38 protein-coding genes are annotated in these 46289 nt (G+C 66.1%); 20 read left to right on the top strand and 18 right to left on the bottom strand.

From position 1 onward, the window contains the following. Positions 1-202: 202 nt before the first annotated feature. The 6 genes from recC to JZZ72_RS20240 all read left to right on the top strand — a co-directional run bounded on the left by recC (position 203) and on the right by JZZ72_RS20240 (position 11899). Positions 203-3682, top strand: a complete 3480-nt coding sequence (gene recC / locus JZZ72_RS20265; protein WP_210015016.1) for an exodeoxyribonuclease V subunit gamma — start codon at positions 203-205, stop codon at positions 3680-3682. Then, positions 3679-7362, top strand: a complete 3684-nt coding sequence (gene recB / locus JZZ72_RS20260) for an exodeoxyribonuclease V subunit beta (protein ID WP_210015015.1) — start codon at positions 3679-3681, stop codon at positions 7360-7362. Before recC ends, recB begins: the two co-directional genes overlap by 4 nt. After that, positions 7359-9437: an exodeoxyribonuclease V subunit alpha gene (recD, locus tag JZZ72_RS20255; protein WP_210015014.1), complete on the top strand. Its 2079-nt coding sequence runs from the start codon at positions 7359-7361 to the stop codon at positions 9435-9437. The genes recB and recD overlap by 4 nt, the downstream gene beginning before the upstream one ends. A gap of 115 nt (positions 9438-9552) precedes the next feature. Then, entirely contained in the window at positions 9553-10128 is a 576-nt protein-coding gene (locus JZZ72_RS20250; protein ID WP_043860717.1) for a YfiR family protein, read from the top strand. Next, positions 10125-11402, top strand: a complete 1278-nt coding sequence (locus JZZ72_RS20245; RefSeq protein ID WP_210015013.1) for a diguanylate cyclase domain-containing protein — start codon at positions 10125-10127, stop codon at positions 11400-11402. The genes JZZ72_RS20250 and JZZ72_RS20245 overlap by 4 nt, the downstream gene beginning before the upstream one ends. A 5-nt stretch (positions 11403-11407) precedes the next feature. Then, the gene (locus tag JZZ72_RS20240; protein ID WP_054916704.1) at positions 11408-11899 is read left to right on the top strand and encodes an OmpA family protein; all 492 of its coding nucleotides are present in this window, start codon (positions 11408-11410) and stop codon (positions 11897-11899) included. On the opposite strand, the gene JZZ72_RS20235 is transcribed toward JZZ72_RS20240, so the two are convergent. Next, positions 11896-12843, bottom strand: a complete 948-nt coding sequence (locus JZZ72_RS20235; protein ID WP_210015012.1) for a LysR family transcriptional regulator — start codon at positions 12841-12843, stop codon at positions 11896-11898. The two genes, JZZ72_RS20240 and JZZ72_RS20235, sit on opposite strands and share 4 nt — an antisense overlap. Before the next feature lie 134 nt (positions 12844-12977). Between JZZ72_RS20235 and JZZ72_RS20230 the strand changes: the two genes are divergently transcribed. Further along, positions 12978-14504: a CoA-acylating methylmalonate-semialdehyde dehydrogenase gene (locus JZZ72_RS20230; protein ID WP_043860714.1), complete on the top strand. Its 1527-nt coding sequence runs from the start codon at positions 12978-12980 to the stop codon at positions 14502-14504. Positions 14505-14514: 10 nt separating this feature from the next. Next, positions 14515-15402: a 3-hydroxyisobutyrate dehydrogenase gene (mmsB, locus tag JZZ72_RS20225; RefSeq protein ID WP_078481798.1), complete on the top strand. Its 888-nt coding sequence runs from the start codon at positions 14515-14517 to the stop codon at positions 15400-15402. A gap of 78 nt (positions 15403-15480) precedes the next feature. On the opposite strand, the gene JZZ72_RS20220 is transcribed toward mmsB, so the two are convergent. Genes JZZ72_RS20220 through JZZ72_RS20190 form a run of 7 tightly spaced genes read right to left on the bottom strand, consistent with a single transcriptional unit; the run spans position 15481 to position 22190 of the window. After that, positions 15481-16413 (bottom strand): phosphatidate cytidylyltransferase, encoded by a 933-nt coding sequence (locus JZZ72_RS20220; protein WP_043860712.1) that lies wholly within the window; start codon positions 16411-16413, stop codon positions 15481-15483. A 1-nt stretch (position 16414) separates the two neighbouring features. Further along, entirely contained in the window at positions 16415-17038 is a 624-nt protein-coding gene (locus tag JZZ72_RS20215) for a lysophospholipid acyltransferase family protein (RefSeq protein ID WP_043860711.1), read from the bottom strand. A gap of 10 nt (positions 17039-17048) precedes the next feature. Next, the gene (locus JZZ72_RS20210) at positions 17049-17504 is read right to left on the bottom strand and encodes a hypothetical protein (RefSeq protein ID WP_078481796.1); all 456 of its coding nucleotides are present in this window, start codon (positions 17502-17504) and stop codon (positions 17049-17051) included. Continuing rightward, positions 17501-18820 carry a phosphatase PAP2/dual specificity phosphatase family protein gene (locus tag JZZ72_RS20205; RefSeq protein WP_210015011.1) on the bottom strand — a complete coding sequence of 440 codons (1320 nt, stop codon included), beginning with the start codon at positions 18818-18820 and terminating at the stop codon, positions 17501-17503. Before JZZ72_RS20205 ends, JZZ72_RS20210 begins: the two co-directional genes overlap by 4 nt. Then, on the bottom strand, positions 18817-20574 hold the full coding sequence (locus tag JZZ72_RS20200; protein WP_116052691.1) for a bifunctional alpha/beta hydrolase/class I SAM-dependent methyltransferase: 1758 nt from the start codon (positions 20572-20574) through the stop codon (positions 18817-18819). Before JZZ72_RS20200 ends, JZZ72_RS20205 begins: the two co-directional genes overlap by 4 nt. 30 nt (positions 20575-20604) lie before the next feature. Beyond that, positions 20605-21210 (bottom strand): CDP-alcohol phosphatidyltransferase family protein, encoded by a 606-nt coding sequence (locus tag JZZ72_RS20195; RefSeq protein ID WP_043860707.1) that lies wholly within the window; start codon positions 21208-21210, stop codon positions 20605-20607. Between the two features lie 41 nt (positions 21211-21251). Next, a complete protein-coding gene (locus JZZ72_RS20190) occupies positions 21252-22190 on the bottom strand; it encodes a LysR family transcriptional regulator (protein ID WP_116052694.1) in 939 nt (312 codons plus the stop codon). 77 nt (positions 22191-22267) lie between these two features. On the opposite strand from JZZ72_RS20190, the gene JZZ72_RS20185 reads away from it, so the two are divergent. After that, positions 22268-23032, top strand: a complete 765-nt coding sequence (locus JZZ72_RS20185; RefSeq protein WP_210015010.1) for a sulfite exporter TauE/SafE family protein — start codon at positions 22268-22270, stop codon at positions 23030-23032. Here the strand turns inward: JZZ72_RS20185 and JZZ72_RS20180 are convergent. Then, complete coding sequence (locus JZZ72_RS20180; RefSeq protein ID WP_210015009.1) at positions 23022-23336, bottom strand: putative quinol monooxygenase; 315 nt, start codon at positions 23334-23336, stop codon at positions 23022-23024. The two genes, JZZ72_RS20185 and JZZ72_RS20180, sit on opposite strands and share 11 nt — an antisense overlap. Before the next feature lie 186 nt (positions 23337-23522). On the opposite strand from JZZ72_RS20180, the gene JZZ72_RS20175 reads away from it, so the two are divergent. The 3 genes from JZZ72_RS20175 to ggt all read left to right on the top strand — a co-directional run bounded on the left by JZZ72_RS20175 (position 23523) and on the right by ggt (position 26825). Then, positions 23523-24113, top strand: a complete 591-nt coding sequence (locus JZZ72_RS20175; protein WP_054916551.1) for an NAD(P)H-dependent oxidoreductase — start codon at positions 23523-23525, stop codon at positions 24111-24113. 67 nt (positions 24114-24180) lie between these two features. Further along, positions 24181-25077, top strand: a complete 897-nt coding sequence (locus tag JZZ72_RS20170) for a LysR family transcriptional regulator (protein WP_054916552.1) — start codon at positions 24181-24183, stop codon at positions 25075-25077. An 80-nt stretch (positions 25078-25157) separates the two neighbouring features. Further along, positions 25158-26825, top strand: coding sequence for a gamma-glutamyltransferase (gene ggt / locus JZZ72_RS20165; RefSeq protein WP_043860701.1), 1668 nt, complete (start codon positions 25158-25160; stop codon positions 26823-26825). A 97-nt stretch (positions 26826-26922) separates the two neighbouring features. Here ggt and JZZ72_RS20160 read toward each other — a convergent pair whose 3' ends face one another. Beyond that, entirely contained in the window at positions 26923-28830 is a 1908-nt protein-coding gene (locus tag JZZ72_RS20160; protein ID WP_043860700.1) for a methyl-accepting chemotaxis protein, read from the bottom strand. A 195-nt stretch (positions 28831-29025) separates the two neighbouring features. Beyond that, complete coding sequence (ypfJ, locus tag JZZ72_RS20155) at positions 29026-29910, bottom strand: KPN_02809 family neutral zinc metallopeptidase (protein WP_043860699.1); 885 nt, start codon at positions 29908-29910, stop codon at positions 29026-29028. Positions 29911-30103: 193 nt separating this feature from the next. On the opposite strand from ypfJ, the gene pcaH reads away from it, so the two are divergent. Continuing rightward, positions 30104-30823, top strand: a complete 720-nt coding sequence (gene pcaH / locus JZZ72_RS20150) for a protocatechuate 3,4-dioxygenase subunit beta (RefSeq protein WP_043860698.1) — start codon at positions 30104-30106, stop codon at positions 30821-30823. Between the two features lie 11 nt (positions 30824-30834). Next, on the top strand, positions 30835-31440 hold the full coding sequence (gene pcaG / locus JZZ72_RS20145) for a protocatechuate 3,4-dioxygenase subunit alpha (protein WP_043860697.1): 606 nt from the start codon (positions 30835-30837) through the stop codon (positions 31438-31440). 6 nt (positions 31441-31446) lie between these two features. Here the strand turns inward: pcaG and JZZ72_RS20140 are convergent, their stop codons facing one another. From JZZ72_RS20140 to JZZ72_RS20130, 3 genes are all read right to left on the bottom strand, one after another. Then, entirely contained in the window at positions 31447-31917 is a 471-nt protein-coding gene (locus JZZ72_RS20140; protein WP_078481789.1) for a cupin domain-containing protein, read from the bottom strand. A 100-nt stretch (positions 31918-32017) separates the two neighbouring features. Continuing rightward, the gene (locus JZZ72_RS20135) at positions 32018-32929 is read right to left on the bottom strand and encodes a LysR family transcriptional regulator (RefSeq protein WP_078481788.1); all 912 of its coding nucleotides are present in this window, start codon (positions 32927-32929) and stop codon (positions 32018-32020) included. 56 nt (positions 32930-32985) lie between these two features. Further along, a complete protein-coding gene (locus tag JZZ72_RS20130) occupies positions 32986-34704 on the bottom strand; it encodes an FAD-dependent oxidoreductase (protein WP_210015008.1) in 1719 nt (572 codons plus the stop codon). Between the two features lie 170 nt (positions 34705-34874). Between JZZ72_RS20130 and JZZ72_RS20125 the strand changes: the two genes are divergently transcribed. Together JZZ72_RS20125 and JZZ72_RS20120 are read left to right on the top strand one after the other, a co-directional pair. Then, complete coding sequence (locus JZZ72_RS20125) at positions 34875-35651, top strand: IclR family transcriptional regulator (protein ID WP_043860693.1); 777 nt, start codon at positions 34875-34877, stop codon at positions 35649-35651. Between the two features lie 145 nt (positions 35652-35796). Further along, the gene (locus tag JZZ72_RS20120) at positions 35797-36618 is read left to right on the top strand and encodes a sugar phosphate isomerase/epimerase family protein (protein WP_210015007.1); all 822 of its coding nucleotides are present in this window, start codon (positions 35797-35799) and stop codon (positions 36616-36618) included. Between the two features lie 41 nt (positions 36619-36659). Here JZZ72_RS20120 and JZZ72_RS20115 read toward each other — a convergent pair whose 3' ends face one another. Beyond that, a complete protein-coding gene (locus JZZ72_RS20115) occupies positions 36660-38000 on the bottom strand; it encodes an MFS transporter (RefSeq protein ID WP_043860691.1) in 1341 nt (446 codons plus the stop codon). 279 nt (positions 38001-38279) lie between these two features. On the opposite strand from JZZ72_RS20115, the gene quiC reads away from it, so the two are divergent. Both quiC and JZZ72_RS20105 read left to right on the top strand, forming a co-directional pair. Next, complete coding sequence (gene quiC, locus JZZ72_RS20110; protein WP_054916558.1) at positions 38280-40187, top strand: 3-dehydroshikimate dehydratase QuiC; 1908 nt, start codon at positions 38280-38282, stop codon at positions 40185-40187. Positions 40188-40268: 81 nt separating this feature from the next. Continuing rightward, positions 40269-40937, top strand: a complete 669-nt coding sequence (locus JZZ72_RS20105; RefSeq protein WP_043860689.1) for a TetR/AcrR family transcriptional regulator — start codon at positions 40269-40271, stop codon at positions 40935-40937. Between the two features lie 75 nt (positions 40938-41012). Here the strand turns inward: JZZ72_RS20105 and JZZ72_RS20100 are convergent, their stop codons facing one another. After that, entirely contained in the window at positions 41013-41873 is an 861-nt protein-coding gene (locus tag JZZ72_RS20100) for a shikimate dehydrogenase (RefSeq protein ID WP_100634991.1), read from the bottom strand. A 168-nt stretch (positions 41874-42041) separates the two neighbouring features. On the opposite strand from JZZ72_RS20100, the gene JZZ72_RS20095 reads away from it, so the two are divergent. Further along, the gene (locus JZZ72_RS20095) at positions 42042-43208 is read left to right on the top strand and encodes an alkaline phosphatase family protein (RefSeq protein ID WP_210015006.1); all 1167 of its coding nucleotides are present in this window, start codon (positions 42042-42044) and stop codon (positions 43206-43208) included. Positions 43209-43316: 108 nt separating this feature from the next. On the opposite strand, the gene trmA is transcribed toward JZZ72_RS20095, so the two are convergent. Further along, positions 43317-44402 carry a tRNA (uridine(54)-C5)-methyltransferase TrmA gene (gene trmA, locus JZZ72_RS20090; protein WP_100634989.1) on the bottom strand — a complete coding sequence of 362 codons (1086 nt, stop codon included), beginning with the start codon at positions 44400-44402 and terminating at the stop codon, positions 43317-43319. Beyond that, the gene (locus tag JZZ72_RS20085) at positions 44399-45694 is read right to left on the bottom strand and encodes an NCS2 family permease (protein ID WP_043860685.1); all 1296 of its coding nucleotides are present in this window, start codon (positions 45692-45694) and stop codon (positions 44399-44401) included. The genes trmA and JZZ72_RS20085 overlap by 4 nt, the downstream gene beginning before the upstream one ends. A gap of 159 nt (positions 45695-45853) precedes the next feature. Between JZZ72_RS20085 and JZZ72_RS20080 the strand changes: the two genes are divergently transcribed. Continuing rightward, a partial coding sequence (locus JZZ72_RS20080; protein WP_210015005.1) for a GNAT family N-acetyltransferase occupies positions 45854-46289 on the top strand: 436 nt, incomplete at its 3' end.

Genomic DNA, 46289 nt, shown 5'->3' with positions numbered 1-46289 from the left:
TAGTGAAACGATGCATCGCCGATGGTAGTGTGGGGTTTCCCCATGTGAGAGTAGGTCATCGTCAAGATTAAATTCCGAAACCCCTATCTGCATCTGCAGGTAGGGGTTTTGTCTTTGTGGGCCGAAAAGCTGCAGGCCCTCGGTCTGTACGCAGACCGTGATAAGGTTCCCCCCAAAATCCGCACAGCCCAAGGGATGCCCCATGCCGCATGCAAGCACGCTTCAACCGGGATTCATGGTCGTTCACGGCAACCACCTGGATGAACTGCGTGGCCTGGTGGTGAGCCTGATGCGGCGTTATCCGCTGGCACCCCTGGAAAACGAGATGGTGCTGGTGCAGAGCAACGGTATCGCCCAGTGGCTCAAGCTAGCCCTGGCCGAAGACCCGCAGGACGATGACCAGGGCGGTTGCGGCATCGCGGCCGCCATCGATGTGCAGTTGCCTGGTAGCTTCATGTGGCAGCTGTACCGCCGGGTACTTGGCCGCGAAGAGATTCCTGAAACCTCCCCGCTCGACAAGGCGCCCTTGACCTGGCGCCTGATGCGCCTGCTGCCGGAAGTGATCAACCAGCCGCATTTCGAGCCGTTGCAGCGCTTTCTTACCGATGACAGCGACCTGCGCAAGCGCTACCAGCTGGCCGAGCGCCTTGCCGACCTGTTCGACCAATACCAGGTGTACCGTGCCGATTGGCTGAAGGACTGGGCAGCCGGACGTCACGTGCTGAGCAACGCTCGTGGCGACTCCCGTGCGCTGGCCCCCGCCAACTGCTGGCAGGCAGAGCTGTGGCGTGCCTTGCTGCTGGATGTGGGAGAGGAAGGCATGGCCCAGAGCCGTGCCGGCGTGCACCAGCGTTTCGTCGAGCGCATCAATGCACTGGAACAAGCCCCCAAGGGCCTGCCATCGCGTGTCATCGTGTTCGGCATTTCTTCGTTGCCGGCCCAGGCCCTTGAAGCGCTGGCAGGCCTGGCACGTTTCAGCCAGGTGCTGCTATGCGTGCACAACCCCTGCCGTCACCACTGGGCCGATATCGTCGCCGACAAGGACCTGCTGCGCCATCAGTACAAGCGCCAGCAGCGCAAGCAAGGCATGCCCAGCCTGATCGACGCCGACACCCTGCACCAGCATGCCCATCCGCTGCTTGCGGCCTGGGGCAAGCAGGGCCGGGACTACATCAACCTGCTCGACAGCTACGATGACCCGGGCAGCTATCGCAATGTGTTCAGTGACGGGCGCATCGACCTGTTCACCGAAAACGGGCAGGCCACTCTGCTCAACCAGTTGCAGGACGACATTCTCGAACTGCGCCCATTGGTCGAGACCCGCGCCTTGTGGCCCGCCGTCGACCCGGCCAAGGACCGCTCGGTGCGTTTTCATGTGGCCCACAGCGCGCAGCGCGAGGTCGAGATCCTGCACGACCAGTTGCTCGCCCGCTTCAGCGCCGACCCCGGTCTGCGCCCGCGCGACGTGATCGTGATGCTGCCGGACATCAACACCTATGCGCCCCACATCCGCGCCGTGTTCGGCCAGCTTGGGCGCAACGACCCGCGCTACATTCCCTTCACCCTGACCGACCAGGGCCAGCGCGGCCGCGACCCGCTGCTGATTGCCCTGGAGCACCTGCTCAAGTTGCCGGACAGCCGCTTCCCGGTGAGCGAGATTCTCGATCTGCTGGATGTTCCCGCCCTGCGTGCCCGCTTCGCGATCAAGGAAAGCGACCTGCCCACGCTGCACCGCTGGATCGAAGGGGCCGGCGTGCGCTGGGGCCTCAATGCACAGCAGCGTGCCGGCCTGGGCCTGCCCGATGACCTCGAGCAGAACAGCTGGCGATTCGGCCTGCGCCGCATGCTGCTGGGCTATGCGGTGGGCACGGGCGACAGCTGCGACGACATCGAACCCTATGATGAAATCGGCGGCCTCGATGCTGCCCTGATCGGCCCGCTGGTGGCCCTGCTCGATGCGCTCGAGGTGGCCCATGCCGAGCTCTCGCAGCCGGCACCGGCGGCGCAATGGGGCACGCGCCTGCATGCCCTGCTGCAGGTGTTCTTCCTGGCCGAAACCGAACACGATGACTACCTGCTGGTGCAACTGCAGGGCCTGTGCGAAACCTGGCTGCAAACCTGCGAGTCGGTCGGGCTCGAGGACGCCTTGCCGTTGACGGTGGTGCGCGAAGCCTGGCTCGCCGGCCTGGACCAGGGGCGCTTGTCCCAGCGCTTTCTGGCCGGCTCGGTGAACTTCTGCACCCTGATGCCCATGCGTGCCATCCCCTTCAAGGTGGTGTGCCTGCTGGGCATGAACGATGGTGACTACCCGCGTGCGCAGCCGCCGCTGGACTTCGACCTGATGGGCAGCGACTACCGCCCCGGCGACCGCTCTCGACGCGAGGACGACCGTTACCTGCTGCTCGAAGCCTTGCTGTCGGCGCGTGAGCAGTTGTACGTCAGCTGGGTGGGCCGCAGCATTCGCGACAACAGCGAGCGGCCGGCGTCGGTGCTCATCGGCCAGTTGCGCGATCACCTCGCCGCCGGCTGGCGCAGCCCCAAGGCCAAGGCCGACGACCCAGTGGAGGGCGGTCTGCAACTGTTGCACGCCTTGACGCAGGAACACCCCCTGCAACCGTTCAGCGCCCGCTACTTCCACAAGCACAGCAACCTGTTCAGCTATGCCAGCGAATGGCGCGCCCTGCACCTGCCGCCAACGCAGTTGCCGACCGAGGCCGACCAACTGGAGCCTTTCGTGCCCGAAGAACCCCTGAGCCTGACCTTGCTCCAGGACTTCATGCGCCACCCCGTTCGGCACTTCTTCAGCCAGCGCCTGAAGGTGTTCTTCGAAGCCGCCGAAGCCCCCCTGGCCGACGAAGAGCCCTTCGTGCTCGACGCCCTGCAGCGCTACAGCCTGAGCGAAAGCTTGCTGGGCGCAGCCCTGGCCGACCCCACCAACAGCACCGACGCCCTGCAGGCCCAGGCCCGCCGCCTGCAACGCAGCGGCATGCTGCCGCTGGCCGGCTTCGGTGAATGCCTGCAGGCCGAATTGATCGAGCCATTGCCCGACCTGCTGTTGCGGCACGCTCAACTGCTCGGCCAATGGCCAACCCTGATCGACAGTGCGCTGCCGATCAGCTTCGAGTATCGCCAGCTGCGGCTCGAAGGCTGGCTGGGGCGGGTGTACCAGCGTGACGACCAGGCGCTGCTGAGCATCACCACCTTGCCCAACGGCATCAGTAGCGGCAAATCGCTCAAGTGGCACCGACTGGTGGCGACCTGGGTCATGCACCTGGCTGCGTGTGCCGTTGGGCACCGGTTGAGCAGCGCAGTGGTCGCCACCGACGTGACCCTGTTGCTCGACCCGCTGGAGCAACCGCGTGCCGCGGAACTGCTCGGCGATCTGCTGGTGGCCCGGCAGGCCGGCATGAATGCGCCGCTGCCGGTGGCGATCAAGACCGCCTTCACCTGGCTCGGCCAGAGTGACCCTGAAAAAGCCCTGACGGCCGCAGCCAAGGCCTACGACGGCGACGGCCAGAACACCCGCGGCGAGCGCAGCGAAAGCACCGCACTGGCCCGGCAGTTCAGTGATTTCGCGGCGCTGACCGCGAGTGAAGAATTCGAGGGCTGGTGCGAGGCACTGTACCGGCCGATGTTCGAAGCCGCCTGGCAACGCCTGGGCAGTGAAGAGGCGCATTCATGACTGTCCACGCACACCAGCCGCCGCTGGCACTGACCTTCCCGCTGCACGGCAGCCAACTGATCGAAGCCAGTGCCGGTACCGGCAAGACCTTCACCATCTCTGCCTTGTACCTGCGCCTGGTGCTCGGCCATGGCGGCGAGCAGGGCTTCGGGCGCGAGCTGCTGCCGCCACAGATCCTGGTGGTGACCTTCACCGATGCGGCCACCAAAGAGCTGCGTGAGCGCATTCGCACCCGCCTGGCCGAAGCGGCGCGGTTCTTCCGTGGCGAACTGCCCGAAGCCGACCCCTTGCTGGTGCAACTGCGCGAGCACTACGCCCCGGACACCTGGCCCGCCTGCGCCAACCGCCTGGACGTTGCCGCGCAGTGGATGGACGAAGCCGCCGTCTCGACCATCCACAGCTGGTGCCAGCGGATGCTGCGCGAGCACGCGTTCGACAGCGGCAGCCTGTTCACCCAGACCCTGGAGACCGACCACAGCGAGCTGCTCGGCCAGGTCATGCGCGACTACTGGCGGCGCTTCTGCTACCCCATGCACGGCGAGGCCCTGGCCTGGGTGCGCAGCCACTGGAGCAGCCCCGAGGCATTGCTGCCCAGGGTGCGCGCGCTGTTCGGCCGCACGCGGAGCGAGGAAGACAGCGCCGACCCACAGGCGCTGATCGAAGCGGTGGTGCAACAACGTGCCGAACGGCTGCGCCAGCTCAAGGCGCCCTGGGCACAGTGGGCCCAGGAACTGCTGCAACTGTGCCATGCCGCACATGCCGCCAAGCAGGTGGACGGGCGCAAGATGCAGCCGCGCTATTTCGAACCCTGGTGCGAGAAGATCGCGGCCTGGGCCCAGGACGAGCAGGCGGTGGAGCTGGATATTGGCACCGGGTTCACCCGCTTCACCCCGCAAGGCATGGCCGAAGCCTGGAAGGGCGAGCCGCCCAGCCACCCGGCGCTGGATGCCATGCCCGGCCTGCGCCTGGAGCTGCAGGCGTTGCCGACCCCGGACGCCCGCCTGCTCGAACACGCCGCCAACTGGGTGTCGAAACGCTTCGAGCAGGAAAAGCGCCGCCGCGCCGAAATGGGCTTCGACGACATGCTGCTGCGTCTCGACTCGGCCTTGGGCGGGACGGCCGGCGAGCGCCTGGCCGGGCTGATCCGCGAACAGTTCCCGGTGGCCCTGATCGATGAATTCCAGGACACCGACCCGGTGCAGTACCGCATCTTCCAGCGTATCTATCGCATCGAGGAGGACGTGCGCGAAACCGGGCTGTTCATGATCGGCGACCCCAAGCAGGCCATCTATGCCTTCCGCGGCGCCGACATCTTCACCTACCTGGGCGCCCGACGCGCCACCCACGGCCGGCTGCACAGCCTGGACACCAACTACCGCTCAAGCCAGCCGATGGTCGATGCGGTCAACCATGTATTCATGCGCGCCGAACAGCGCGAGGCCGGTCGCGGGGCGTTCCTGTTCCGCGACGGCGACGACAACCCCGTCCCCTTCGTGGCGGTCAGGGCGCAGGGGCGCAAGGAGCACCTGCAGGTCGACGGGCAGCCCCTGGCAGCGCTCAACCTATGGCACCTGGCAAGCGACGAGCCGCTGTCCGGCGCGGTCTATCGCCAACAGGTAGCCGCCAGCTGCGCCACCCAGATCGTCAGCCTGCTCAACGGCGGCCAACTGGGCACCTGCGGTTTTGTCCAGCCAGGCCAGGCGTTGCGTGGCTGTTTGCCATCGGACATTGCGATCCTGGTTCGCGACGGTCGCGAGGCCCAGCTGATCCGCGCCGAACTGGCCGCCCGCGACGTACGCAGCGTCTACCTGTCGGACAAGGACTCGGTGTTCGCCGCCCAGGAGGCACACGACCTGCTGGCGTGGCTCAAGGCCTGCGCCGAACCCGACAGCGAGCGCCTGCTCAAGGCGGCGCTGGCCAGCGTCACCCTCGACCTGCCGCTGACCCGGCTGGCCCAGCTCAACCAGGACGAGCGGGTGTGGGAACACTGGGTCATGAAGTTCCGCGACTATCGCCACCTCTGGCGCACCCAGGGCGTGCTGCCGATGCTGCGTCACCTGCTGCACGACTTCGACCTGCCCCAGGTACTGATGCGCCGCAGCGATGGCGAACGGGTGCTGACCAACCTGCTGCACCTGGCCGAGCTGCTGCAGCAGGCGGCCACCGAGCTGGACGGCGAGCAGGCGCTGATCCGCCACCTGAGCGAACACCTGGCCAGCTCCGGCCAGGCCGGTGAAGAACAGATCCTGCGCCTGGAAAGCGACGAGCAACTGGTCAAGGTGGTGACCATCCACAAATCCAAGGGGCTGGAATACCCGCTGGTGTTCCTGCCCTTCATCAGCACCGCCAAGCCGGTGGACGGAAAGCGCCTGCCCCTGGGCTGGCACGACGCCCAGGGCAATGCCCAGCTGACCCTGACCCCTGATGCCGAGCAGATCGCCCTGGCCGATGACGAGCGCCTGGCCGAAGACCTGCGTCTGCTCTACGTGGCCCTGACCCGTGCCCAGCACGCGTGCTGGCTGGGGGTGGCGGACCTCAAGCGCGGCACCGGCAAGGAGTCGCTGCTGCACCGCTGCGCGCTCGGCTACCTGCTGGGCGGCGGCGCTGTACTGCCGGCTTCCACCGCCCTTGAGGGCTGGCTGCAGGCATTGCAGGAAGGTTGCGCGACCATCCACAGCCAGGTATTGCCGATTGCCGACACCCAGCGCTACCAGGCCCCGCGCAACACCGCCGAGCTGCTTCCGGCCCGCCAGCCGCGCCGCCGCGCCGCAGAGAACTGGTGGATCGCCTCCTACAGTGCACTGCGCATCGGCGAGGAGCTGCTCACCGCCGACAGCTCCCAGGCCCAGCAACTGCTCGATGATGAACCGGCCGATCCGCAGACCCTGCGCGAAGTCGTGGCGACGGGCGGCGACATCCACCGCTTCCCGCGTGGCCCCAACCCCGGCACCTTCCTCCACGGGCTGCTCGAATGGGCCGGTCACGAAGGCTTCGGCCAGGTGGTCGCGGCGCCCGAGCAACTGCACAAGACCGTGGCCCAGCGCTGCAACCGGCGCGACTGGACCGGCTGGATCAACACCCTCGGCAACTGGCTCGAACACCTGCTGAACGCACCGCTGCACCTGGCACCGGACAGTGCGCCGGTTGCCCTGGGCCAGTTGAGCCAGTACCAGATCGAGATGGAGTTCTGGTTCGCCAGCCATCAGGTCGACGTGCTGGCCCTCGACCGCCTGGTATGCACCCACACCCACGACGGCGCAGCCCGACCGGCCGCGCAGTCGGCGCTGCTCAATGGCATGTTCAAGGGCTTCATCGACCTGGCATTCGAGCACGACGGGCGCTACTACGTGGCCGACTACAAATCCAACTGGCTGGGCACCGACGACCAGGCCTACAGCGAGCTGGCGATGGAGGGCGCGATCCTCGAGCATCGCTACGACCTGCAGTACGTGCTGTACCTGCTGGCCCTGCACCGTCAGCTGCGTGCCCGCCTGCCCGACTACGACTACGACCGGCATGTGGGCGGCGCGGTGTTCCTGTTCCTGCGTGGGGTGCACGCGGCCAGCCAGGGCTTGTACTTCATCAAGCCGCCGCGCGTGCTGATCGAGCGGCTCGATGCCCTGTTCAGCGGCGCAAGCGCACCGCAGCAACCTGATCTGTTTTCCGGAGACAGCGCATGAGCCGCACGTTCGACGACCTGTTGCCCACCCCTCTGGATGCCGGGCATCTGGCGGCCCTGGCGCCGTTGACGGTGGGCGCCGACCTGCTGGCGCTGCTTGATCGATGGGTCGAGCGCGGCTGGCTGCGAGCACTGGACCGCGCCTTCGTGGCTTTCCTCGGCGAACGCGACCCGCAGGCCGACCCGCTGGTGCTGCTGGCCGCCGCACTGGCCAGCCACCAGTTGGGGCACGGGCACGTGTGTCTGGACCTGGCCGAAACCCTGGCCGAGCCTGACTTTGCCCTGTCGTTGCCACCCGAGGGCGATGCCCTGGCCGGCCCCTTGCTGCTGCCTTCGCAACTGCTGGAGCGCCTCGATCTGGCCACCTGGTGCCAGCGCCTGCAAGGCAGCGCGCTGGTTGCCCTGGGCAGCAGTGAAGCGCAGGCCTCGGGCCCGCTGGTGTTGAGTGGGCAGCGCCTGTACCTGCGCCGCTACTGGGCCTATGAACGGCGCATCGACAGTGCCCTGCGCGAACGCCTGGAACAGGCCGAACCCACGCCCGCCGATTTGCGCGCCCGCCTGGATGCGCTGTTCGAAGGCTCGGCGCTGGCCGGTCAGGTCGACTGGCAGAAGCTCGCCTGCGCGCTGGCCACTCGCAGTGCGTTCAGCATCATCACCGGCGGCCCCGGCACCGGCAAGACCACCACCGTGGTGCGTCTGCTGGCCCTGTTGCAGGCCCCGGCCGTGGAGGTCGGGCGCCCGTTGCGTATCCGCCTGGCCGCACCGACCGGCAAGGCAGCGGCGCGTCTCACCGAATCCATCGGCCAGCAGGTGGAGCGGCTGGCCGTCAGTGACGCCGTGCGCAGCAACATCCCCAGCGATGTCTCCACCGTGCACCGCCTACTGGGCAATCGCCCGGGCTCGCGACATTTTCGTCACCATGCCGGCAACCCGTTGCCACTGGACGTGCTGGTGGTCGACGAGGCCTCGATGATCGACCTGGAAATGATGGCCAACCTGCTGGCGGCGATGCCGGGGCATGCGCGCCTGATTCTGCTCGGGGACAAGGACCAGCTGGCGTCGGTCGAGGCCGGCGCAGTGCTGGGCGACCTGTGCCGCGATGCCGAGGCCGGGCGCTACAGCGCTGCCACCCGCAGCTGGCTGGAGCAGGTCAGTGGCGAGTCGCTGGCCGGCAGCGGCCTGGTCGAGGGCGATGCCCAGCGCGACCCCTTGCCCCAGCAAGTGGTGATGTTGCGCCATTCGCGCCGCTTTGGTGAGGGCAGCGGTATCGGCCAGCTGGCGCGCCAGGTCAACGGTCAGCAGCCGGAACAGGCCCGTGCGCTGCTCGAGCAAGGTCTTGCCGACGTGCACAGCCTGCGCCTGAGCGGCGAGCACGACCGCAAGCTCGACACCCTGCTGCTGCAGGGGCTGGGCCGCGGTGGCGACAGCCCGCAGGGCTATCGTGAGTACCTGCACCTGATTCGCCAGACCCGCCCGGCGCCGGATACCGCCGCTGACGATCCACGCTGGGAGGCGTGGGCACTGAAGGTGCTGCGCGCCTTCGAGCGCTTCCAGCTGCTGTGCGCGGTGCGCAAGGGCCCCTGGGGTGTCGAGGGCCTGAACCAGCGGGTCGGCAAGGTGCTGACGGCGGCCGGTCTGATCGATGGCGAACAGCCCTGGTACGAAGGCCGCCCGGTGCTGATGACGCGCAACGACTATGGTCTGGGCCTGATGAACGGCGATATCGGCATTGCCTTGCGCCTGCCGGACGCCCAGGCCTCCACACCGTTGCTGCGGGTGGCGTTTCCTCGGAACGATGGCCAGGGCGGCGTCAGATTCGTCCTGCCCAGCCGGTTAAGTGAGGTTGAAACCGTGTACGCCATGACGGTGCACAAGTCCCAGGGCTCGGAGTTCTCCCACACGGTTCTGGTGCTTCCCGACGCCTTGAACCCGGTGTTGACCAAGGAACTGATCTACACCGGCATCACCCGCGCCAAGGACTGCTTCAGCCTGATAGAGCCGCGCCAGGGCATTTTCGAGGAGGCGGTGCGGCGCAAGGTCAAGCGTATTTCCGGGCTGATGCTGGAACAGGTGTAAGGCGCCGGCGCAGCCGACGATTCGGCTGATCCGCCCTTGGAGGCGACCTCGCGGGAAAAGCAGGCGTTATGCTATCTTGCCCCCACGCAAGGCATGGTCTTAAGAGATTTCCTATATGAAGGTCGCCGCCCTTACACCGGGACGTGTAAAACGCTGGAGGCTCATGCTGCTGGCGGCGTTGGTGCTGGTACTTCCGCTGCACGGCATGGCCCAGGGCGCCGCAGCCGCCACACTGGCCGAGCAGCGGGCCAAGGCAGTGACCCAGGTGGTACTGGGTATCCTCAGTTACGCGCGCTGGCCGGTGGAACCCGAACAGCTGCGCCTGTGCCTGATCGGCCCTACCGAATATGCCGACGACCTGGTCAAGGGGACCACCCAGGCCACCGGCCGGCCGCTGACCGTACGTCGTCTGCTGGCGGGGGATCCGCGTATCCTCACCCAGTGCGACGCGGTGTACATCGGCAAGCTCAGTGGCGAGGCGCGCAGCCAGCTCATCAGCGCGATCAACGGCAAGCCGGTGCTGAGCATCAGCGAAGCGGATGACCCCTGTACGGTCGGCAGCCTGTTCTGTCTGCGGGTCAAGGACACCCAGGTGGCCTTTGACGTGAACCTCGACTCGGTGGCGCGCAGTGGCGTGCGCATCCATCCCAGCGTGCTGCAATTGTCGCGGCGCCGAGCGCTGCAGCCATGATCGGCTGGCTCAAGACACGCGAACGGACCACGTTGCGCGCGGTGCTCAGCCGCGGGCACCTGGGCGTGGCTTTGCTGGCCATCGGGCTGGCCGGCATCTCGCTGACCGTGCTGGGGGTGCTGGCATTGCGCGTCTATGCCAACCACAACCTTCACCTGATTGCCCGTTCGATCAACTACACCGTCGAGGCCGCGGTGGTGTTCAACGACAGCAGCGCCGCCAACGAAGCCCTGGCGCTGATTGCTGCGGCCGAGGAAGTGGCCAACGTCAAGGTCTTCGACGATGCGGACCAGTTGCTGGCCAGTTGGGAGCGCAGTGAAGGCGGCATGCTCGACCAGCTGGAGCTCAAGATCGCCCGGACCCTGCTCGAAGAGCCGATCCGGCTGCCGGTGGTGCACCAGGGCCAGCAGGTGGGGCGCATCGAGCTGGTTGGCCAGGGCGGCAGCCTGATGCGCTTTCTGCTCAGTGGTCTGGCGGGCATCCTGCTGTGCACGGCGCTCAGCGCGGTAAGTGCCCTGTACCTGTCGCGCCGGCTGTTCGCCGATATCGTGGGGCCCCTGCGCGGGCTGGCCAGCGTGGCCCATGCGGCGCGGCGCGAACGCAGCTTCGACCGGCGCGTGCCCTCCACCCAGATCGCCGAACTCAACGAGCTGGGCAACGACTTCAATGCCCTGCTCGACGAAATGGAAGCCTGGCAAAACCACCTGCAGAGCGAGAACGAGACCCTGGCCCACCAGGCCAGCCACGACAGCCTGACCGGCCTGCCCAACCGGGCGTTCTTCGAGGGCCGCCTGAGCCGCAGCCTGCGCAACGCGATCAAGTATGGCGACGGGCTGGCGCTGCTGTTTCTGGACAGCGACCGCTTCAAGGAAATCAACGACAGCTACGGTCATGCCGCAGGCGACGAGGTGCTGGTCGCCGTGGCCAGCCGGGTGCGTGCGCAGCTGCGCGAGCACGACCTGGTGGCGCGTCTGGGGGGGGACGAATTTGCGGTGCTGCTTACCCCTCTGCATCGCTTCGAGGATGCCCAGCGTATCGCCGACAAGATAGCCGCCAGCATGAGCCTGCCTATCCGCCTGCCGGACGGGCAGTGCGTCGTTACCTCGTTGAGCGTTGGCATCGCAGTGTTTCCCGATGACGGCCGTACCCCGGCCGAGTTGCTCAATGCCGCCGATGCGGCGATGTACCAGGCCAAGCGTCACACCCGTGACGGGCCCCAGTCGGCAGAGGCGGAGTTCTCTGCGTCCAGCGCAAAAACAGGAGCTGAACCGTGATTCACCTGACTCGATACCTTCGCTTGCACCTGGCCTTTCTGGCCCTGGCCCTTTTCGCCCTCGGCGGCTGCCAGACCCCGCCGCCCAAGGGCCTGACCCCCGAGCAGATCGCCGTGCTCAAACAGGAGGGGTTCACCCCCACCGACGAGGGCTGGACCTTCGGCCTGTCCGGCAAGGTGCTGTTCGGCAGCGACCTGGATGCACTCAACACCCAGAGCCGCGAGATCGTCGAGCGTATCGGCAAGGCGCTGCTGTCGGTGCACATCGAGCGGGTGCGGGTGGATGGCCATACCGATTCATCCGGCAAGGCCAGCTACAACGAACAGCTGTCGGCGCGCAGGGCGGCCAGTGTGGCCAGGGTGCTGGTGGGCGTGGGCATGCGCCCGGAGAACGTCGAGACCCGCGGCCTTGGCAGCCGCGAGCCGGTGGCCAGCAACGACACCGCCGCCGGGCGCACCGAAAACCGCCGCGTGGCGATCGTGGTCGCCTCCGACTAGTCGGCAAAACTCATCGTGTGCGACTCGCCCATCAGCAGGGGCGTGTTGCGCTCGGTCACGTCGCGGATGTAGTCCCACAGCAGCGTGATGCGCTTGAGCTTGCGCAAGTCTTCCCGGCAGTACATCCAGAACTGCCGGGTAATCTCCACTTCCCCCGGCAGCACCGGCACCAGCCGCGGGTCCTGTGCGGCCAGAAAACACGGCAGGATGGCCAGCCCGCGACCCTGCTGGGCCGCCACGTACTGGGCGATCACGCTGGTGCTGCGCAGGTGTGCGGTGGCGGTGGGCAGCAGGTTGGCCAGGTACAGCAGCTCGGAGCTGAATGCCAGGTCGTCCACGTAGCTGATGAACGGGTGCCGGGCCAGGTCGCTGCTGCGCAGGATCGGCTCGTGGTTGTCCAGGTAGTCGCGGGTGGCGTACAGGCGCAGGCGGTAGTCGCACAGCTTGCAGCACACATAGGGTCCGTGTTCCGGGCGCTCCAGCGCGATCACGATGTCGGCCTCGCGTTTGGACAGGCTGATGAAGTGCGGCAGCGGCAGGATATCCACCGAGATCGCCGGGTAGGCATCGACAAAGTGGCTCAACTGCGGGGTGATGAAGAAGCTGCCAAAGCCTTCGGTGCAGCCCATGCGTACATGCCCCGATAGCGCCACGCCCGAGCCGGACACCTGCTCGCAGGCCATGTGCAGGGTGCTCTCGATGGCCTCGGCATAGCTGAGCAGGCGCTGCCCCTCGGCGGTGAGCACGAAGCCGCTGGTGCGCGACTTTTCGAACAGCAACGTGCCCAGCGCCACCTCCAGCGAACTGATGCGCCGCGACACCGTGGTGTAGTCCACGCCCAGGCGCTTGGCGGCGCTGCTGGCCTTGCGCGTGCGCGCCACTTCGAGGAAGAACTTGAGGTCGTCCCAGTTCAGCGACCCCAGGGATGTGATGTTTTTTTGCATGTTGGTCCGGCTTTTATGTGCGTTCTTATTAGAAGTTTGCACATCTATACTCCAATTCAGCCCAGGACCCAAGCATCGTCGCGGCTGCCGCGTCGGCGTTTCTCTCCCTAACAATAAATCCAGGAGAACCCCTCATGAACGCATCCCTCACGCCCGGCCAGACCAAGGTCGACAGCGTCAAGCTGCTGATCGACGGCCAGTGGGTCGAGTCGAAAACCACCGAATGGCGCGACGTGGTCAACCCGGCCACCCAGCAGGTGCTGGCCCGCGTACCCTTTGCCACCGCCGAAGAAGTCGATGCCGCCATCGCTGCCGGCCAGCGTGCGTTCAAGACCTGGCGCGACACCCCGATCGGCGCGCGCATGCGCATCATGCTCAAGCTGCAGGCGCTGATCCGCGAACACTCCAAGCGCATCGCCGTGACCCTGAGCGCCGAGCAGGGCAAGACCATCGCCGACGCCGAAGGCGACATCTTCCGCGGCCTTGAAGTGGTCGAGCATGCGTGCTCCATCGGCACCCTGCAGATGGGCGAGTTCGCCGAGAACGTGGCCGGCGGCGTCGATACCTACACCCTGCGCCAGCCCATCGGCGTGTGCGCCGGCATCACCCCGTTCAACTTCCCGGCAATGATTCCGCTGTGGATGTTCCCGATGGCCATCGTGTGCGGCAACACCTTCGTGCTCAAGCCGTCCGAGCAGGACCCGCTGTCGACCATGATGCTGGTGGAGCTGGCGCTGGAAGCCGGTGTGCCGGCCGGCGTGCTCAACGTGGTGCACGGCGGCAAGCAGGTGGTGGATGCGCTGTGCACCCATACCGACATCAAGGCGATCTCGTTCGTCGGCTCCACCGAGGTCGGTACCCACGTGTACAACCTGGCCGGCCAGCACGGCAAGCGCGTGCAGTCGATGATGGGCGCCAAGAACCACGCCGTGGTGCTGCCCGACGCCAACCGCACGCAAACCCTCAATGCCCTGGTAGGTGCCGGTTTCGGCGCTGCCGGCCAACGCTGCATGGCCACCTCGGTGGCGGTGCTGGTGGGCAAGGCCCGCGAATGGCTGCCGGAGCTCAAGGCCCTGGCCGCCAAGCTCAAGGTCAACGCCGGCAGCGAGCCTGGCACCGATGTGGGCCCGCTGATCTCCAAGCGCGCCAAGGAGCGTGTGCTGGGCCTGATCGAAAGCGGCATCAAGGAAGGCGCCACCCTCGAACTCGATGGCCGCGACGTGCAGGTGCCCGGCTACGAGCAGGGCAACTTCGTCGGCCCCACGCTGTTCTCCGGCGTGACCACCGACATGCAGATCTACACCCAGGAAATCTTCGGCCCGGTGCTTGTGGTGCTGGAGGTCGACACCCTCGACGAGGCCATCGCCCTGGTCAACCGCAACCCGTTCGGCAACGGCACCGGCCTGTTCACCCAGAGCGGCGCCGCGGCGCGCAAGTTCCAGAGCGAGATCGACGTGGGCCAGGTGGGCATCAACATTCCGATCCCGGTGCCGGTACCGTTCTTCAGTTTCACCGGTTCGCGCGGCTCCAAGCTGGGTGACCTGGGCCCCTACGGCAAGCAAGTGGTGCAGTTCTACACCCAGACCAAGACCGTCACCGCGCGCTGGTTCGACGACGACAGCGTCAACGATGGCGTGAACACCACCATCAGCCTGCGTTAAGGAGTCGACCATGCGTATTGCATTCATCGGGCTGGGCAACATGGGCGCGCCGATGGCGCGCAACCTGATCAAGGCCGGCCATCAGCTCAGTCTGTTCGACCTGAACAAGGACGTACTGGCAGAGCTGGCCGAACTCGGCGGGCAGATCAGTGCCTCGCCCAAGGACGCGGCCAGCGCCAGCGAGCTGGTCATCACCATGCTGCCGGCCGCTGCCCATGTGCGCAGCGTGTACCTCAACGAAGACGGCGTGCTGGCCGGCGTACGCGCCGGTACCCCGGTAGTGGACTGCAGCACCATCGACCCGCAGACCGTGCGTGCGGTGCATGCAGCGGCGGCCAGGCAGGGTGTGGACCTGGCCGATGCACCGGTGTCGGGCGGCACCGGCGGCGCGGCGGCGGGTACCCTGACCTTCATGGTCGGCGCCAGTGAGGCGCTGTTCGCCACCCTGCAGCCGGTGCTGGCGCAGATGGGGCGCAACATCGTGCACTGCGGCGAGGTGGGTACCGGGCAGATCGCCAAGATCTGCAACAACCTGCTGCTGGGCATCTCGATGATCGGCGTGTCCGAGGCCATGGCCCTGGGCAATGCCCTGGGCATCGACACCAAGGTGCTGGCCGGCATCATCAACAGCTCCACCGGGCGTTGCTGGAGTTCGGACACCTACAACCCGTGGCCGGGTATCGTCGAGACGGCGCCGGCATCACGCGGGTACACCGGTGGCTTTGGTGCGGAGCTGATGCTCAAGGACCTGGGGCTGGCTACCGAGGCGGCGCGCCAGGCGCACCAGCCGGTGATTCTGGGCGCGGTGGCGCAGCAGCTGTACCAGGCGATGAGCCTGCGCGGGGAGGGTGGCAAGGACTTCTCGGCGATCATCGAGGGCTACCGCAAGCCCGAGTAGAAAAGCTTCGCCAGCAAGGCTGGCTCCTACAGGTGAACCTGTTGCCTGTAGGAGCCGGCCTTGCCGGCGAAAGGGCCCTCAAGCCCACCAGTAACGTACAAAGTGAAAGAACACCGGCGCCGCGAAACATACCGAATCCATGCGGTCCAGCATGCCGCCGTGCCCCTCGATCATGTGCCCCCAGTCCTTCACCCCGCGGTCACGCTTGATCGCCGACATCACCAGCCCGCCAAAGAAGCCCATGACGTTCACGGTCAGCGCCATCAGCGCCGCCTGCCAGAAGGTGAACGGGGTGATCCAGAACAGCGTCGCGCCGATCAGCGTGGCCAGCGCCACACCGCCCAGCAAACCCTCCAGCGTCTTGGACGGCGACAGCCGCGGTGCCACCTTGCGCTTGCCGAACAGCTTGCCGCACACGTACTGCAGTACATCGGAAATCTGCACCACCAGAATCAGCCAGGCGATCAACAGCAGGTTGCGCCCCTCGAACCCGGGGATATCCAGCGTCATCAGGGCCGGTACCGACGACAGGCAGTACACCGCGATCATCAGCCCCCACTGCACCTTCGAGGCCCGCTCCAGAAAGCGCGTGGTATCGCCGCCGAAACTGGCCAGGATCGGCAGCAGCAAGAACAGGTACACCGGGATGAAGATGCTGAACAACCCGTACCAGTCCATCGCGATCAGCAGGTACTGCACCGGCAGCGCCACATAGAACGCCGCCACCAGTGCCGGGTAGTCGCCACGCCGGGTGGGCGTGAGGGTGAGGAACTCGCGCAGCGCATAGAACGACACGCAATAGAACAGCAGGATGACCCCCAGCTTGCCGAACACGAAGGCCAGGCCGATCACCAGCACCATCACCCACCAGGCATTGATGCGCGCATTGAGGTTGTCGATGACCGCGTGCGGGGCCGGGCCCGCGCGCCATTTGAGCAGGCGCCCGATCAGGCTGGCGAGCAGCAGCAGGCCACCGATACCGGCAAACAGCAGAAGTGTGTTGTGGTCCATCTCAGGATTCCTTGGGGGCCAGGGCCAGCAGGGCAAGGCGTGCCCGTTCCAGAAACGCGTGCTTGCTGTCATCGGGCAAGCGTTGCAGCGGCTCGCCGAAGCTCAGGGTGCACAGCAGCGGCAGGGGCAGGGCACGGCCCTTGGGCATCACCCGGTTGAGGTTGGCGATCCACACCGGGATCAGCTCCACCTCGGGGTGGGCACTGGCCAGATGGAACAGCCCGCTCTTGAACGCCAGCAAGGGCTCGTCGCCCAGGTTGCGCGTGCCTTCGGGGAAGAAGATCAGCGAGTCGCCCTGCTCCAGCGCCGCATGGATCGGCTGCAAGGGGTCGCTCTGGGCCTCGCTGTGCTGGCGGTCGATCAGCACGCCGTTGAACACCCGGTTGATCAGAAATTGGCGAATACCCGGTTTTTGCCAGTAATCGGCCCCGGCCACCGGGCGGGTGTGCCGGCGCAGTTCCTGGGGCAGCGAGGCCCAGATCAGCACGAAGTCCCCGTGGCTGCTGTGGTTGGCGTAGTACAGGCGTTGCACCGGCTGCGGTGTACAGCCCAGCCACAGGGCGCGGGCGCCCGTGATCAGGCGGGCCACCGAGGTGATGCCGAAGGCGGTGAGGGCGGCTAGCATGACGAGGTCCTTATCCGACGAGAGAAAGCCAGGGCAGGCACAGTATGCCGGCAATCGCCAGCAGTACCTGCACGCCAAGGCACAGCAGTTGCTGGCGCATCAGGCGCAGTGCGGCCCGGCTGCGCGCCTGCCAGTCGCGGTCGTCGACCGGGGCGGGCTTGAGGCCCAGGTCGAACAGCGCCTGGTCCAGCGCGCGGGTAGTTGGCGACAAGGTTGCGGCCTGGGTGGCCAGGTGCGCGAACAGCTCGGCGTCCAGCGCAACCCGCATGCCCCAGTATTTTTGCAGCAGGCCGGCTGCCAGCAGCAGCACGCACAACAGGGCACCAATCACAGGGGCCGGCGCGCCGGCAAGTGGCGCCAGGCCATAGGCCAGCGCCAGCAGGCTGATGCCGTCCGACAGGCGTTCCACCTGGCGCCCGCGCCGCAGCAGGCTGGCCACCAGCGCCAGGTGGGTCTGGCTACTCACAGGCCGCCCCCCGCCGGCAGGCTGTCGATCACCTGGCGGTGCGCCGGGTGCAGCACGACCCCGGGGCGGGCCTGGGCGATCAGTTGCTGGGCCTGCTGCGCGTTCTGGCAGCGCCCGCCGAGTACCAGCCAGGCGGCCACGGCGCAGGCACTGCGCGAGTAACCCAGGGCGCAGCACACCAGTAGCGGGCCCTGCTGGCGCAGTCGCTCGATGGCCTGGGCCGCCTCGCGGCAACGTTCGGCATTGGGCACCACCAGGTCCAGGCAGGGCAGGCTGTAATAGGCCTGGCCCGGCGTGTGTGCCGCCGGCAGTTCTGCACACAGGTCGACCACCGCGGCAAACGATGCCGCCTGACCTCGTGCAGGCACCCGCCCCAGGTACACCCCCTCGCACACCTCGTCGGCCTGTGGATGGCGGCGCGTCCACCAACGCGAATTGAGCCAGGCGCCGATCAGGTACGGCGCCAGCAGCCAGCGCGCGGCATACGACAACTGGCCGCTCGGGCCTTTCTGAAAGCCCTCGGCGCCCAACACGGCATAGTTGAGCGCCACCATCAGCAGTGCGAGGGCGGGCCACAACAGCAACAGGGCGATACCGCCGGCATACAGCGCCAGCCCACCCAGCACGGCGCTGCCCAGCGCGTAGTACGCGGCCAGGCGCCAGCGCCGGCGGTCACGGGTCGGCTGCAGGCTGCCCAGTACCGGCCGGCCCTCCACGGGCCACAGCCATACACACAGCGCGCCTGCCACTGCGCCACTGGGCACGTCGATGAAGTGGTGCTGCCAGGTGGTCAGCACCGACAAACCGATCAACCCCATCCAGCCATGCAGCAGCCAGCGCATCAGCCGCCCACGGGTGTGCCGGGCGAACATCGCCCAGATGATCACCAGCAGCGCGATGTGCAGCGAAGGGGCCTGGTTGAACGGCTTGTCGAAGCCCATCAGCACATCGAACAGCCAGCCGAACACGCCCTGCAGTTCAGGGCGCTCGAAGGTGAAGCGCAGCGGCCACAGCAGAAAGCCGGCGATGCAGATCAACTGTGCGCTCAGCAGGCGCAAGGCATGCCGGTCCATCTCCAGGCGGCTGAGCGGCAGCAGGAAGGACAACCCGTACAGCAGGTCGATGGACCAGTACGGCAGGATGGTCCACGGCCACAGCGGGATGCTGCTTTCCCAGGCGAACACCAGGCTGCCGACGTCGCTGCGCCCGGCGGTGAAGGTGTTGCTCAGGCCATAGCTCAAGAAGAACAGCGGCCCGAGCAACAGCAGCCATAGCACGCCGCGCCGGATCAGGCCCGGCTCGCGCACTGTGCTCATTCAGCAACTCGCTGGGCCAGGCTGACGCTGAAGATGCCCCACTCGTCGATGCGCTGGCACACCTTGCGAAAGCCTGCCGCTTCCACCAGCTGGTCCATCTCCACCTGGCTGCGCCGACGCATCACCCAGGCCTGACCGGCGCGGTGGCTGGTCAGGGCGCGGGCGATCATCTCCAGCTGCGGGTGCCACGGCTGGCCGGTGTACACCAGGTAGCCGCCCGGCGCCACGGCCTGGGCCAGGCCACCCAGCGAGTCGCCGACCATCTGGTTGCTGGCGAACAGTTCATACAGCCCCGATACCACCGCCAGGCTCGGACGCGGTTCAAGGGTGGCCAGGCTCTGCGCATCGAAGGCATCGCCCTGCACGAAGCGGGCGATGTCGGCCAGGCCTTTGTGTTCGATCAGCGCCGTGCCTTCGCGCACGTTGAGCTCGCTGTAGTCGCGCAGCAGGATCGAATCCGGGCGCTGCTCCAGGCCCTGCAGGGCTTCGAGAATGTAGCGGCCATGGCCGGCGGCGATGTCGACGATATGCACCGGTGCGCCTTGTTCGCGCAGGCGCTCGATGGCCAGGCGCAACAGCTCTTCCACATGCAGCTTGCGCTGGCGGATGCCCTTCCAGCCGATGGCGTCGAGGTAGTTGCGGTCGATCATGCGGCCCAGCTTGCCCTTGCCGGTGGCCTGGTTGCGGTAGACGTAGTCCAGCGTGCTGCCCGAATCGAAACCGGTGTCGAAGCCCAGCTTGACCCCGCTCGACAGGCCCTTGCCCAGGCGCAGGCCGGCGCGGGTTGCGCGCCAGTACAGGTCGGCCGGCGAGTTGCGTGGCAGCGGCGCGGCCAGGCTTTCGGCCTCGGCGCAGCTGGCGCCGAGCTGGTCGGCATCGAGCAGCGACGGGCGCTGGGGCGCCACACTGAAGCAGTGCTCCACGAAGCGCCGGATACGCGCCAGCGCATGCCCGCGATCACGCTCGCCGAGGGTGTCGTGGAAGAAGCCGGGCAGCACGTGCTTTTCCTTGTGTACGCTGCCCAGGCGCTCGAAGAACTGCTCCTGCGGCTGGCGCTTGACCACGAAGTCGGCGCCGGAAATCAGCAATTGGGTCGGCACCTGGATCGCCTGGGCATCGGCCACCACGCGATCGGCAGCTTCGTACAGCCCCAGCAGCATGTTCACCGAAATCGGCCGGCTGATCAGCGGGTCGTTTTCATACGAGGCGATGCGCTCGGGGTCGTGGCTGAGCAGGCGCGGCTTGACGTAGCTGTTGACGAAGAAGTTGCCGCGCCAGGCGCGCATCAGCTTGAGCCCCGGGCGGGCGAACGGCACGTACAGCTTGACCTTGAAGGCCGGCGAGGCGAGCACCAGGCAGCGTACCTTCGGCGCATAGTCATGCGCCCAGGTTGCGATCAGCACGGCGCCGACGCTTTGCGCCAGCACCGCCATGTCCTGTTCGTCGATGGCGTGCTCGCGGGCGATGTGCTCGATGAAGGTCTGCACATCGCGCACGCTGCACGCGAAGCTCGGGCTGTCGCCACGGGCCCCGGGCGACTTGCCATGGCCACGGGCGTCCCAGGCGAAGAAGTCATGGCCGGGCAGGTCGAGTTCATCCACCAGGTGGGCCATGCGCCCGCCGTGTTCGTGGCCACGGTGGAACAGCACCACGGCGCGGCGCGGTTGGCCGGGCTGGCGGTTGGCCGGCCAGTGGCGGTAATGCAGTTCTACGCCGTCATGGGTGGTGAAATGCAGGGATTGCGCGGTGCGCATGGCAAATATCCTTATCTGGCTCGGAGGGCTTCAGCGGGGTTGCGCCAGGCCTCGGCTCACCCGGTTGTAGAGGGTATGAAGCGACAGCAGCAGCACCACCAGCAATACGCCGTTGAGCCACGCTGCGCTCAGCAGGCCGGTGGCCACGCCGGCACCGAGCACACCGAACACGAAGGCACGGTCGCTCTTGCCCATCGGGCCGTCATAACGGCGTTCGGCGCCTACCAGGGGGCCCATCACCCCGGCGTATTCGCTCACCAGCGCGGCCAGCACCACGATCACCACCAGCGCCGGCGACACGCCCGGCAGCAGGGCGAAGGGCAGGTACAGTGCGCTGTCGGCGACCACGTCGCACAGCTCGTTGAGGTAGGCACCCAAGCGTGACTGCTGGCCGAATTCCCGGGCGAGCATGCCGTCGATGGCATTGAGCGCCATGCGCAGCAGCATCCAGGCCGGCACCAGGGCGAACAGCCAGGTGATGTGCGGTACGGCGGCCAGCAGCAGGCCGAGCGCCACGCTGACCGCCGCGGCGGCGACCGTCACCTGGTTGGCAGTTATGCCGCGCTCGTACAGACGCTTGACCATAGGGCGCAGCAGCGCCTGGAAGCGCGGTTTCAACTGGTAGATCGACGGCACGGAAAACTCCCTTTACGGCTCGTAGGCACGGCATTGTCTTGTTACATAGCGGTGCGCGAAGGCGATTGTGGGTGGATTGTCCCTGCCGGGGCAATAGCGCCTGCCGACAAGCTTTGCAGAAGTGTGCGCGTGTGCCCGGGAAGCGCCGAAAAATTGCGGCTGCACAGGCGCAGCTGGCGTTGTGCCCAGGGTTCGTCCAGCGCCAGGCTGTGCAGCGCCAGTACCCCTTGCCAGCGTTGCACGGCAGCCTGCGGCACGATGCCCAGGCCTGCGCCATGGGCCACCATGCGGATCACCCCGTCGAAGCCTTCGGCACGTACCCGCACCTGCAGCCGGCGCCCCAGGTGCAGGGCCTGTTCCTCCAGGTACAGGGCCAGGGCGCTGTCTGCCTGCAGGCCGACATGGCCATGTTCAAGGGTGTCGGCAAAGCGCAGGTGCGGGTGGCTGGCCAGCGGGTGATCCGGCGCCATGATCAGCACCAGCGGGTCGTCGCGAAACGCCACGCTCTGCAGGTGCTCGCTGGCCACGGCATTGGAGATGATGCCCAGGTCGGCCTCGCCCTGGGTGATCGCCTGCACGATACGCAGGCTGGGCAATTCGACCACGTCCACGTCGATGGCCGGGTGGTGGGCCAGAAACGTCGCCAGCAGTTCGGGCAGGTACTCGGTCAGCGCCGCGGTGTTGCACAGCAGCCGCACCTGGCCCTGCAACCCCTGGGCATACTGGCCCAGGTCGAATTGCAGCCGCTGCACCTGCTGGCCGATCTGGCGCGCATGGTTGACCAGGGCCTGGCCGGCGGCCGTGGGGTGCACGCCGCGCCGGTTGCGCTGCAGCAGCGGTACGCCCAGCGAGCTTTCCATGGCGCGAATGCGCGCGCTGGCCGCCGGCAGCGACAGGTGGCTGCGCTGGGCGCCGGCGGTGATGTTGCCGCACTCCACGGTGTGCAGAAACAGTCGTAGGTCAATCAGATCGAAATGCATGAGCCTCTGCCTGGGCAATAGTCTGGCTCAGTATATGGCAACTGTTCAGGGGCGTGCGGGCAGGGCAGCATGGGCCCATGACGACTTTATTCGGCTTCTATCAGGCTATCGGCCCGGCGCTGTCGCTGCTGGTTGTGCTTACCTTCGTGCTGGCAGGCACGGTCAAGGGCGTGATCGGCCTGGGCCTGCCCACCGTAGCCATGGGGTTGCTGGGTCTGGCTATGTCACCGGCGCAGGCTGCCGCGCTGCTGATCGTGCCGTCGACGGTCACCAACCTTTGGCAGCTGGCGGCGGGTGGCTACTTGCGTGCGTTGCTGCGCAGGCTCTGGCCGATGCAATTGATGATCTTCATCGGTACCTTGCTGGGCAGTGTCTGGCTGGGCATCGACAGTGGCGCGTGGGCGGCGCACGCATTGGGCGCGGCGTTGCTGGTGTATGCGCTGTACGGCCTGTGCCACCCAGGCCTGCACCTGGCCCCCCGCCACGAGCGCTGGCTGGGCCCGCTGTGCGGGTTGGTGACGGGCATCATCACCGCCGCCACCGGGGTGTTCGTGATACCGGCCGTACCGTACCTGCAGGCCCTGGGCCTGCACCGTGAACAGATGGTGCAGGCGCTGGGCCTGTCGTTCACCGTCTCGACCCTGGCGCTGGCCGTGGGCCTTGCCGGGCAGGGCGCACTGGGCGGCGAGGCGCTGGGGGCCTCGCTGGTGGTGCTGATACCGGCATTGCTGGGCATGTGGCTGGGCCAGTGCCTGCGTCAGCGCATCAGTGCCGTGCTGTTCAAACGCTGCTTTTTCATCGGCATGGCGCTGCTGGGCGCCCATCTGGCGCTCAACGGCTAGCCGAGGACGGGCTGAGCATCTCGATCAACTGGATGTCGAAGTCGCGCTCAAGGTATTCCATGCGCCGCTCGGCAAACTGCAGCATGTGCGGCAGCGCCGAATGCACATCCAGTGCGGCCTTGCTGGCCCAGATTTCGTAGAACACGAACAGGCTTGGGTCCTGCCGGTCGCGCAGCATGTGGTACTCGATGCAGCCGGGCTCGGCACGGCTGGGTTCTACATAGCTGCGAAACAGCGCCTCGAACTCCTCGGCCTTTTCGGGGCGGGTCTTGGCTTTGAGGATGAAACCGTAGGGTTCGCTCATGGGGAGGCTCCTGTAAAAAGTGAGCCAATCTTATTTCAACAATAAGCGCTGAATTCGTGCTTTTTGGTCAAAAGCGTTTTGCCCGCGCGAGGGTATTTCCGCTGCGCTGAACTGATTAATCTGCCGCCATCACATTCACCGGGCCGCCCCTTCTGTTGGCCGCCCCGAACACACATGAGGCAGATGATGAAGAAGATCCTGTTGCTCAACGGCGGCAAGCAGTTCGCCCACTCCGATGGCCGCCTGAACGAGACCCTGCACGAGGCCGCGCTGGCGTTTCTCGACCGCGCCGGTTTCGACGTCAGGAGCACCTACATCGATGGCGGCTACGACGTTGCCGAAGAAGTGCAGAAGTACCTCTGGGCCGACGTGGTCATCTACCAGATGCCCGGTTGGTGGATGGGCGCGCCGTGGACCGTCAAGCAGTACCTGGACGAAGTGTTCACCGCCGGCCACGGCAGCCTCTACGCCAGCGACGGGCGCACCCGCTCCGATGCGTCGAGCAAGTACGGCAGCGGCGGCCTGATCCAGGGCAAGCAGTACATGCTGTCGCTGACCTGGAACGCACCGCAGGAAGCGTTCGACGATCCGGCGCAGTTTTTCGAAGGCAAGGGCGTGGACGCGGTGTACTTCCCGTTCCACAAGGCCAACCAGTTCCTGGGCATGAGCGGTCTGCCGACCTACCTGGCCACCGACGTGATGAAGAACCCCAACGTCGAGGCTGCCGTGGCCGGCTACGAGCAGCACCTGGCCCGGGTTTTCCACACTGGCGCCTGATGAAGGGTTGCGCGGGCAACGCCAAGCGGCTATCTATCACGGCTGAACGCCACACCAGGGAACAGCCGTGAAAGCCAGGTCCGATGAATTGCAGATGTTCGTCTCGGTCATCGAGTGCGGCTCTATTTCCGCCGCCGCCGAACAGGGCGGGCAGACCCCGTCGGCCATCAGCCGCAGCCTGTCGCGGCTGGAGGCCAAGCTGGGCACCACGCTGATCAACCGCACCACGCGGCGCATGGACCTCACCGAAGAGGGGCGGTTTTTCTTCGAGCGTGCCAAGGCCATCCTGCAACAGATGGACGAACTCGAAGAGCGCCTGAGCCTGCACCGCCAGACCCCGTCCGGGCGCTTGCGCATCAATGCGGCGGCGCCGTTCATGCTGCATGCCATCGTGCCCTGGGTGGGGGAGTTCCGCCAGCTGTACCCGGATATCCAGCTGGAGCTCAACACCGACGACCTGATCATCGACCTGCTCGAACAGAGCACCGATATCGCCATCCGCATCGGCGAGCTGGCCGACTCCAGCCTGCACGCCCGCTCGCTGGGGTGCAGCCCGCTGCATGTGCTGGCCAGCCCCGCGTACCTTGCGCGGCGCGGTACGCCACGGCATGTGGAGGAACTGGCCGGGCATTCGCTGCTGGGCTTCACCCAGACCGAAACCCTCAATCACTGGCCGCTGCGCCACACCGAAGGCGACCGCCTGGCGATCCGCCCCGACCTGTGCGCCTCCAGCGGCGAAACCCTGCGCCACCTGGCGCTGGCCGGCGAAGGCATCGCCTGCCTGTCGCACTTCATGACCCACGAAGACCTCCAGGCCGGCCGCCTGCAACTGGTGCTGGCCGAGGCCAACAGCGGCTATCGCCAGCCGATCAACGCGGTGTACTACCGCAACTCGCAACTGGCCCTGCGTATCCAGTGCTTTCTGGATTTCATCCAGCACAAGCTGTCGATCTACGCCTGCTGAAAACCGCAGGCGGCATTTGAAAAATCCCTGGGCATGCGCCTTAATGGTTGTTCGATAAAAACAACACCAAGGAAACCCGCATGCGCACTCTGATGTTTCGAACGCTGACCTTGAGCGCTGCGATCGTCGCCAGCTCATCAGCCTATGCCGTGACGCTGGACGGCGGCGCGGTGGCCGCGCCCGATCAATATGGTGCACAGGTCGCCGCCGACATCCTCAAGAAGGGCGGCAACGCAGTGGACGCCGCGGTGGCCACTGCCTTCACCCTGGCCGTTACCTACCCTGAGGCCGGCAACATCGGCGGCGGCGGTTTCATGACCCTGTACATGGATGGCAAACCCTACTTCCTCGACTACCGTGAAGTGGCGCCCAAGGCGGCCAGCCGCAACATGTACCTGGACGACAAAGGCGAGATCATCGAGAACCTCAGCCTGGTGGGCGCCCGCGCCGCCGGGGTGCCGGGCACGGTGATGGGCCTGTGGGAGGCGCACCAGAAGTTCGGCAAGCTGCCCTGGGCCGAGCTGCTGACCCCGGCGGTGGGCTACGCGAAGAACGGCTTCAAGATCGCCGCCAAGCAGTACCAGTACCGCGAAGATGCCCAGGGGCTGTTCAAGGACAGCACCAACTTCAACGACTATTTCGGCAGCATGAAGGTGGGCGAGACCTTCAGGCAGCCCGAGCTGGCGCAGACCCTGGAGCGCATTGCCGACAAGGGTGTGAGCGAGTTCTACCAGGGCAAGACCGCCGACCTGCTGGTGGCGCAGATGCAGGCCGACAAGGGCCTGGTCAGCAAGGAAGACCTCAAGGACTACAAGGCCGTGTGGCGTGAGCCGATGGGCATCGAATGGCGTGGCAACGTGGTCTACACCGCGCCGCTGCCCAGCTCGGGCGGCATCGCGCTGGCGCAGTTGCTGGGCATCAAGGAAAACCGCGCAGCCGACTTCAAGGGTGTCGAGCTGAACTCGGCACGCTACATCCACCTGCTTTCGGAAATCGAGAAGCGTGTGTTCGCCGACCGTGCCGACTACCTGGGCGACCCGGCGTTTTCCAAGGTGCCGGTGGCGCAGCTGATTGCCAAGGACTACCTGGCCAAGCGCGCGCAAGAGGTCAACCCGACCGCCATCTCCGACACCGCCAAGGTGCGCCCGGGGCTGGAGCCGCACCAGACCACGCACTTCTCCATCGTCGACAAGCAGGGCAACGCGGTCAGCAACACCTACACCTTGAACTGGGACTACGGCAGCGGCGTGGTGGTGAAGGGCGCGGGCTTCCTGCTCAATGACGAGATGGATGATTTCAGTGCCAAGCCGGGTGTGGCGAACGCCTTCGGTGTGGTCGGTGGCGATGCCAATGCCATCGAGCCGGGCAAGCGCATGCTGTCGTCGATGGCCCCGAGCCTGGTGACCCGCGATGGCAAGGTCACGCTGGTGCTGGGTACGCCGGGTGGCTCGCGGATCTTCACCTCGATCTTCCAGGTGCTCAACAACCTGTACGACTACAACCTGCCGCTGGAGAAGGCGGTGGCGGCGCAGCGTGTGCACCACCAGTTGCTGCCCAAGGACACTATCTACTACGACGCCTATGCGCCGCTCGATGGCAAGGTGGCCGAGGAACTGAAGAAGATGGGCTACACCCTGGAGGACCAGGGCTGGGAGATGGGCGATATCCAGGCGATCCGGGTGACGGGTTCGGCGCTGGAAACCGCGTCTGACCCGCGTGGACGCGGGGTGGGGCAGGTCGTCAAGTAAGGGCTGACAGCATCGCGGGCCAAGTCCGCTCCCACAAGGTTTCGCTGAACCTGGTGGGAGCGGGCTTGACCCGCGATGGCTACGCTGTCCGATTCGGTCAGACGCGGAAGTGGCTGACCAGCATCTGCAACTGATTGCCCAGGCGCGCCAGCTCGACGCTGGATGCCGCCGTCTCCTGGCTCGCCGCCGCCGTCTGCTCCGACACATCACGCACGTTCAGGATGCTGCGGCTGATCTCTTCGGCCACCGCGCTCTGCTGCTCGGCCGCCGCGGCGATCTGCTGGTTCATCGACTGGATGTTCGACACCACGCGGGTGATGTTCTCCAGCGAGGCACCCGCCTTGCGCGTCAGCTCCACGCTGCTGTCGGTCAGGCTGCGGCTGCCATGCATCACGTTGGCCACCTGCTGGGTGCCGCTTTGCAGGCCCGCCACCAGCACCTCGATTTCCTCGGTGGACTTCTGGGTGCGCTGCGCCAGGCCGCGCACTTCATCGGCCACCACGGCAAAACCACGCCCGGCTTCACCCGCCCGTGCCGCTTCGATCGCGGCGTTGAGCGCCAGCAGGTTGGTCTGTTCGGCCACCGACTTGATCACGTCCATCACGCTGCCGATCTTCTGGCTTTCCTGCTGCAACTGGCCCATGGCCTCGGTGGAACGGTTGACCTCGACCGCCAGGCGCTCGATCTGCGCGATGGCCTGGGCCACCACCTGGTCACCGGCGCGGGCCTGGCCGTCGGCGTCGGTGGCGGCCTCGGACGCCTGCTCGGCATTGCGCGCCACTTCCTGCACGGTGGCCGCCATTTCGTGCATGGCGGTGGCCACCTGGTCGGTCTCGACCTTCTGGCTGTTGACCCCGGCGTTGGTCTGCTCGGTGACCGCCGACAGCTCTTCGGCCGCGCTGGCGATCTGGGTCACGCCGTCACGGATGCCGCCGATCAGGTCGCGCAGGGTTTCGCCCATGCGCTGGATGCCTTGTTGCAGCACGCCCAGTTCGTCACGGCGGGTGACGCGCAGGGTGTGGGTCAGGTCGCCGGTGGCGATCTTCTCCACCACTTCCAGGGTTTCGCGCAGCGGGCGGGTGATCTGGCGGGTGATGATGATCGCCGCCAGCACGCCGAACAGCAGCGCCGCCAGGGTGCTTGCCAGTTGCCAGGTACGCGCCTGGGCACTTTCGAGGTCGCGACGTTGCAGCTGGATGGCGTACAGCTCATCGCTCAGGCGCACGATGTCGTAGCCCTGGGTGGTCATTTCCTTGCGCGCCTCGCCGATCGCCGTGTTGGCGGCCTTGAAGCTGCGCACCGCTTCGGCGTAGTGCAGGGTGGCGGCCTCGAGCGGTCGGGCACGTGCATCGGTGGCGGCCAGCTGGCGGGTTTCGGCCAGGGTGGCGTCGAGCTGGCGGGCGGCGACCTGTTCGGTTTCCGGGGTGAGGTCGGCGATGTAGCCGCGCACCTCGAAGCGGGCCAGCAGCAGGTGCTGGCGTACGGTGGTCAGGCGCTTGAGATGTTCCAGGCGCTCGCTGTCACTCTGGCCAGAGGACAGGCTGTCGGCCAGCAGGGTTTCCATCAGGGCACCGGCCTCATTGGCGGTAACGCCCATGCTGCGGCGCGCTTCGCCACCCTGCTTGTAGGCGCTGCGCATCTTGGCCAGGGACACCTCGTAGGCGGCGACCACCTGCGCCTGTTCGCGCAGCAGCTTGACGTTCTCCGGGCTCTTGAAGGTGTTCAGCAGGTTCTGCTGGCGGGCCTTGAAGGTATCCAGCTTGGCCTGGACATTCTGCGCGAGCTTGTCGTCACCGTCGGCAATCATGTACTGCAGGCGGGCGATGCGCAGTTCGGTGAGCTCGTTGTTGAGCTGGGTGATGTCGCTCATCCAGTTGCTGCGGTCGATCAGACCGCCCAGGCTGGTCCAGCCGGTCAGGGCCAACAGGCCGGTCAGCAGCAGCACCAGGCCGAAGCCCAGGGCGAGTTTCAGGTTGACGCTGATATTGGCAAACCAGCTGTTCATGCGATCCCTCCAGGATTCTGTGCGCTCTTTGATCTAAATCGCTGGAGGTTGTTTTTCTTGGAGGCCAGCTGACGTGAGCTGCCTTTATCGGCGGGATGTTGCAGAGCTGAAACGCTTTTTCTCTAATTCCGACGAAAACCATCAACAAAATGTTTAGGGTGTTTGCGCGAGGCCGCAAACACCCCATTACAGGCGTCAGAGTCTGCTGGCGCCAAAGGTGTCGCACTGGTTGAGGTCGCCCTTGGCGAAGCCGGTCTTGAACCAGCGCACGCGCTGCGCGGAAGTGCCGTGGGTGAACGAGTCGGGCACCACGCGGCCCTTGCTCTGCTGCTGCAGGCGGTCATCGCCGATCGCGTTGGCGGCGTTCAGGGCCTCTTCGATATCGCCCGGCTCCAGCCAGTTATGGCGTTGCTGTGCCTGGTAGGCCCACACGCCGGCCAGGCAGTCGGCCTGCAGTTCCTGACGTACCAGCAGGCCGTTGTCGCCTTGCAGGCGCTGGCCGCTGCGACGGGCCTGGTCGATCCTGGCTGACACCCCCAGCAGGGTCTGCACATGGTGGCCGACCTCGTGGGCGATCACGTAGGCCTGGGCAAAGTCGCCCGCTGCCGCGAAGCGGGTTTCCATCTCCTTGAAGAAGCTCATGTCCAGGTACACCTGCTGGTCGGCCGGGCAATAGAACGGGCCGGTCGCCGACGAGGCAAAGCCACAGGCGGAGTTGACCTGACCGCTGAACAGCTTGAGGGTCGGGTCCTTGTACTGGCGCCCGGCCTGGGCAAACAGGGCGCGCCAGGTGTCTTCGGTGTCGCCCAGGATGCTGGCGACGAACTCGGCCTGTTCGTCGCCGGCCGGTGGTGCCTTGCGCTCGCCGGTGCTTGCCGGCGCGCTCTGTTCGCTCATCTGCCCGCTCAGCTGGCCAAGGATCTGCATCGGGTCCTGCCCGGTCAGCAGGCCGATCCCCACGATCAGTACCACCGCCGTCAGGCTCAGGCCCTTGCCGCCCAGGCGCATGCCACCACCACCGCCGCCTTCACCGCGAGCGTCGACCACGTTGTCGCTGCGCCTGCCTTTTCGCCAGAGCATGAGCGTTCTCCCAAGCTTGAAATATGAAGATAAAGATTAGTCCACCCGGCCCGGCGGCGTCAGCGCTTTGGACATAACCATACGGTTATGGGTTCAAGGATTCTTTTCAATGTTCGCCGGTGCATGCCTCGGCCACACTGCCCATCACTCCTGCCCGTACAGGCCTCCAAAAATCCAATAAGAGGAGAACGGCATGTCTGCACAAGACACCAGTCGTTTCGTTATCCGTGATCGGAACTGGCATCCGAAAGCCCTTACCCCCGACTACAAGACCTCCGTCGCGCGCTCGCCTCGCCAGGCGCTGGTGAGCATTCCACAGTCCGTCAGCGAAAGCACTGGGCCGGATTTCTCCCACCTGAAATTTGCCGAGCACGACAATGACCTGCTGCTGAACTTCAACCACGGCGGCCTGCCCATCGGCGAGCGCATCATCGTGGCCGGGCGCGTGTGCGACCAGTACGGCAAGCCGATCCCGCACACCCTGGTTGAAATGTGGCAGGCCAATGCCGGCGGCCGCTATCGCCACAAGAACGATCGCTATCTGGCGCCGCTGGACCCCAACTTCGGGGGTGTGGGGCGTGCGCTGACCGACAGCGAGGGCTACTACAGTTTCCGTACCATCAAGCCGGGCCCGTACCCGTGGCGCAACGGCCCCAACGACTGGCGCCCGGCGCATATCCACGTGTCGATCAGCGGCCCGTCGATTGCCACGCGTCTGATCACCCAGCTGTACTTCGAAGGCGACCCGCTGATCCCGATGTGCCCGATCGTCAAGTCGATCGCCAACCCGGACGCGGTACAGAGCCTGATCGCCCGGCTCGACATGGCCAATGCCAACCCCATGGACTGCCTGGCCTACCGCTTCGACATCGTTCTGCGCGGCCAGCGCAAGACCCACTTCGAAAACCGCTGAGGAGCCCCGCCATGCCTATCGAACTGCTGCCGGAAACCCCATCGCAGACCGCCGGCCCCTACGTGCACATCGGCCTGGCCCTGGAAGCGGCCGGCAACCCGACCCGTGACCAGGAAATCTGGAACCGCATGGCGCGCAGCGATGCGCCCGGCGAGCACATCCTGCTGATCGGTCACGTCTACGACGGCAACGGCCACCTGGTGCGCGACTCGTTCCTGGAGTTCTGGCAGGCCGACGCGGCCGGGCAGTACCACAGCGAATTCAACCTGGAACAACCGTTCAACAGCTTCGGACGCACCGCCACCACCTTCGATGCCGGTGAATGGACGCTGCAGACGGTCAAGCCCGGTGTGGTCGCCAATGCCGCCGGCGTGCCGATGGCACCGCATATCAATGTCAGCCTGTTCGCCCGCGGCATCAACATCCATCTGCACACGCGGCTGTACTTCGACGACGAGGGCCAGGCCAATGCCAAGTGCCCTGTGCTCAACCTGATCGAACAGCCACAACGCCGCGAGACCTTGGTCGCGCGGCGCTGCGAAGTGGATGGCAAGCTGGCCTACCGTTTCGATATCCGCATCCAGGGTGAAGGCGAAACGGTGTTCTTCGATTTCTGAGGCCGCCTAGCGGGGCACCGGGTTCAGGTCGAAGTGGTTGCGCTGGTACTGGAACAGCAGGCAAGGCTCCTTCTTGGCGGTCATCTTGCAACCGCTCTCATGTTCCAGCCCGGCCGGCAACTGGTAGTACGAACCGGCCGGGTACTCGGTCTCGACCAGCTTGCCGTTCTTGTCCTTGATGCGGGCGTAGAACACGCCGCTCATCACCACGGTCGGCAACGTCTCGGTGTGGGTGTGGTAGCCATTGTCCACACCGGGACGGAAACTGACGAAGGCCTCGTAGGCACCATTGCCCAGGATGTCGCCCTGCACGTTGGCGTAGGTGACGTTGTTGTTGGTGCCCGGTACCACTTTCCAGGTCAGCGCATTTTTCGGCAGGGAGATGAGTGGGGCGGTGCAGTAGCAGACCGCAGCCACGGCGGTAGTGGCGCAAGCTGCCAACAGCAAGCCGGCGGCGGTAACTCGAAGTGCTTTCATGGTTGAAACCCTCTGATGAACAATCGAAAGAAGGTTAATCAAACAACGAACGCACAAATACGGCAGAAGCAGCCCAGAACCTGTGTGCTTCTTGCACAGATCACATCTTGATTTCCCATCGTGGTTCAGCGTAGTACGCCCGCGCATACTCGACCAATGCCCGAACCTTGGGCGCCAGATAGCGGCTTTGGGGGAACATCGCGTACACGTGCCGGGAGGGCTGCTGCCATTCGGGCAGCACCTGTACCAGGCGCCCGTCGAGCAGGGCGTCATGCACGATGAAGCGGTCGAAGCTGGCGATACCCAGGCCGGCAATGGCCGCCGCACGCAACGCCATCGGCGAGTTGGCGCTCAGCCGGCTGGGCATTGCCACGTCCAGACGCTGCCCGTCGGGCCCCTGCAGGCTCAGCCGTTGCGGCTGGGCCAGGCGGTTGTAGCCGAGCAACGCATGCTCGCCCAGGGTGTGCGGTTCGATGGGGGCCGGCCAGCGCTGCAGGTAGGCGGGGGCGGCTACCAGCACGACTTCGCTGACGGCCAGTTGCCGGGCCACCAGGTTGGAGTCGGGCAGGTGGGTGGTCACCCGCAGGCACACATCGACCCCTTCTTCGAGCATGTCCACAAAGCGGTCGGTGCAGATGAGCTCCACCTGCAACTGGTCGAAGCGCTCGACGAAGTCCGGTAGCCAGCGCCCCAGCTCCAGTTCACCGAATGCCGTGGCCACGCTCAGGCGCAGGGTGCCTGTGGGTTGCTGCTGGTGTTCGGAAATCTCCAGGCTCATGGCTTCGAGCTGCTCCAGCACCTGCACGCAATGGCGGTAGCACAGTGCGCCGGCTTCGGTGACGTGCAGGCGCCGCGTGGTGCGGCTGAGCAACTGGGTACCGAGGTGGCGCTCCAGGTTCTTGACCTGGCGCGACAGCACGGTGTGCGATTGCCCGGTCAGGGCCGCAGCGGCGCTGAAACCACCACTCTCTACCACGCGGCGAAACGCCTGCATCGCGCTGATCTGGTCCATGGTCGGCTGGCTTTCATGAAGGAGTCGGGTCGCCAGTCTAGCAGCAGCCGGCGCGCCTACTCGTAGGCACTGACCCCGGCAATGTGCCGCCCGGCGATGTAGCCGAAGGTGGTCGCCGGCCCCAGATTGATCCCGCCCGCCGGGTAATGCCCGCCCATGATGCTGAGCATGTCGCTGCCGGCGGCATACAGGCCGGCAATCGGCTGCTGCTGTGCATCCAGTACCTGGGCGTGGGCATTGGTCCTGAGCCCGGCAAAGGTGCCGAAGCAGCCCGGCTCCACCTTCACCGAATAGAACGGCCCCTGCTCGATGGGCGCCACGCACGGGTTGGGCCGGTGCAGCGCATCGCCCTGCTTGCGGTTGTAGGGCGTGCTGCCACGGCCGAACTGCGGGTCTTCGCCGTGGCGCGCATGGCGGTTGTAGTCGCTGAGCGTGGCACTCAGGCCCTGGGGGTCGATGCCGCAGGCGATGGCCAGCGCCTCGATGCTGTCGCCGCACTTGAGGTAGCCGCTGCGAATGAAGGGCGCCACCGGCAGTGGGAAGGGCCGGGAGATGCCCAGGCCGTAGCGGCGCTGGAAGGCGTGGCTGCAGATCAGCCACGAGGCTACCTGCTCGCCGGGCGCGCTGGCGACCATTGCGCTCACGTAGTCGTAATAGCCGTTGGCTTCGTTGACGAAGCGCTTGCCGTTGGCCAGCACACCGATGATGCCGGGCTTGGCACGTTCGATGATGTGCGGGAAATGGCCGAAGCTGCCGTCCTTGTACGGCACTTTCGACACCGGGGCCCAGGCCACCGGGCTTGCCAGGTCGTCGACCACGTGTGCGCCCACGCTCTCGCCCAGGCGCAGGCCATCGCCGCTGGCGCCCAGCGGCGGCAAGGCCAGGTGCTCATGCCCGGTGGGGGTACGCGGGAACAGCGCCTTGCGCCGCTCGATATCGTTGGGGAAGCCGCCGGCTGCCAGCACCACGGCCTTGCGCGCATGAATGCTCACGTCGCCGTTGGCCGTCTGCACCACCGCCCCCGTCACGCGGCCAGCGTTGTGCAGCAGGCGCTGCGCCGGGGCCGATGCCCACAGCAGCACGCCGAGGTCTTCGGCCGACTTGGCCAGGCGCGCGATCAGGGCCACGCCGTTGACCAGCTGCATCGCCCGGCCGTAGCGTGCGAGGTCGAGCAGATGGCGTGCCAGGCGCTTGCCCACATGCAGCAGCGAGCGCCACGAACGGGTCAGGGTGAGAAAGGCGGTAAGGTCCTTGCCGGCCATGATCGGCATGCCCATGAATGAGGTTTCGCGCATCGTGCGGCGCAGCTGCCTGAGCAGCTTGCCGACCTTGCGCCCGTCATACGGGGCGGCGATCACCGAGCGCCCGCCCGTGCCGGCCCCGGGCGTGTCGCCGTGGATATCGGCAATGCCGTTGCCGTCGGCGAACTGCAGGGCGGTATGGCGTTCGAAGAACGACACCATGTGGGGCGCCGCCTCCAGGAACGCATCGATCATCGCCGGTTCGAAGCGTTCGCCCAGTTCGTGTTGCAGGTAGGTGCGCGGCAGCGAACGGTCCTCGACGATGCCGGCGCGCTGTGCCAGCGGGTTGCACGGTACCCACATCCAGCCGCCGGACCAGGCCGTGGCGCCGCCGAACACCGGGTCCTTTTCGACCACGATGACCTTCTGCCCGTGAAAGGCGGCGGTCACCGCGGCGCTCAGGCCGGCAGCGCCGGAGCCGATGACCAGGACATCGCAGTCCACCGGGCGGGAGGTAGGGGTGTGGGCAGTCATGCTGGGTCCTCGCAGTGCGCGCAATTATTATTTTGGAACGAAGTTCCATATTCTATGATTGCACGTCGGCTGCCAAGGTCGTCGCCTGCAAAGTTGGGCGAAGATCGAACAGTGGTTTGCGCTTTGCCCGGCGCTCTTTAGAATCGGCGAAATTTTCAGGGACCGTGACCATGGCCGGCAGTCAGATCGAACGTGCTTTCAGCCTTCTCGAAAGCCTCACCAGCGAGCCGCGCGGGCTGCCGATGCAGACCCTGGCCGAGCAGCTGGACATCCCCAAGAGCGCGACCCATCGCATGCTCGCCGAGCTCATGCGCCTGGGCTACGTGCGCCAGAACCCGGAAAACAGCCGGTACCTGCTGAGCACCAAGCTGGTGGGCATGGGCTTTCGCTACCTGGCCCAGAGCGGTGCCGACATCGTCCAGCCGATTCTCGACCAGTTGGCCGCGCAGACCGGCGAGCTGGTGCGGCTGGGGATCATCGACGGCGAGCGCCAGGTGTGGATCGCCAAGGCCCAGGGCGCCCGCTCCGGCCTGCGCTACGACCCGGACATGGGGCGTGAGGCGCCGCTGTTCTACAGCGCCTCGGGGCATGCCTGGCTGGCCAGCCTGAGCGATGCCCAGGCGTTGCTGCTGGTGGAGCGCCAGGGCGTGGGCCGGCGCGAGGACTTCGGGCCGAACGCGCCGGCTTCCAATGCCCAGCTGCTGGAACGCCTGCGCATGGCGCGGGAACTGGGTTATGCGTGGGTGGTGGAGAGTTCGGCGCTGGGTACGTCGGCGTTGGCGGCGGTGGTGCGACACCCGCAGGATGGGCATGTGGTCGGGGTGTTGAGCGTGGCCGGGCCGACCGCACGCCTGAACGAGGCGCGCCTGCACGAGCTGGCGCCGGCGTTGCTGGCGGCGGCGGCCGAGCTGTCGGCGGCCAGCCCGGCGTCGGAGCTGTTTGTCTAGACGCTTCGCTGGCAAGCCAGCGAAGCGGCCCTCAGGCAAACAAAGGCAGTTTTGCGGAGCGCAAAGCTGTTTTTTTTGTACTTGCATTGAAATTGGAACTAAGTTCTAAATAATGCAAATACAACAACGCACCCGAGACTCCTCCATGAACCCACGTGTCATGTCCCTGGCCGCCCTCACTGTCCTTGAGCTGTCCCCACCCCGGATGGTCGAAGTCGCCGCCCGGGCCGGCTACAGCCATGTCGGCCTGCGCCTCGAGCCGGCCACCCCCGAAGAACACCACTTCCCGCTGGCAAGCGACGCCGGCCTGCGCCGGCAGACAGCCGAGCGCCTGCGCGACACCGGCATCCGGGTGCTCGATGTGGAGATTCTGCGGCTCAAGCCCGACACCCGCGTCGCCGACTTCGAGGCCCTGCTCGCGGTGGGCGCCGACTTCGGTGCCAGCGAGCTGCTGGTTGCCGGCAACGACCCGGATGAACAGCGCCTGACCGACAACTTCGCGGCGCTGTGCGACCTGGCCGCGCCGTATGGCCTGCACCCCCACCTGGAGTTCATGCCGTGGACCGATGCCAAGGACCTGACCCAGGCCACCCGCATCGTCGAAAACGCCGGGCGCGCCAACGGCTGCGTGCTGGTCGATGCCTTCCACTTCGATCGCTCGGCGTCGCGCCTGCAAGACCTGCGCCGCTTGCCGGCCTCGCGCATCCGCTACGCGCAACTGTGCGACGTGGCGGGCCCGCGCCCCGACGACATGGCCGAGATCCTGCGTCAGGCGCGTAACGAGCGACGTTTTCCAGGGGATGGGGAGTGCGACCTGAACGGGTTGCTGCACAGCTTGCCGGCCGACCTGCCGCTGAGCCTGGAGATCCCCACGCGCCAGTTGCTGGAGCAGGGGGTGAGTGCGCTGCAGCGCGCGCAGTGGGCGCTGGAGAAGGCCCGCAAGGTAATGAACGCCGGCTCCCTGTAGGAGCCAGCGTTGCTGGCGAAGGGCTGCATTGCAGCCCGGGCTTACGCCTCGACTGTCGGGATCCTGCGCGGTGCCATGAAATACATCCACAGCAGCGCGATGAAATACATCGCCGGAATCATGGTGAACAGCACGGTGTAGTTGTTGTTGGTGCTGGTCAGCACATGCCCCACGATCTGGGTCATGAACATCCCCCCGGTGGCCGCGCACATGCCGCCAAAGCCGAACACGGTGCTCATCATGTGCTTGGGCGTGTAGTCCATCACCAGGCTCCAGATGTTGGCGGTCCACGCCTGGTGCGCGGCAATCGCCAGGGAGATGGCCAGTACCGCCACCCACAGGCTGCTGGCGCCGGCGGCGAAGATCACCCCGACGATGGTGGTGGCGAACAGCAGCATCGACAGCAGCCGCGCCTTCACCGGCGCCATGCCGCGACCGATCATGAACGAGGACAGGATCCCGCCACCCACGCTGCCGAAGTCGGCACTGAGGTAGATCACGATCAGCGGGATGCCCATCTGCGTGACGCTGATGCCCAGGTTGTACTGCTGGTTCAGAAACGGCGGCAGCCAGTACAGGTAGAACCAGAACACCGGCGCGGTGATCGAGTAGGCCAGGGCAAAGGCCCAGGTGCCACGCATGCGCAGGATACGGGTGAACGGCACGGCCGCCTGTTCAGGCTCGACCTCGCTCTGGATGTACGCCAGTTCCGCCTTGCTCACGCTCGGGTGGTTTTCCGGGTTGAAGTACTTCAGGCCCCAGAACGTGGCCCACACCAGGCCCAGCGCGCCCATGGCCATGAACGCCGCCTGCCAGCCCCACACGGTGAGGATCAGCGGCAGCAGCATCGGGGTGAACATGGCGCCGACGTTGGTGCCGGCGTTGAAGATGCCGGTGGCCACCGCCCGCTCGCCCGCCGGGAACCACAGCCGGGTGGTCTTCACGCAGGCCGGGTAGTTGGCCGCTTCGGTCAGGCCGAGGATGAAGCGACAGACCATGAAGCCCACCGCCGAGGTGGCCAGGCCGTGGGCGCCAGTGGCCAGGCTCCACAGCAGCACCGCGCAGAAGAACACGCGCTTGACGCCGATGCGGTCGATCAGCCGGCCCTGCAGCACGAAGCCGATGGCGTAGCCCACCTGGAACCAGAAGTTGATGTTGGCGTAGTCCATCGCCGTCCAGCTCATTTCCTTGGCCAGGATCGGCTGCATCACGCCCAGTGCGGCGCGGTCGATGTAGTTCAGGGTGGTGGCGAAGAATACCAGCGCCAGCATCACCCAGCGGGTCTTGCCGACGCCCATGGCGCCACGGATCTTGTCGCCGATACCGGCGTGCGGGGTACTGGCCGATGGCTGGGCCAGGGGAGTGCTTTGGCTGTGGATCATGTGGTGATTACCCGTATTTTTATGTTTATGGGTCAAGCCAGGATGACACGCGGTACACCAGTCGACTACGGCAGGTTCGTCGGTGCTTTTGGCAAGATGCTCGTCTGCCCGGTGGTAAGAAATGGTGCGCATTGGTCAAAAAAGGGTCAATTGATCTGGGCGGGTACTGGGCGATAATCGCACACAAAACTAACCAGTTCGTACCTTTTGATTGAGCTAGGATAAACCCCAGCCAATAATTCGTGCAGCTGGGCACTGCCTGCCCGTTGGAGCCTGAAGATGCAGCGTTCGATTGCCACCGTGTCCCTGAGCGGCACCTTGCCGGAAAAACTCGAAGCCATTGCCGCCGCCGGATTCGACGGCGTGGAGATCTTCGAAAACGACCTTCTCTACTACGACGGCAGCCCCCGCGAGATTCGCCAGCGCTGCACCGACCTGGGGCTGGACATCACCCTTTTCCAGCCGTTTCGCGATTTCGAGGGCTGCCCGCGCGGGCGCCTGGCGCGCAACCTGGAGCGCGCCGAGCGCAAGTTCGAACTGATGCAGGAGCTGGGCACCGACCTGGTGCTGGTGTGCAGCAACGTGTCGGCCGACGCGCTGGGCGGCCAGCAACTGCTGGTCGACGACCTGAGCCTGCTGGCCGAGCGGGCCGCCGCCCACGGTGTGCGCATCGGCTACGAGGCGCTGGCCTGGGGGCGGCACGTGAACACCTGGCAGCAGGTGTGGGACATCGTGCGCCAGGCCGATCACGCCAACCTGGGTATGATCCTCGACAGCTTCCACACCCTGTCGCTCAAGGGCGACCCCAGCGCCATCGCGCAGGTGCCGGGGGACAAGATCTTCTTCGTGCAGATGGCCGATGCGCCGATCCTGGCCATGGATGTGCTGGAGTGGAGCCGGCATTTTCGCTGCTTCCCGGGGCAGGGCGAGTTCGACCTGCCGGGGTTTCTGGCGCCGATTCTGCAGGCCGGCTATCGCGGGCCGCTGTCGCTGGAGATCTTCAACGACGGTTTTCGTGCCGCGCCGCCACGGGCCAATGCCGCCGACGGCCTGCGTTCGCTGCTGTACCTGGAGGAAAAGACCCGTCAGTTGCTCGAACGCACCGCACCGCTGGCCGACCCCGAGCTGCTGTTCGCGCCGCCGCCGGCCAGCAGCTGCGATGGCATCGAGTTTCTCGAGTTTGCGGTCGACGACGCCTCGGGCGCCAAGCTGGGCAACTGGCTCGAAGGCCTGGGCTTTGCCCGTGCCGGCAAGCATCGTTCGAAGAATGTGAGCCTGCTGCGCCAGGGCGAGATCAACCTGATCCTCAACGCCGAGCCCTATTCGTTCGCACACAACTTCTTCGAAAGCCACGGCCCGTCGCTGTGCGCCACGGCGATCCGGGTCAGGCACAGCGCCCAGGCGCTGGCCCGGGCGGTGGCCTATCACGGCCAGCCCTATCGTGGCCTGGTGGGGCCCAACGAACGTGAGCTGGCAGCGGTACGCGCGCCCGACGGCAGCCTGATCTACCTGGTGGACCAGGGCGCGGACGGACGCACCATCTACGACACCGACTTCAGCCTCAGCGAGCAACCCGCCCATGGCCTGGGCCTGACCCGCATCGACCACATGGCACTTGCCCTGCCGGCCGACAGCCTGGACAGCTGGGTGCTGTTCTACAAAAGCCTGCTCGACTTCAGCGCCGATGACGAGGTGGTGCTTCCCGATCCCTATGGCCTGGTCAAGAGCCGCGCCCTGCGCAGCCAGTGCAGTTCGATCCGGCTGCCGTTGAACATCTCCGAAAACCGCAACACCGCGATTGCCCACGCGCTGTCCAACTACCGCGGCTCGGGCGTGCATCACATCGCCTTCGACTGCCAGGACATCTTCGCCGCCGTCAAGCGCGCCAAGGAAGCCGGTGTGGCGCTGCTCGATATCCCGCTGAACTACTACGACGACCTGGCGGCCCGGTTCGACTTCGACGATCAGTTCCTGAGCGAGCTGGCCTACTACAACGTGCTGTACGACCGTGATGCCCAGGGCGGCGAGCTGTTCCACGTGTACACCGAGCCGTTCGAGGAGCGCTTCTTTTTCGAGGTGCTGCAGCGGCGCAATGGCTACAGCGGTTACGGCGCGGCCAACGTCGCGGTGCGCCTGGCGGCGATGGCCAAGGCGCGCAGCGGCGGGCTGCGGCATGCCAAGCTGTAACGTGTCAGCGCCCGTCAGGCTTTCTTCTGGCGCACCCCGGGGCCATAATCGCGCGGTTAACCGACTGGTCAAGAGCCCCGTATGACGACAACTCCAGCACCCTTGGCGGCACCTGCCGAGGCGCCGCGCAAGAGCCGCAAGAACAATCCTGAGAAAACCCGCGAGAACATTCTGCAGGCGGCCATCAGCGAGTTCGTGCAGCAAGGCCTGGCCGGTGCCCGGGTCGATGCGATCGCCGAGCGCACCCAGACCTCCAAGCGCATGATCTACTACTACTTCAACAGCAAGGAGCAGCTGTATGTGGAGGTGCTGGAGAAGCTTTACGGCGATATCCGCAGCACCGAAAGCAACCTGCACCTGGCTGAACTGGAGCCGCGCCAGGGCATTCGCCGGCTGATCGAGTTCACCTTCGATCACCATGATCGCAACGTCGACTTCGTGCGTATCGTGTGCAACGAAAACATGCATCACGGCGAGTACGTCAAGCAGTCGGCCGCGATCCGCTCGATGAACAAGACGGTGCTCACCGCGCTGGACGAGATACTCCAGCGCGGGGCTGCCGAGGGGGTGTTCCGCCAGGGCCTGACGGCGCTGGACGTTCACCTGCTGATCAGCTCGTTCTGCTTCTATCGCGTGTCCAACCGGCACACCTTTGGCGAGATCTTCCAGGTGGATTTCGAGGACAAGGCGCTCAAGGACAAGCACCGCGAGATGATCTGCGAGTCGGTACTGCGCTACCTGCAGGCGTGATGCCAGGGAGCCTCCAGTCGCCGGCAGGGCCGGCACCTGCGGGTTGACCACCCTGTACAGGTGCCGGCTAAGCGTTCAATCCCCCAGGCTGTTGAAGTGCCCGATCATGCGCTGTGCATCCGGCACCACGCCGCTGAACAGCTCGAAGGCCTTCACCGCCTGAAACACCGCCATGTTGGCCCCGTTGAGCGTGCGGCATCCCAGTGCCCGCGCCTCGCGCAGCAATTGGGTCTCCAGCGGGAAGTACACGATCTCGGCCACCCACATTTCGGCGCGCAGCAGCGCCCTGGGCACCGGCATGCCCGGCAGCTTGGCCATGCCCATGGGGGTGGTGTTGACCAGCCCGCAGGCCTGGCCCATGGCCGCTTGCAGGTCATGCCCGCAGCGTGCCGGGCTGCCCTCGAAATGCTGGTTGAGGTTGTCTGCCAGTGCCTGGGCCCGGGCGGGCTCCACATCGAAGAGCGTCAGCTGGGCCACCCCTTCGCTGAGCAGCGCATGGGCCACCGCGGCACCCGCACCGCCTGCCCCCATCTGCACCACATGACGACGTGAAACATCACCCAGGCCACGCCTGAAGCCCTCGGCAAACCCCAGGCAGTCGGTGTTGTGGCCGATGCGTCGACCGTCCTTGAGCACCACGGTGTTCACCGCGCCGATACCACGCGCCTCGGGCGACAGCTCGTCGAGCAGGGGCACGATCGCCTGCTTGCACGGAAAGGTGATGTTGAGCCCGGTAAAGCCCATGTACTCGGCCGCGGTCAGCAGTTCTTCGAGGGCGCTGCTGTCCAGCTTCAGCTGGTCCAGGTCGATCAGCCGGTACAGGTAGTTGATGCCCTGGGCGGCGCCTTCGTGCTCGTGCAGGGCCGGGGTACGCGAGGCCTGGATGCCGGCGCCGATCAGGCCGGCGAGAATGCCGGAAGGGGAGGCCAAACTCATCGGTAAAACTCCATTGTTGTTCTTGGCAGGGGGAGGGAGCGTCACGACTAAAATGTACTGACTGGTTAATAGGGTCAATCCGGGCGGGCCGTGTATTGATCGTTTCTGTTCGCTGATCGAACAAGCTGTGCTAAACCTGTTGTTTTGCACGGCACCACGGAGGGCGACATGGCGGCGCAGTTCGAAGAGATGCGGGACGTTCACGACACCTGGCCGGGCCTGGCCAGCCTGACCCAGTCTGTTTTCGCCGGGTTGGGCGCCAGGGGCTTCAGGAATCCGTTCCGGCTCGAGCGCTCTACAGCCACCTGCCTGCTGTTGATCGATGGCTTGGGCTGGAACCTGCTCAAGGCGCACGCCGAGCATGCACCGTTCCTGGCCGCGCTGATGCAGCACGACAGCCATTTCAAGGTCGGCTTCCCGGCCACCACTGCCGCCAGCCTGGCCGCCGTGACCTCCGGCATGGGCAGCGGTGCGCATGGCATCGTGGGCTGCGATTTCGCCCTGGATGCACATTCGGTGTTCTCGCCGCTGTCATGGACCACTGCGGCCGCGCAGACGGGCAGCGTGCCGACCGCGGCGCCTGTCGCGGCCTCCTTCATCGTGCCGCAGACCGCCTGGGAAGACGCGGCCGCCCAGGGCGTACAGATCAGCACGGTCATGCTCGGGCGCTTTGCCGACTCGGACTTCACCCGTGCCATCTACAAGGCCGGCGGCATCCTTGCCGCGCCGGCCTACGATGCCTATCCCGAGCTGGTGCGTAGCGCACTGGAGGTGGAGGCGCCAGCCTTCTGCTTTGCCTATTTCGGTGACCTGGACTTTGCCGGGCACCTGTATGGGCCGGGCTCGCCCGACTGGTGCAGGCAACTGGAGATTGCCGATCAGCTGGCCCGCGACATTGCCGGACGCCTGCCGCGCTCGGCGCGCATGCTCGTGATTGCCGACCACGGCATGCTCGACCTGGACCGCGCCCAGGTGCATGACTTCGATACCGACAGTGCCTTGCAGGACGGGGTGCGGGCGATGGCCGGGGACATCCGGGCGCGCTACCTGTACACCCACGAGCATCAGCAGGACCGCGTGCACGAGCGCTGGCAGAACCGCCTGGGGGATGAATACCGGGTGTTGAGCAAGGCCCAGGCGATTGGCGCGGGGTTGTTCGGGGACGTGATGCTGAGCCAGGCCGAGGGGCGTATCGGGGACCTGATCGTGGTTCCGACCGGGGCCGGCGGGATCATTCGCAGCGTGGAGGAGAAGCACCCCAGCCAGTGGCGCGGGCACCATGGGGCGTTGACGGACGCGGACCAGGTGGTGCCGCTGTTGATGTACTCAGGTTAGGGCCATCGCGGGTCAAGCCCGCTCCCACAGGTACCCCACTGCCCTTCAGAGCCGTGACATTCCTGTGGGAGCGGGCTTGACCCGCGATAGAACACCGCCGATCCGGGCTTAGCGCCGAACCAGCAGCACCCCGCTTTCCATATGGTGCGTATACGGGAACTGGTCAAACAGCGCACACCGCTCGATACGGTGCGTATCGCTCAACTGCTCGATGTTCGCCGCCAGTGTCTCGGGGTTGCACGAGATGTACAGGATGTTATCGAAGCGCCGGGTCAGCTCGCAGGTGTCCGGGTCCATGCCCGCGCGCGGCGGGTCGACGAACACGCTGCCAAAGGCATAGCTTTTCAGGTCGATGCCTTCCAGGCGCCGGAACGGCCGCACCTCGTTCAAGGCCTCGGTCAGCTCTTCGGCCGACAGGCGCACCAGGCGCACGTTATCCACGCCGTTGTCGTCCAGGTTGTGCAGCGCGGCGTTCACCGAGGTCTTGCTGATCTCGGTGGCCAGCACCTTGCGCACCCGCGTGGCCAGCGGCAGGGTGAAGTTGCCGTTGCCGCAGTACAGCTCCAGCAGGTCGTCCTCGCGCTCGCCCAGGGCCTCGTAGGCCCAGTTGAGCATCTTCTGGTTCACCGTGCCGTTGGGCTGGGTGAACGCGCCTTCAGGCTGGCGATAGCGGAAAGTGCGCCCGCCCACGGCCAACTCTTCAACCGCATAGTCACGGCCGATCACCACGCGCTTGCCCTTGGAGCGCCCGATGATGCTCACGCCCAGGTCGGTCGCCAGTTGCCGGGCAGCGGCTTCCCAATGCTCGTCCAGTGGACGGTGGTAGCACAGGGTGATCATCGCGTCGCCCGCCAGGGTGGTCAGGAACTCCACCTGGAACAGCTTGAAGCTCAGCGCCGAACTGGCCTGCCACGCCGCCTTGAGCTGCGGCATCAACTGGTTGATGCGCTGGCTGGCGATGGGGAAGTCTTCGATCAGGATCGCCTGGTGCTTTTCACCCGGGGCGAACATCGCGTAGTGACGTTGCTCGTTCTCGCGCCACAGGCGAAACTCGGCGCGCAGGCGGTAATGCTCGCGCGGCGAGTCGAACACCGCCGGCTCCGGTGCGCCGAATGGCGCCAGCAGTGCGCGCAGGCGCTCGACCTTGGCCTCAAGCTGCGCGGTGTAGGTAGTCGGGTCGTAGACGGAACTCATGCGGCGTACCAGCCCAGCTTGATCACGAACAGGATGGAGAGCACCACCAGCGCCGAGTTCAGTTCATGCCGGCGGCCCGAGATCAGCTTGATCACGGTCCAGGAGATGAAGCCGAAGGCGATGCCGTTGGCAATCGAATAGGTCAGCGGCATGGCCAGCGCGGTGACCACCACCGGGGCGGCCTCGGTCACGTCGTCCCAGTTGATTTCCGCCAGGCCCGAGGCCATCAGCACGGCGACGAACAGCAGTGCAGGCGCGGTTGCGAAGGCCGGCACGCTGCCGGCCAGCGGGGCGAAGAACAGTGCCAGCAGGAACAGCCCAGCCACCACGATGGCGGTCAGCCCGGTGCGTCCGCCAGCACTCACGCCGGCCGCCGATTCGATATAGCTGGTGGTGGTCGAGGTGCCCAGCAGCGAGCCGGCCATGGCCGCGGTGCTGTCGGCGATCAGGGCGCGGCCCATCTTCGGCATGTGGCCGTCCTTGCCCATCAGCCCGGCGCGCTTGGCCACGCCGATCAGGGTGCCGGAGTTGTCGAACAAGTCGACGAACAGGAAGGCGAAGATCACGCTGATCAGGCCGACATCCAGTGCGCCCTTGATGTCCAGCTGCAGGAAGGTCGGGGCCAGCGAGGGCGGCATCGACACGATGCCGTTGAACGGGGTGTAGCCCAGGCCGATGGAGGCGACGGTGACCGCCAGGATGCCGATCAGCACGGCGCCGCGTACCTTCATCGCCTCGAGCGCGACGATCAGGAAGAAGCCCAGGGTGGCCAGTACCGGTGCCGGGTTGCGCAGGTCGCCCAGGCCCACCAGGGTGGCCGGGTTGTCGACCACGATGCCGGCGTTGTGCAGGGCGATCAGCGCCAGGAACAGGCCGATACCGGCGGCAATTGCCGAACGCAGCGGCAGCGGAATGCTGTTGACGATCCATTCGCGGATGCGAAAGATCGACAGCAGGAAGAACAGCACCGCCGAAATGAATACCGCCCCCAGTGCCACTTGCCAGGTGTGGCCCATGTGCAGCACCACGGTGTAGGTGAAGAAGGCGTTCAGGCCCATGCCCGGCGCCAGCGCGATCGGGTAGTTGGCGATCAGCCCCATCACCGCCGAACCGATGGCGGCAGCCAGGCACGTGGCGACGAAGATCGCGCCCTTGTCCATGCCGGTCTCGCCGAGGATGCTCGGGTTGACGAACAGGATGTAGGCCATGGCCAGGAAGGTGGTGACCCCCGCCAGGATTTCGGTGCGCACGTTGGTATTGTGCGCTTTCAGTTGAAACAGCCTTTCCAGCATGCCAGCTCCCCGTGGCGCACTGCGGCGCCTTGAATGTTCGACCCCATCAGCAAAGCACAGACTGTACCGGACACGGGGTGCCGGACTGAGTGATTTTTGAATGGGCCGCAAAAAAGCCGCGCATCATATCAGCAAGACCGCCACTTTTGGACCAGGACCATGACCGTGCAGCTGATTCACTACGATGCGCTGACCCCGGCCCAGCGCGCAGGCCTGCCCGGCATCGAGGTGCTGGCGGCGCAGCGGGCGTTTTGCGGTGACATCGAGGGCGCGCTGCATACCCTGCTGAACCGGCCCGGCGACGATGTGCGCGGGCTGGCGCTGCTGGTGGGGGGCGTGCCGCAGGGCTTCCTGCTGCTCAAGCGTGGTGCACACCTGCCGCCGTGGGCCCGCCATGATGCGGCCACCTTGCATGCCCTGCAGGTGGACTGGCGGGCGCAGGGGCAGGGGCTTGGCCGCTGGTGCCTGGCGGCGCTGCCGGCGCGGGTGCGCGAAGTGTGGCCGCAGGTGCGTTGCCTGCAACTGTCGGTGGATACCGACAATCAGGCGGCGTTGAGGCTGTACCGCGCGGCGGGGTGGGTGGACAGCGGCGAGG

This window comes from Pseudomonas palmensis (assembly GCF_017848315.1).
GTDB lineage: Bacteria > Pseudomonadota > Gammaproteobacteria > Pseudomonadales > Pseudomonadaceae > Aquipseudomonas > Aquipseudomonas palmensis.
This window is presented reverse-complemented; position numbering and strand designations above follow the sequence as displayed.

Excerpts from the sequence above, each read along its gene's own strand:
- ypfJ (WP_043860699.1), bottom strand. The coding sequence starts at position 29,910 with ATGCTCTGGCGAAAAGGCAGGCGCAGCGACAACGTGGTCGACGCTCGC.
- JZZ72_RS20095 (WP_210015006.1), top strand. The coding sequence starts at position 42,042 with ATGGCGGCGCAGTTCGAAGAGATGCGGGACGTTCACGACACCTGGCCG.
- ggt (WP_043860701.1), top strand. The coding sequence starts at position 25,158 with ATGCGCACTCTGATGTTTCGAACGCTGACCTTGAGCGCTGCGATCGTC.
- JZZ72_RS20135 (WP_078481788.1), bottom strand. The coding sequence starts at position 32,929 with ATGGACCAGATCAGCGCGATGCAGGCGTTTCGCCGCGTGGTAGAGAGT.
- JZZ72_RS20140 (WP_078481789.1), bottom strand. The coding sequence starts at position 31,917 with ATGAAAGCACTTCGAGTTACCGCCGCCGGCTTGCTGTTGGCAGCTTGC.
- JZZ72_RS20215 (WP_043860711.1), bottom strand. The coding sequence starts at position 17,038 with ATGCTAGCCGCCCTCACCGCCTTCGGCATCACCTCGGTGGCCCGCCTG.
- JZZ72_RS20250 (WP_043860717.1), top strand. The coding sequence starts at position 9,553 with ATGAAGGTCGCCGCCCTTACACCGGGACGTGTAAAACGCTGGAGGCTC.
- JZZ72_RS20205 (WP_210015011.1), bottom strand. The coding sequence starts at position 18,820 with ATGAGCACAGTGCGCGAGCCGGGCCTGATCCGGCGCGGCGTGCTATGG.
- JZZ72_RS20175 (WP_054916551.1), top strand. The coding sequence starts at position 23,523 with ATGAAGAAGATCCTGTTGCTCAACGGCGGCAAGCAGTTCGCCCACTCC.
- JZZ72_RS20190 (WP_116052694.1), bottom strand. The coding sequence starts at position 22,190 with ATGCATTTCGATCTGATTGACCTACGACTGTTTCTGCACACCGTGGAG.
- recC (WP_210015016.1), top strand. The coding sequence starts at position 203 with ATGCCGCATGCAAGCACGCTTCAACCGGGATTCATGGTCGTTCACGGC.
- recB (WP_210015015.1), top strand. The coding sequence starts at position 3,679 with ATGACTGTCCACGCACACCAGCCGCCGCTGGCACTGACCTTCCCGCTG.
- JZZ72_RS20200 (WP_116052691.1), bottom strand. The coding sequence starts at position 20,574 with ATGCGCACCGCGCAATCCCTGCATTTCACCACCCATGACGGCGTAGAA.
- JZZ72_RS20085 (WP_043860685.1), bottom strand. The coding sequence starts at position 45,694 with ATGCTGGAAAGGCTGTTTCAACTGAAAGCGCACAATACCAACGTGCGC.
- JZZ72_RS20125 (WP_043860693.1), top strand. The coding sequence starts at position 34,875 with ATGGCCGGCAGTCAGATCGAACGTGCTTTCAGCCTTCTCGAAAGCCTC.
- recD (WP_210015014.1), top strand. The coding sequence starts at position 7,359 with ATGAGCCGCACGTTCGACGACCTGTTGCCCACCCCTCTGGATGCCGGG.
- JZZ72_RS20245 (WP_210015013.1), top strand. The coding sequence starts at position 10,125 with ATGATCGGCTGGCTCAAGACACGCGAACGGACCACGTTGCGCGCGGTG.
- trmA (WP_100634989.1), bottom strand. The coding sequence starts at position 44,402 with ATGAGTTCCGTCTACGACCCGACTACCTACACCGCGCAGCTTGAGGCC.
- JZZ72_RS20230 (WP_043860714.1), top strand. The coding sequence starts at position 12,978 with ATGAACGCATCCCTCACGCCCGGCCAGACCAAGGTCGACAGCGTCAAG.
- JZZ72_RS20185 (WP_210015010.1), top strand. The coding sequence starts at position 22,268 with ATGACGACTTTATTCGGCTTCTATCAGGCTATCGGCCCGGCGCTGTCG.
- JZZ72_RS20220 (WP_043860712.1), bottom strand. The coding sequence starts at position 16,413 with ATGGACCACAACACACTTCTGCTGTTTGCCGGTATCGGTGGCCTGCTG.
- JZZ72_RS20235 (WP_210015012.1), bottom strand. The coding sequence starts at position 12,843 with ATGCAAAAAAACATCACATCCCTGGGGTCGCTGAACTGGGACGACCTC.
- mmsB (WP_078481798.1), top strand. The coding sequence starts at position 14,515 with ATGCGTATTGCATTCATCGGGCTGGGCAACATGGGCGCGCCGATGGCG.
- JZZ72_RS20105 (WP_043860689.1), top strand. The coding sequence starts at position 40,269 with ATGACGACAACTCCAGCACCCTTGGCGGCACCTGCCGAGGCGCCGCGC.
- JZZ72_RS20120 (WP_210015007.1), top strand. The coding sequence starts at position 35,797 with ATGAACCCACGTGTCATGTCCCTGGCCGCCCTCACTGTCCTTGAGCTG.
- pcaG (WP_043860697.1), top strand. The coding sequence starts at position 30,835 with ATGCCTATCGAACTGCTGCCGGAAACCCCATCGCAGACCGCCGGCCCC.
- JZZ72_RS20130 (WP_210015008.1), bottom strand. The coding sequence starts at position 34,704 with ATGACTGCCCACACCCCTACCTCCCGCCCGGTGGACTGCGATGTCCTG.
- JZZ72_RS20115 (WP_043860691.1), bottom strand. The coding sequence starts at position 38,000 with ATGATCCACAGCCAAAGCACTCCCCTGGCCCAGCCATCGGCCAGTACC.
- JZZ72_RS20180 (WP_210015009.1), bottom strand. The coding sequence starts at position 23,336 with ATGAGCGAACCCTACGGTTTCATCCTCAAAGCCAAGACCCGCCCCGAA.
- pcaH (WP_043860698.1), top strand. The coding sequence starts at position 30,104 with ATGTCTGCACAAGACACCAGTCGTTTCGTTATCCGTGATCGGAACTGG.
- JZZ72_RS20160 (WP_043860700.1), bottom strand. The coding sequence starts at position 28,830 with ATGAACAGCTGGTTTGCCAATATCAGCGTCAACCTGAAACTCGCCCTG.
- quiC (WP_054916558.1), top strand. The coding sequence starts at position 38,280 with ATGCAGCGTTCGATTGCCACCGTGTCCCTGAGCGGCACCTTGCCGGAA.
- JZZ72_RS20100 (WP_100634991.1), bottom strand. The coding sequence starts at position 41,873 with ATGAGTTTGGCCTCCCCTTCCGGCATTCTCGCCGGCCTGATCGGCGCC.